Origin of the sequence: uncultured Tissierella sp., from assembly GCF_902479755.1 — a bacterium.
Taxonomy (GTDB): Bacteria; Bacillota; Clostridia; order Tissierellales; family Tissierellaceae; genus Tissierella; species Tissierella carlieri.
The window spans coordinates 57,672-105,335 of the sequence record NZ_CABSQO010000010.1 but is presented as its reverse complement, the minus strand read 5'-3'; the positions used below and the strand labels follow the sequence as shown (position 1 = coordinate 105,335).

Annotated in this window: 52 protein-coding genes, 6 tRNA genes and 1 riboswitch (1 of these 59 cut by a window edge); of the genes, 45 read left to right on the top strand and 13 right to left on the bottom strand. The window is 30.6% G+C overall.

Translation table 11 applies throughout. From position 1 onward, the window contains the following. Window positions 1-163: 163 nt before the first annotated feature. Entirely contained in the window at window positions 164-301 is a 138-nt protein-coding gene (locus RDK80_RS07625) for a hypothetical protein (RefSeq protein ID WP_216555160.1), read from the bottom strand. A 271-nt stretch (window positions 302-572) separates the two neighbouring features. On the opposite strand from RDK80_RS07625, the gene RDK80_RS07620 reads away from it, so the two are divergent. The 17 genes from RDK80_RS07620 (at window position 573) to RDK80_RS07540 (ending at window position 11,247) form a co-directional block, all read left to right on the top strand. Then, window positions 573-1,568 (top strand): AIR synthase family protein, encoded by a 996-nt coding sequence (locus tag RDK80_RS07620; RefSeq protein WP_216555162.1) that lies wholly within the window; start codon window positions 573-575, stop codon window positions 1,566-1,568. Window positions 1,569-1,680: 112 nt separating this feature from the next. Then, complete coding sequence (locus RDK80_RS07615; protein ID WP_308523931.1) at window positions 1,681-3,762, top strand: N-acetylmuramoyl-L-alanine amidase family protein; 2,082 nt, start codon at window positions 1,681-1,683, stop codon at window positions 3,760-3,762. A 51-nt stretch (window positions 3,763-3,813) separates the two neighbouring features. After that, the gene (locus RDK80_RS07610) at window positions 3,814-4,335 is read left to right on the top strand and encodes a DUF2179 domain-containing protein (RefSeq protein WP_216555170.1); all 522 of its coding nucleotides are present in this window, start codon (window positions 3,814-3,816) and stop codon (window positions 4,333-4,335) included. Window positions 4,336-4,404: 69 nt separating this feature from the next. Then, the gene (locus RDK80_RS07605; RefSeq protein WP_256313103.1) at window positions 4,405-5,394 is read left to right on the top strand and encodes a GerMN domain-containing protein; all 990 of its coding nucleotides are present in this window, start codon (window positions 4,405-4,407) and stop codon (window positions 5,392-5,394) included. A gap of 166 nt (window positions 5,395-5,560) precedes the next feature. After that, on the top strand, window positions 5,561-6,172 hold the full coding sequence (locus RDK80_RS07600; protein ID WP_308523930.1) for an XTP/dITP diphosphatase: 612 nt from the start codon (window positions 5,561-5,563) through the stop codon (window positions 6,170-6,172). Window position 6,173: 1 nt separating this feature from the next. Next, complete coding sequence (locus RDK80_RS07595; protein WP_216555183.1) at window positions 6,174-6,653, top strand: metallophosphoesterase; 480 nt, start codon at window positions 6,174-6,176, stop codon at window positions 6,651-6,653. A gap of 90 nt (window positions 6,654-6,743) precedes the next feature. After that, window positions 6,744-6,817, top strand: a tRNA-Gly gene (locus RDK80_RS07590). 9 nt (window positions 6,818-6,826) lie between these two features. Continuing rightward, window positions 6,827-6,903: transfer RNA gene (locus tag RDK80_RS07585), tRNA-Arg, on the top strand. 20 nt (window positions 6,904-6,923) lie between these two features. Further along, a tRNA-His gene (locus tag RDK80_RS07580) sits at window positions 6,924-7,000 on the top strand. 185 nt (window positions 7,001-7,185) lie between these two features. Further along, a tRNA-Lys gene (locus RDK80_RS07575) sits at window positions 7,186-7,261 on the top strand. 23 nt (window positions 7,262-7,284) lie between these two features. Next, window positions 7,285-7,368 (top strand) — tRNA-Leu (locus tag RDK80_RS07570). 49 nt (window positions 7,369-7,417) lie between these two features. Continuing rightward, window positions 7,418-7,493, top strand: a tRNA-Arg gene (locus tag RDK80_RS07565). Between the two features lie 210 nt (window positions 7,494-7,703). Then, entirely contained in the window at window positions 7,704-8,267 is a 564-nt protein-coding gene (gene dcd / locus RDK80_RS07560; protein WP_201259634.1) for a dCTP deaminase, read from the top strand. A 270-nt stretch (window positions 8,268-8,537) separates the two neighbouring features. Continuing rightward, window positions 8,538-8,963: a hypothetical protein gene (locus RDK80_RS07555; protein ID WP_094898921.1), complete on the top strand. Its 426-nt coding sequence runs from the start codon at window positions 8,538-8,540 to the stop codon at window positions 8,961-8,963. Between the two features lie 80 nt (window positions 8,964-9,043). Next, complete coding sequence (locus RDK80_RS07550) at window positions 9,044-9,235, top strand: GrpB family protein (protein WP_308523929.1); 192 nt, start codon at window positions 9,044-9,046, stop codon at window positions 9,233-9,235. After that, window positions 9,228-9,395 (top strand): GrpB family protein, encoded by a 168-nt coding sequence (locus tag RDK80_RS07545; protein WP_308523928.1) that lies wholly within the window; start codon window positions 9,228-9,230, stop codon window positions 9,393-9,395. Before RDK80_RS07550 ends, RDK80_RS07545 begins: the two co-directional genes overlap by 8 nt. A gap of 199 nt (window positions 9,396-9,594) precedes the next feature. Beyond that, window positions 9,595-11,247 carry a Na/Pi cotransporter family protein gene (locus tag RDK80_RS07540; protein ID WP_308523927.1) on the top strand — a complete coding sequence of 551 codons (1,653 nt, stop codon included), beginning with the start codon at window positions 9,595-9,597 and terminating at the stop codon, window positions 11,245-11,247. 49 nt (window positions 11,248-11,296) lie between these two features. Here RDK80_RS07540 and RDK80_RS07535 read toward each other — a convergent pair whose 3' ends face one another. From RDK80_RS07535 to RDK80_RS07520, 4 genes are read right to left on the bottom strand one after another with little or no spacing between them, the layout of a single operon-like run. Next, the gene (locus RDK80_RS07535; protein WP_094898925.1) at window positions 11,297-12,655 is read right to left on the bottom strand and encodes a YjiH family protein; all 1,359 of its coding nucleotides are present in this window, start codon (window positions 12,653-12,655) and stop codon (window positions 11,297-11,299) included. 26 nt (window positions 12,656-12,681) lie between these two features. Continuing rightward, on the bottom strand, window positions 12,682-13,584 hold the full coding sequence (gene rocF, locus RDK80_RS07530) for an arginase (protein WP_094898926.1): 903 nt from the start codon (window positions 13,582-13,584) through the stop codon (window positions 12,682-12,684). Between the two features lie 50 nt (window positions 13,585-13,634). Continuing rightward, window positions 13,635-14,651 (bottom strand): C-terminal binding protein, encoded by a 1,017-nt coding sequence (locus RDK80_RS07525; RefSeq protein WP_094898927.1) that lies wholly within the window; start codon window positions 14,649-14,651, stop codon window positions 13,635-13,637. Window positions 14,652-14,662: 11 nt separating this feature from the next. Continuing rightward, a complete protein-coding gene (locus RDK80_RS07520) occupies window positions 14,663-15,823 on the bottom strand; it encodes a pyridoxal phosphate-dependent aminotransferase (RefSeq protein ID WP_094898928.1) in 1,161 nt (386 codons plus the stop codon). 181 nt (window positions 15,824-16,004) lie between these two features. Between RDK80_RS07520 and RDK80_RS07515 the strand changes: the two genes are divergently transcribed. The 7 genes from RDK80_RS07515 to RDK80_RS07485 all read left to right on the top strand — a co-directional run bounded on the left by RDK80_RS07515 (window position 16,005) and on the right by RDK80_RS07485 (window position 22,225). Continuing rightward, window positions 16,005-16,772, top strand: coding sequence for an IclR family transcriptional regulator (locus RDK80_RS07515; RefSeq protein ID WP_308523926.1), 768 nt, complete (start codon window positions 16,005-16,007; stop codon window positions 16,770-16,772). Window positions 16,773-16,884: 112 nt separating this feature from the next. Next, a complete protein-coding gene (locus tag RDK80_RS07510; RefSeq protein ID WP_216558748.1) occupies window positions 16,885-17,844 on the top strand; it encodes a ribonuclease Z in 960 nt (319 codons plus the stop codon). A 77-nt stretch (window positions 17,845-17,921) separates the two neighbouring features. Then, complete coding sequence (gene dapF, locus RDK80_RS07505) at window positions 17,922-18,767, top strand: diaminopimelate epimerase (protein ID WP_216558745.1); 846 nt, start codon at window positions 17,922-17,924, stop codon at window positions 18,765-18,767. 19 nt (window positions 18,768-18,786) lie between these two features. After that, entirely contained in the window at window positions 18,787-20,034 is a 1,248-nt protein-coding gene (locus RDK80_RS07500) for a dicarboxylate/amino acid:cation symporter (protein ID WP_216558742.1), read from the top strand. Window positions 20,035-20,296: 262 nt separating this feature from the next. Beyond that, window positions 20,297-21,502: a cation:proton antiporter gene (locus tag RDK80_RS07495; protein ID WP_216558739.1), complete on the top strand. Its 1,206-nt coding sequence runs from the start codon at window positions 20,297-20,299 to the stop codon at window positions 21,500-21,502. A 22-nt stretch (window positions 21,503-21,524) separates the two neighbouring features. After that, window positions 21,525-21,866, top strand: coding sequence for a P-II family nitrogen regulator (locus tag RDK80_RS07490; RefSeq protein ID WP_216558736.1), 342 nt, complete (start codon window positions 21,525-21,527; stop codon window positions 21,864-21,866). A 65-nt stretch (window positions 21,867-21,931) separates the two neighbouring features. Then, the gene (locus RDK80_RS07485; RefSeq protein WP_216558733.1) at window positions 21,932-22,225 is read left to right on the top strand and encodes a hypothetical protein; all 294 of its coding nucleotides are present in this window, start codon (window positions 21,932-21,934) and stop codon (window positions 22,223-22,225) included. Window positions 22,226-22,264: 39 nt separating this feature from the next. Here the strand turns inward: RDK80_RS07485 and RDK80_RS07480 are convergent, their stop codons facing one another. Further along, on the bottom strand, window positions 22,265-23,116 hold the full coding sequence (locus RDK80_RS07480; RefSeq protein WP_216558730.1) for a S41 family peptidase: 852 nt from the start codon (window positions 23,114-23,116) through the stop codon (window positions 22,265-22,267). 36 nt (window positions 23,117-23,152) lie between these two features. After that, window positions 23,153-23,728: a hypothetical protein gene (locus RDK80_RS07475; RefSeq protein ID WP_216558726.1), complete on the bottom strand. Its 576-nt coding sequence runs from the start codon at window positions 23,726-23,728 to the stop codon at window positions 23,153-23,155. A gap of 224 nt (window positions 23,729-23,952) precedes the next feature. Here RDK80_RS07475 and proC point away from each other — a divergent pair, with 224 nt between their 5' ends. From proC to RDK80_RS07445, 6 genes are all read left to right on the top strand, one after another. Continuing rightward, window positions 23,953-24,762: a pyrroline-5-carboxylate reductase gene (gene proC / locus RDK80_RS07470; RefSeq protein WP_308523925.1), complete on the top strand. Its 810-nt coding sequence runs from the start codon at window positions 23,953-23,955 to the stop codon at window positions 24,760-24,762. A 100-nt stretch (window positions 24,763-24,862) separates the two neighbouring features. Beyond that, window positions 24,863-25,576 (top strand): LiaI-LiaF-like domain-containing protein, encoded by a 714-nt coding sequence (locus RDK80_RS07465; protein WP_216558720.1) that lies wholly within the window; start codon window positions 24,863-24,865, stop codon window positions 25,574-25,576. A 129-nt stretch (window positions 25,577-25,705) separates the two neighbouring features. Continuing rightward, complete coding sequence (locus RDK80_RS07460; protein WP_094898938.1) at window positions 25,706-26,068, top strand: GntR family transcriptional regulator; 363 nt, start codon at window positions 25,706-25,708, stop codon at window positions 26,066-26,068. Next, window positions 26,068-26,766 carry an ABC transporter ATP-binding protein gene (locus tag RDK80_RS07455; protein WP_216558717.1) on the top strand — a complete coding sequence of 233 codons (699 nt, stop codon included), beginning with the start codon at window positions 26,068-26,070 and terminating at the stop codon, window positions 26,764-26,766. The genes RDK80_RS07460 and RDK80_RS07455 overlap by 1 nt, the downstream gene beginning before the upstream one ends. Window positions 26,767-26,776: 10 nt before the next feature. Continuing rightward, window positions 26,777-27,625 (top strand): hypothetical protein, encoded by an 849-nt coding sequence (locus tag RDK80_RS07450; protein WP_256311596.1) that lies wholly within the window; start codon window positions 26,777-26,779, stop codon window positions 27,623-27,625. Window positions 27,626-27,801: 176 nt separating this feature from the next. Then, window positions 27,802-28,800, top strand: a complete 999-nt coding sequence (locus RDK80_RS07445) for a 3-oxoacyl-[acyl-carrier-protein] synthase III C-terminal domain-containing protein (protein ID WP_216558711.1) — start codon at window positions 27,802-27,804, stop codon at window positions 28,798-28,800. 26 nt (window positions 28,801-28,826) lie between these two features. On the opposite strand, the gene RDK80_RS07440 is transcribed toward RDK80_RS07445, so the two are convergent. Next, window positions 28,827-29,183 carry a hypothetical protein gene (locus RDK80_RS07440; RefSeq protein WP_216558708.1) on the bottom strand — a complete coding sequence of 119 codons (357 nt, stop codon included), beginning with the start codon at window positions 29,181-29,183 and terminating at the stop codon, window positions 28,827-28,829. Window positions 29,184-29,280: 97 nt separating this feature from the next. Then, window positions 29,281-31,467, bottom strand: a complete 2,187-nt coding sequence (locus RDK80_RS07435) for a hypothetical protein (protein WP_308523924.1) — start codon at window positions 31,465-31,467, stop codon at window positions 29,281-29,283. Between the two features lie 140 nt (window positions 31,468-31,607). On the opposite strand from RDK80_RS07435, the gene RDK80_RS07430 reads away from it, so the two are divergent. From RDK80_RS07430 to RDK80_RS07385, 10 genes are all read left to right on the top strand, one after another. After that, window positions 31,608-32,771, top strand: coding sequence for a HEAT repeat domain-containing protein (locus RDK80_RS07430; protein ID WP_094898943.1), 1,164 nt, complete (start codon window positions 31,608-31,610; stop codon window positions 32,769-32,771). After that, a complete protein-coding gene (locus RDK80_RS07425; RefSeq protein ID WP_094898944.1) occupies window positions 32,761-34,176 on the top strand; it encodes a glycosyltransferase in 1,416 nt (471 codons plus the stop codon). The genes RDK80_RS07430 and RDK80_RS07425 overlap by 11 nt, the downstream gene beginning before the upstream one ends. A gap of 69 nt (window positions 34,177-34,245) precedes the next feature. Beyond that, window positions 34,246-35,475: a M48 family metallopeptidase gene (locus RDK80_RS07420; protein WP_094898945.1), complete on the top strand. Its 1,230-nt coding sequence runs from the start codon at window positions 34,246-34,248 to the stop codon at window positions 35,473-35,475. A gap of 75 nt (window positions 35,476-35,550) precedes the next feature. Next, window positions 35,551-35,940: a GntR family transcriptional regulator gene (locus RDK80_RS07415; protein WP_094898946.1), complete on the top strand. Its 390-nt coding sequence runs from the start codon at window positions 35,551-35,553 to the stop codon at window positions 35,938-35,940. Between the two features lie 15 nt (window positions 35,941-35,955). Next, entirely contained in the window at window positions 35,956-37,071 is a 1,116-nt protein-coding gene (locus RDK80_RS07410) for a DUF1648 domain-containing protein (protein WP_094898947.1), read from the top strand. Between the two features lie 277 nt (window positions 37,072-37,348). Then, window positions 37,349-37,466, top strand: a riboswitch (FMN riboswitch). Between the two features lie 189 nt (window positions 37,467-37,655). Further along, complete coding sequence (ribD, locus tag RDK80_RS07405) at window positions 37,656-38,744, top strand: bifunctional diaminohydroxyphosphoribosylaminopyrimidine deaminase/5-amino-6-(5-phosphoribosylamino)uracil reductase RibD (protein ID WP_308523923.1); 1,089 nt, start codon at window positions 37,656-37,658, stop codon at window positions 38,742-38,744. A gap of 6 nt (window positions 38,745-38,750) precedes the next feature. Then, window positions 38,751-39,404, top strand: a complete 654-nt coding sequence (locus RDK80_RS07400) for a riboflavin synthase (protein ID WP_308523922.1) — start codon at window positions 38,751-38,753, stop codon at window positions 39,402-39,404. Between the two features lie 12 nt (window positions 39,405-39,416). Beyond that, on the top strand, window positions 39,417-40,616 hold the full coding sequence (locus RDK80_RS07395; protein WP_308523921.1) for a bifunctional 3,4-dihydroxy-2-butanone-4-phosphate synthase/GTP cyclohydrolase II: 1,200 nt from the start codon (window positions 39,417-39,419) through the stop codon (window positions 40,614-40,616). Between the two features lie 16 nt (window positions 40,617-40,632). Next, entirely contained in the window at window positions 40,633-41,094 is a 462-nt protein-coding gene (gene ribE, locus RDK80_RS07390) for a 6,7-dimethyl-8-ribityllumazine synthase (RefSeq protein ID WP_094898949.1), read from the top strand. Window positions 41,095-41,098: 4 nt separating this feature from the next. After that, window positions 41,099-41,761, top strand: a complete 663-nt coding sequence (locus RDK80_RS07385) for an HAD-IA family hydrolase (protein WP_308523920.1) — start codon at window positions 41,099-41,101, stop codon at window positions 41,759-41,761. 28 nt (window positions 41,762-41,789) lie between these two features. Here the strand turns inward: RDK80_RS07385 and RDK80_RS07380 are convergent, their stop codons facing one another. The 4 genes from RDK80_RS07380 to RDK80_RS07365 all read right to left on the bottom strand — a co-directional run bounded on the left by RDK80_RS07380 (window position 41,790) and on the right by RDK80_RS07365 (window position 43,954). Further along, window positions 41,790-42,098 carry a hypothetical protein gene (locus RDK80_RS07380; protein ID WP_094898951.1) on the bottom strand — a complete coding sequence of 103 codons (309 nt, stop codon included), beginning with the start codon at window positions 42,096-42,098 and terminating at the stop codon, window positions 41,790-41,792. A gap of 76 nt (window positions 42,099-42,174) precedes the next feature. Further along, the gene (locus RDK80_RS07375) at window positions 42,175-42,387 is read right to left on the bottom strand and encodes a DUF3787 domain-containing protein (RefSeq protein WP_094898952.1); all 213 of its coding nucleotides are present in this window, start codon (window positions 42,385-42,387) and stop codon (window positions 42,175-42,177) included. 68 nt (window positions 42,388-42,455) lie between these two features. Beyond that, window positions 42,456-43,376, bottom strand: coding sequence for a VanW family protein (locus RDK80_RS07370; protein ID WP_308523919.1), 921 nt, complete (start codon window positions 43,374-43,376; stop codon window positions 42,456-42,458). Window positions 43,377-43,531: 155 nt separating this feature from the next. Further along, the gene (locus RDK80_RS07365) at window positions 43,532-43,954 is read right to left on the bottom strand and encodes a ferritin-like domain-containing protein (RefSeq protein WP_256311583.1); all 423 of its coding nucleotides are present in this window, start codon (window positions 43,952-43,954) and stop codon (window positions 43,532-43,534) included. A gap of 165 nt (window positions 43,955-44,119) precedes the next feature. Here RDK80_RS07365 and speD point away from each other — a divergent pair, with 165 nt between their 5' ends. The 5 genes from speD to RDK80_RS07340 all read left to right on the top strand — a co-directional run. After that, window positions 44,120-44,914, top strand: coding sequence for an adenosylmethionine decarboxylase (speD, locus tag RDK80_RS07360; RefSeq protein WP_308523918.1), 795 nt, complete (start codon window positions 44,120-44,122; stop codon window positions 44,912-44,914). Window positions 44,915-44,937: 23 nt separating this feature from the next. Next, window positions 44,938-45,786, top strand: coding sequence for a polyamine aminopropyltransferase (gene speE / locus RDK80_RS07355; protein WP_094898956.1), 849 nt, complete (start codon window positions 44,938-44,940; stop codon window positions 45,784-45,786). A gap of 117 nt (window positions 45,787-45,903) precedes the next feature. After that, window positions 45,904-46,386, top strand: coding sequence for an AI-2E family transporter (locus tag RDK80_RS07350; RefSeq protein ID WP_308523917.1), 483 nt, complete (start codon window positions 45,904-45,906; stop codon window positions 46,384-46,386). A gap of 4 nt (window positions 46,387-46,390) precedes the next feature. Further along, a complete protein-coding gene (locus RDK80_RS07345; protein WP_308523916.1) occupies window positions 46,391-46,981 on the top strand; it encodes an HD domain-containing protein in 591 nt (196 codons plus the stop codon). A gap of 115 nt (window positions 46,982-47,096) precedes the next feature. Beyond that, window positions 47,097-47,664, top strand: partial view of a hypothetical protein gene (locus RDK80_RS07340; protein WP_308523915.1) — the 5' portion only. 527 nt of this gene lie beyond the right edge of the window; only the first 568 of its 1,095 coding nucleotides appear in the window; its start codon is at window positions 47,097-47,099; its stop codon lies off the right edge, out of view.

Sequence of the window (47,664 nt, the reverse complement as noted above, 5' to 3'; positions counted from 1 at the left end):
TTTCCAGCTAAATATTCTTGCACAACTTTCATCTTAAATTCATAACTATATTTTGCCATTTAAAAACCGACCTCCCATCAGTTAGATTCTTAGGTCTAACTTTTAGGGGTCGGTTCATATTGATTCTAACTTTTAGTGCTTTTAGATTTTGATTCTGGAGAGTTTATGAATCGTCTTTCTTTTCCTTTTTAGTAAAATAAGGGCAATCTTTAGTAGGAGTATTAGATGGAGGAGTAACTGATTTTAAAGCACATAATCCATCTTCTTCATACACACATTTTTCAGAACAAGGTATCATCAAAGCTAAACCCTCCCTTTCAGTCAATTTACAGTGAGCAATTAACAATTAACAATTAAAATATTAAAATCAATGACTCCATAATATTTTTTACTTTTAATTGTTCTCTGTTCTTTATTAATTATCTTTATTCTTTCCAAAATAAATTTAAATATGATTAAAATATATTTTAAAAATGTATTTTAAAAGTGTATCGAAAATGTATTAAAAGTGTTATACATATGGTACAATATAATTAGTCAAAATATAGAAAAGCATTATGGGAGGTAGCAAAATGGAAATAGGAAAATTACCTAATGATGTTTTGGAAAAAATAGTTTTATCAAATATAAAAAATAAAAGAGAAGAAGTATTAGTAAGGGCGGCAGTAGGAGAAGATAATGCTATTATTGATTTTGGAAATAACTTATGTGTAATGAGTACAGATCCTATTACAGGGGCAACTAAGGATATTGGGAGATTAGCTGTACATATTTCTTGTAATGATGTATCAACTAGCGGTGCAGAGCCTATGGCAGTACTAATGACTATATTGGCGCCACCCAATACTACAGAGAAAGATATAGAAAATATAATGAGGGAAGCGGGAGAAGTAGCAAAGGAAATAAATGTGGAAATCGTAGGTGGACATACGGAAATTACAGATGCAGTAAATAGGATAGTAATAAGTACAACCGTTATAGGGAAGCAATCTAAGGAAAAACTACCAAACTCAAAGGAAATAAAAGTTGGAGATAAGGTATTAATTACTAAATATGTTGGGATAGAAGGAACATCTATAATTGCAAAGGAATTAGAAGAGCAATTGATTGATAAAATAGGCAAAAACAAACTTGATGTAGCGCAAAATATGGATAGCATGCTTAGTGTAGTTAAAGAAGGTATAATTTGTGGAGAAATTGGCGTCAGATATATGCATGATATTACTGAAGGAGGAGTTTTAGGGGCAGTTTGGGAGGCTTCTAAGGCTACTGGAAAAGGAATAGAAGTTTTGGAAGAATCTATACCAATTAAAGATGTAACAAGGGAGATTACAGATATTATAGGTATAGATCCTTATAGATTAATATCTAGCGGTTCTATGCTGATTATAGCAGAGGATGAGAAGGTTTCAACAATCAATGAAGAATTAAATAAGGTTGGAATTAAAGTTACAGCTATAGGTAAGATAATAGAAGAAGGTATTATACTAAATAAAAATGGGGAGATAAGCAGTATAGAGCCGCCAGAAGCTGATGAGTTATATAAGGCTTTATCACTTCATAAGTAATATTACATTATGGTTACAAAATTCGTAATTCGTTGACATAATAATTGACTAAATGATATAAATAAAATAGACAAACTTTATTAAGGGTGGAAGGACATAAGGAGGTAGATAAATGAAAAAGTGGAAGATAATGCTGTCTTTGTTTGTACTATTATTTTTATTTAGTCAAATAGGACATGCAGCCAGTAACAAGACAATTCAAGTAAGTATGAACGGTGCTAAAGTTTCTGTAACACAGGTACCCATCATTATGGACGGACAAGCAATAAATACTGAGTTTCCCTCCTTTGTTCATACCAATAGGACACTAGTACCTATTAGATTTGTATCAGAAAGCTATGGGGCAGAAGTTAGTTGGGATCAAAAAACTAAAACTGCTACAGTGGCCTATGGAAACAAGGAAGGAAAATTCACTATAGATAGCAATGTAGCTATAATAAATGGTGAAAAGAGGATTTTAGATCAATATGCTATTCCAAGAATAGCAAGTTTAGGTGGTAATAGCGGAAGAACCATGGTTCCGCTGAAGTTTGTTACAGAAATCTTCGGTTACGAAGTTGGCTGGGATAGTGCAAAAAATGCCCCTTACATTAACTCTAAACAAGATACTAAGCCAGAAGTTCCGCAAGATGGGTCAAGTATAATCAGTAGTATTTCAGTGGGAAAGGGAAGTACAGATAAAAATAAACTGATTATAAATAGCAGCAAAAGTATTGATTATGAAACTATGTTTTTGCAAGATTCCAATAAGCTGATTATTGATATCAAAGATTCTAAATTATCATTGGAAAATACTAAAGATGCTGAAGGAACAATAGATGTAAAAGATAGTATTATTGAAAAAATTCAATACTCACAGTTTTCTAAAGAGCCTAATATTACTAGGATAGTGGTAACATTAAATCAGATAGTAGAACATAATGTTTTACTAACAAATGATGGAAAAGACATGGCAATATCTTTTGGTAATAAGGTAAAATCAATTACAAAAGAATTAATTGATGGTAAAGAAGCTATTGTAATCCATGGTACATCTGAGGTTAAGGTTAATTTCATGAAACTTAAAAATCCAGAAAGAGTAGTAATAGATTTAATGGATTCTGTTTTAGAAGGAAGTACTTACTATAACTATGATTATGATTTAGGATTTGTAAAAGGAGTTAGAGTATCACAGTTTAATGTTGATAATAACTATAGCCCTATGGATCAAATTGTTAGAATAGTCTTAGACGTAAAAGATGGAATATCAGATCCTAATGTAAAAGTGGATACCTATGGAGATAAGATAGTAATTTATCCTGAAAAATCTTTCTGGGAAAACATTTCTTATACTTCAGAAGGTGATAATAAAATTTTCACTATTAACTATCTTGTGGAAACAGATTACTCCGTAAACTATGAAACTGGAAACAAATGGATACAAGTAACGATCCCGACAGATAATGTAGAATTAAATGAAGGGATAGTATCTATAAAAGATGGATTGATAGATGAAATTCAAGTTGTCAAAGATGAAATAGAGACTAGAGTTTTCATTAAATTTAGAAAGAGTATAGAATATGTTCTACTTTCCAGAGAGTCAGACAGTAAAGTTTCTTTGATGATAATGAAGGATGAAAATGTAAAAACTTCTGACAGGCTTATTGTTATAGATGCTGGACACGGAGGTAAAGATCCAGGAGCTACATCTATAAACAAAAGGAGAGAAAAGGATTTAAATCTTAGTGTTTCACTGAAACTCAATGATGCACTCAAAGCTCAAGGATATAATACAATAATGACTAGAGATACAGATGAATTTATTGATTTATATGAAAGAGCTAGAATAGCAAATGATAACTATGCAGATGTTTTTGTAAGTATACATGGAAATTCTCATGATAATAAGTCTATTGCAGGAATTCAAGTATTATATTGTCCAGCAACTCAGTCAGAGAAAAAAGAAATAGATCAGCATCCATTTGCTAAAATCATAATGGACGAGCTATTAAAGGCTACAGGAGCAGTAGATAAGGGTATAATTCAAAGACCTAATCTAGTAGTTCTTAGGGAAACTAAAATGCCTGCAGTCTTAGTAGAAACAGGATTTTTATCTAATTCGGCTGAAGAAAACCTTTTATTCACTGAAGAGTATCAATATAAAATAGTTAATGCCATAATAAAAGGAATAGAAAAATATTTTGAAATGTATTAATATAATAGGCAAGGGTAACCTTGCTTATTTATTTTTAGGGAGGAGAGAATTATGGAGTTATTATACGGATATTTATTTATTTTCTTTGCAAGGGTGGCAGATGTATCTTTAGCCACTATTAGGACACTTATGGTAGTACAGGGAAGAAGGTTACAAGCTGCATTAATTGGCTTTTTTGAGGTAAGCATTTATGTAACAGCATTGAGTAAAGTAGTTAGTAGCTTAGATAACCCTTTAAATCTTTTATCCTATGCATTGGGATTTGCCTGTGGAAATTATTTAGGAATTACAATAGAAAATAAAATTGCTTTGGGAAATTTGGCAACTCAGATTATTTTAAAAACATCAGATAATAAGGAATTAATTAAAATTCTTAGAGAAAATGGATTTGGAGTAACAGTTATAATAGGTCAAGGATTAGAAGGAAGTAAAGAAATATTAAATGTAGCAATAAACCGTAAAGATTTGACTAATTTAAAGAAAATAGTATATGAATACGATAAAAATGCATTTATTACTGTAAATAATATAAATCCTATTAGTGGTGGGTATTTTGCATCTAATAAAAAGTAAGAGATAAATTAATCATAGTCTGACAACTCTTCTAATATAATGTAATAGTATAATCTAGGAGGGTTGATGATGGTAAATAGGAGAATAATATTATTTGGACTAATAATAGTCTTGGGTCTAACGGTATTAAGTATTGGAAAAAACCTTATTAATAACAGGTTATCAGCTAAGGATGACGAAATACAAATCATTAGATCTGATGAAGAAGAAGTAGTCGTAGCTGAAGAAGAAGGCGTAAGAAAGACAGTTATGTATTTTAGAGATGCAGATGGATATTTAGTTCCTGTAATGCGAAAAATTCCTTGGGAGGAAGGAATTGCGAGAGTAACACTTAATAATATGATAGACAGTGCGGAACTTAGAGAAACTTTGAAACCTACTGGTCTGTTACCAGTTATACCGGCAGGTACAGAGATTTTAGGGATGTCTATAAATGATGAAACTGGTCTGTGTAAGGTTGATTTTTCTGAGAATGTTTTAAGTAATCAATCAGAAAAGGAAGAAGAAAGTTTTATTAAAGGTGTAGTATATACACTGACAGAGTTTCCAGCTATTAAAGAGGTTCAAATACTAGTCGGTGGAAAAGCATTACCTTCTTTAAACTATGGAGGAGATATTAGTAAGCCACTAGCAAGAGAAAATATTAATTTAGTTGGCAAATTAGAAGATGGCCGTTCTAAAGTAGTCGTTTATTATAAAGGAATGAATAATGAAGAATTTGAATATTTTGTACCAGTAACGATACCTACTTTAGCACCAGTAGCAAATGTATATTCTGCATTGGATATTTTATTTGAAGGGCCACCGCAAGATATTGGACTATTTTCAGATATCCCAAGAGATGTTATGCTTCATGGAGTAGAAGTAAAAGATGGTACTGCATATGTAGATATATCCTATGAGAGTTACTCGGATTCATCAGAAGATAAAACCTTTAGTGATATAGTAAAAAATATAGGTCTAACACTAAGTCAATTTGAAGAAATTGAGACCGTTGAGTTACTTATAGATGGAGAAACAATAAATACTACAATCCCAGTTTTTGCAAATGAATATTAATTTGAATTAACAGTTAACAAAGAACAATTAACAAGTTTAAATATTATCGTAGGGGCGAGCTAATATGCTCCCCTTTTCTTTTTTATTTATAGATAAAAAATTCTATATTTGATAAAATATAATAACAGAGTACAAGATTAGAAAAATAAAGGAGTATATAATTAATATGGAAAAAAGAAAACTTGTAGTATCAACAGGCAATCAACATAAAGTAGAAGAAATAAAAAATATACTTGAGGGTTTATCAATAGAAGTAGTTTCTAAAAAAGATGTAGGATTATGTGATTTAGAAGTAATAGAAGATGGGGAAACCTTAGAAGAAAATAGTTTAAAAAAGGCTAAGGCTTTAGCTGAAAGGCTAGATTATATGGTTTTAGCAGATGATTCAGGATTATTCGTAGATATATTAAATGGAGAACCCGGAGTTTATTCTTCAAGATATGCAGGTGAAGAAGGAAATGATAAGAAAAATAATAATAAACTATTGGAAGAGTTGCAGGATATACCTTTGAAGGAGAGAAATGCTAAATTTAAAACAGTTATAGTATTAATTACTGAGGATAAGGAGAGCGCAATAGTTTATGGAGAATGTAAGGGTAAGGTGGGATTTGAGTCAAAGGGTAAAAATGGATTTGGATATGATCCTTTATTTACTCCAGATGGATATGACAAAACCTTTGGAGAATTAGGAGAAGAAATAAAAAATAAAATAAGCCATAGAGCAAAAGCATTAGAAAATCTAAAGGAAGCTCTAAAGAATATATTAGAGGTAGATTAATATGAGAATAGCAGTAGTTAGTGACACCCATGGAAATAATAAGGGCATTATCGAAAAGTTATCAGAGATAGAAAAACCGGATATTTTATTTCACCTTGGAGATTATGTAACTGATGGTGTTGCAATATCTAAAGCACTAGGATTTGAAACTATAATAGTAAAGGGTAATGGAGATTATCTTCATACTGAATATAATGAAGATGAGTTAGTGGAGATTAAAGGAAAGAAAATTTTTCTGACCCATGGACATAAATATAATGTGCAAAATGGAATAGCAAACTTATATTATAAAGGCTTAGAATTAGGAGCTGATATAGTGTTATTTGGTCATATACATGTACCTATTATAGAGAAGATAGGAAACATGATTATAATGAATCCAGGAAGCCCTTCCTTGCCTAGAAATGCTACAAAAATAAAAACTTTTGGCATCATAAACATTGGAAATACAATAGAAACAAAAATAATTGAAATAAATTAATAATATGCTATTGACTTTGTATTTAGAACCTGCTATAATTTTAAATTGTTAGCAAATAAAAGATTAAGTAATCACTGAGTATCGAACTATGCGGGTATAGCTCAGTGGTAGAGCACTGGCTTCCCAAGCCAGCTGCGAGGGTTCGATCCCCTTTACCCGCTCCAACTGTGAGAGCACCTATAGCTCAGTAGGATAGAGCAACGGACTTCTAATCCGTGTGCCGGGGGTTCGAATCCTCCTAGGTGCGCCAGCTTAATAATTTAAAATATGGTGGGTGTGGCCTAGTTGGTTATGGCGCCAGATTGTGGCTCTGGAGGTCGTGGGTTCGAATCCCATCATCCACCCCATATTTAACATCGAAGTAATAAAACTAATTTTGCTAGCAAAACAATTTATCATGATCCATTAGCTCAGTCGGTATAAGTAGAGAACCAAAACAGTGTATTTCTGTTTTGTGTGAATCACTTAATCCTTGACTGGTGAGACTAGGCGAAGTGATAACTTAACTTCTGCCGATAAAACAAATAATTATGATCCATTAGCTCAGTCGGTAGAGCACCTGACTTTTAATCAGGGTGTCCCGCGTTCGAGTCGCGGATGGATCACCACTAATGCCTTATAAAGGGCATATGCGGGAGTGGCGGAACTGGCAGACGCGCTAGACTTAGGATCTAGTGTCATTGACGTGGGGGTTCAAGTCCTCTTTCCCGCACCATACATAAAAATTGGCATGAGCCAATTTTTTTTATACGTAATATTAATATGCACCAGTAGCTCAATGGATAGAGCATCTGACTTCGGATCAGAGTGTTGGGGGTTCGAGTCCTCTCTGGTGTGCCAAATACAATGGCTAGAATATAAACATTCTAGCCTGTTTTTATAATGAATAGGAAATTTCTAATTTAATAGTCCATATCATTAGCTCTCCTTAGAATTTGCAAAATTTTTTTAAAACAATTATCTCATAAAAATTTACAGATAGATTTTATAGCTGCTTGTAGAGTTTTTATTGCTTATGATATGATGGATACATGTAACTAGAAATACAAATTGAAGGTTAAGGGAGGCAGCAATATGATATTATCAGATAAAACAATTAAAAAACTGCTAGATAATAAAGAGTTGGAAATCTATCCATTAGATGATATACAGATTCAACCTGCAAGTGTTGATATTCGTTTGGGTAATACATATACTATCGTGGAAGATACTTCTTCCAATATAATTCAGCTATCAGGTGAAATTAGGTATAAGACAATACAATCAGACAAATATCTCCTTATGCCTGGACAGTTTGTTTTGGCTACGACCATGGAATATTTTAAGTTGCCCAATAATATGACTGCATTTGTAGAAGGAAGAAGCTCAATTGGTAGATTGGGGTTATTTATCCAGAATGCGGGATGGGTAGATCCTGGATTTGAAGGAGAGATTACTTTGGAGGTATTTAATGCCAGTCGATGTGCCATTGAACTGCAAGCTGGCCGTCGTGTGGGGCAATTGGTGTTCGCACAGCTAGATCAAGATGCTGATAATCCATATCGAGGAAAATACCAGGGACAAAAGGGTGCGACGGGTTCCCGTATTTATTTGGATAATGAATTGCAGATTTAACTCAATTGTAAAATAAATATATAAGATTTATCACCAAATTTTTTCACTATTATTTCAGAAAGACTGCCACCTACAGATAAAAGTAATTTTATCTGTAGGTGGTTTTTGATTTACATGAAGATGCCTGAAACAAGTGATTTTATATTGCTGAGCACCTTGTCTTATATTGTCTTTCGGATTTTAGAATAGTGTTTTTGATACTTTTGATTTTACTCATACAATGATATAATTAATTTATATTATTTATGTAGTCTAGGGGGAGATAAAAGCATGAAACGGAAAAAGCTTCTTATAGGGGTAAATATACTTTTATTAATTTGGTTTTTCTTAGATATGATAGGAGTAACTTTTGACAACAAGGTTCTAGTCTCAAGGGCATGGAGAGATGATGGAATATTTTTTGTGATATATATTGTAGCTATTGTTTGGTTTTTGGTGAAAGAAAAGTCTGGAAAGTTTGTGCTAACTACATGGTTATCTATGTGGTTTGCAACACAGCTTTATTCCCATTGGTATTTTACTATATTTGGACCTTGGGAAGGTAAAATTAGATATTTTGCTGATGCAGTTAAACTAATCCCATCGACAACTGTTTATATTCCTGATTTGTATCATATAGTTTTACATATACTTATTTTGATTGCACTTTATAGCACTATGATTTATAGTGTGAAATCATGTAAAGAATCAGTATGATAAATAAAAATTGAAAAAATTTAACAATCATATATTGCTATATGCTACAGATTGATTATTATCTAAAGGGAGAGAGTATATTGGTAAGAACAATGGATGTTGTTCCATATGATATGAAATGGTCTTTCTTATATGAGCAAGAAAAGTCAATATTAATAGAAATATTAAGTAAAATTATTTTAGATATTCAGCATTTTGGTTCTACAAGTGTTGTAGGTCTTTCATATATACGAAAAGGGAAATCAAAAGGCAGAAGAAGAGTTAATGTTTAGAGACTATCTTCAAATTGATAAAGATGCTTTTAATGAATATCAAGCTTTAAAGCTTGAATTGTCTAAAAGATTCTATACAAATCCAACTGCATATACTGATGGAAAATCAGATTGCGTAAATCGGATTATGAACAAAGCGAAACTATATTATGGAAAATGATATTAGCTTATGGAAATTATATTCATCTAATGTATCAAAAATAACCCGACACACATGTGTGTAAGACCATTATTTTGTAAATCTAAGGATAAAAATAATTAGCATTGTATTTATAAAATTTTACTGCTAAAATTGATATTATGAACTTATTTTCAAATGATAAAAAATTAATTGCTAATTATTAATTGGAGGTAAACAAATGAAAGAGCTAATATTTGGGCTTATTGGTGGAACGGCTTTATTGATGTATGGTGTTGACATGATGGGTGATGGTCTTGAAAAGGCTTCTGGAGAGACTATGAAAAAGATACTTACAGTATTAACTGGTAAGGTGTGGAGTGCCTTCTTAGTAGGTACTTTTGTAACAGCAATAGTTCAGAGTAGTACAGCAGTTACAGTATTAACTGTTGGTTTTGTTAATTCAGGGCTTATGAAACTGCCCCAGGCTGTAGGTATTATCTATGGTGCTAATATTGGAACCACAATAACTGCTCAACTTATGGCATTTAGCTTTAAATTTAAATTAACAGATATAGCTTTACCTGTACTGGGAATAGGTTTTGCAATTAATTATATTGCGAAAAATAAAAAGCTGAAAAATATTGGTCAGGCAATGATGGGTTTTGGAATGATGTTTTTAGGTCTTAAGATATTAAATGATGGAATTCCCTATATGCAACAAAGCGAATCTTTAAAACATTTTTTCGCTGAATATGCATCTATTCCAGTAGTCGGAGTAATTTTAGGAATAGTTGTAACTGCTATGGTACATAGTAGTGCTGCTACAGTTGGACTTGTAATGGTTCTTAGTCAAGCAGGGCTTTTAGACTTACAATCAGCAATTTGTATAATGCTGGGAGATAATATAGGTACATGTTTTACAGCACAGCTTGCAAGTATGACAGGGAACATAAATGCTAGAAGGACTGCATGGGCCCATACTCTTTATAATGTATTTGGAGTTGTATTAACTTGGATAACTTTACCATTATTTATGAAAATAGTAATATTTGCAACTGATTATTTACATGCTAATGCAGATATATCTGTATACATTGCAAACTCTCATACATTGTTTAATCTGTTAAGTGCTCTAATATTTCTACCTATTACAAAATACTATGTTGATTTTCTTTATAAAATTGTAAAGAGAAAAGGAGATCATAGTAATGGAAAAATATATTTAGATAAACTACTTCTAGACACACCAGTAGCGGCCTTAGAGGCATCAAGGTCTGAAATTATTAGGGGTACTGAGGTTTTGAAAGAAATGGTTTTAGATGTTATGGATATAGCGTATACAGATGATAGAAAGAAGATGACTGAGGTAGTAGATAATGAGGCAGATATAAATCAAATGCAAAAGGATTTAACAAGATATATAGTAGAAATCTCAAGAAGGGAATTGACTGAAAGTCAGTCTCTTATGGTTCCAGCTATGATAAGCAGTATTAACAATATCGAAAGATCAGGGGATAGAGTTATTGAAATATCTTCTTTATGTAATAAGAAGATAGATGGTAATCTTTCATTTACGGACAGTGCTATAAATGAATTAAAGGAACTAGAGAAAGTTGTTATTGAACTATTTAATAATACTATTATTGCCCTTAGAAAAAGAGACAATGAAATTATAAAAAGAATCGTTGAGTTAGAAGATAAAGTAGACGAAATGAGCGAAACTTTCCAAGAAAATCATATAAAAAGACTTAATGAAGGTACTTGCAATGTAGATTCGGGGGTACTCTTTATAGATATGATAGGTCATCTTGAAAGAATTGCAGATCATATATATAAAATAGCTATGTATACTAAAGATGAATTATTTGGAGATAAGAGAAAATATAATTAAAATAAACAACCAGTTGAATTTATCATTCAACTGGTTATTTTACTATATCTTAAAATCTTACAAATATTTTAGTCAGTAATACAATAAATGGGATAGCGATAATTGTTCTTTCTAGGAATATAATTAATAATTCTTTAAATTTCAGTGGTACTTTAGACTGAATTATTATTGTACCTACTTCTGTTAAATATATTATTTGAACTAAAGACAAAGCTCCTAGAATAAACTTAGTTTGAACTGATTCCATGGGAGCTAGTATCAAAGCAGGTATAAACATATCAGCAAATCCTACTAAAGCTGCAGGTGCAGCCTGAAAAGCCTGCTCTACTCCCAATAGATTTAAATAATAACCTATGGGATAGGATAATATTTTAAATACTGGAGTATATTCTACTAAAATTAAGGAGATTGTACCCCAAGATATTATTATAGGTGCTAAACCAAATATTACACTAAATAACATGTCATTTCCCTGAGTTACTATATCACTAAAATTTGAATTTTTAGCTCTCAAGGCTGCTGATTCTACTGCAAATTGGAACTTGGATTTTCCTTCTGGAACCTCTTCATTTACCATTTTCCCAGTTTCATCATTATAACTGTCTGGAACTTTATTTAGAGGTGGAATCCTAGGGGTTATAACTGCTAAAGCAAACCCTACTGCTGTAATAATAATATAAAAAGGTGTAAACAAATGTTGAACATCTAAAATAGAAGCAATAATATAGCAAAATGGTACAGAAACTAATGAGAAGTTTGTCATTATTATTGCGGCTTCCTTAGCCGAATAGTAACCTGTATTATATTGTTTTTCTGTTAATAATACTGCTGCATTTGATGCTCCTAACCAAGAGGTTATAAGGTCTACAGCAGAACGACCAGGTACTCTGAATAAGGGTCTAACAAAATCTTTAATGAGTATTCCTACAAACTCCATTATTCCGAAATCCGTTAATAAGGGCATAGTATAAGATATTACTATAAGTATTGATACTAATGATCTAGTTAAATCTACCATAGTACCACCCGTACTAGGTGAGATAATTTGCTCAGGTCCTATTTGGAAAAAAACAGCCAACATAATTATAGCTCCGAGTATTCTACTAATTAAGTATAGTGGAGTTGTAACTAATGTTCGTTTAAGCCATTTATGTTCTATTATAAATTTGGGTTTGAAAATAAAAGCCACCAAAGAAAAAAAGGCATTTACCGTTACTAAAAATAACATTATATGCATTGTATATTGATGGATATAGGATTTAACTAAGTCTATGATTATTCCTACTGGAATATTGAATCCATCTTGATACTTAATGGGAACTAAAAATAAAAATCCTCCTATTAACGATAGAATTGCGAACTTACTTATATTAGAATTACTTATATGTTTTTCCTTACAGTTATTCACAATATCACTCCCAATATATATTTTAATTATGAAATTAATCTAAATATGTGTTCTAGTATCTCTATACAAGTTGTAACTGTTCTTTCATTATCTTCATCAAGTAAAGGATTTAACTCTACAAAATCCATTGATGTTATAAATCCTTCTCCTAAGAATTTAGTGAAGACTTTCTTTCCCTCTTCTAAATTAAAGCCATTTTCTACAGCTGTACCAGTACCGGGAACAATTGACTTATCAAGAACATCAATATCAAAGCTTAGATGTACTCCATCTACATTAGAAAATTTAATCTTTTCTACTATTTCTTTTAATATATTATCAAGTCCCCTTTGTCTTACTGTATTCATAGTATATATATTGAGATTAAGCTCCTCAGCTAGATCAAATTCACCTGCATCAATATCTCTACCACCGAGAATATAGACATTTTCCGGTCTTACCTTTTGTCCATCATAGTAGATATTTGTCAAGGTATGATGTCCTATATTCATTGATGCTGCCAATGGCATACCATGGATATTGCCTGAAGGAGAAGTTTCATAGGTATTTATATCACCATGAGCATCTATCCAAATTACAGCCAGTTCTTTAAAATATTTACTTGCTCCAGCAATACTGCCGATGCCCAATGAATGGTCTCCGCCCATGACAAATGGAAGATAATCTGCATTTAAAGAACAATAAACCTGTTGAGATAGATTATTGCATATTTCAGCTATAGGATTTAGATATTTCATTTTTTCATGACCATTATATTTTTCCTTTGGAGAAATCTTCGGAATATGTATATCTCCCAAATCATATACAGTATGTCCAAATTTTTTAATTAATTCCACAATATTGTTTTCTCTAAGTTTAGATGGGCCATATTGTGCACCTTCTCTATCACATCCATAATTAATTGGTACACCTATCAAATTAATATTCATTAGTGAAAAACCTCCTATATAAATGGTGTGTAAGATTAATATTGATTAACTTATTTATTTATCCAATCGATGTCATCTAATATTTGAGGATTTCTAACATTATTTGGAAGACTTGAATTTAATATTTTTCCAGCTATTTCAGCTGTAATCCGTATTTGTGAATCTGAAGCTTCTTCTGATAAATAAGCAGAATGTGCAGTAACAATTGTATTAGGTAAGGCTATAATCATTTTGTCAATTTCTTTAGGAGGTTCATTTTCTAATACATCTAAACCCGCACCTTGGATATAATTGTTTTTGAGTGCTTCATAAAGATCTTCATGATTTACTAATCCTCCTCTTGCAGTATTGATTAAAAAAGATGTTGGCTTCATTTTTTTAAATACTTCTTTATTGATAATATTCTTTGTACTATCTAATAAAGGAGTGTGTAGTGATAAATAATCTGACTCTTTAAATAAAGTATCTAAATCAACTTTAGTTACATTTAATGATTTCATATCTTCTTCACTTACAAAAGGATCATATGAGATGATATTGGCACCGAAGCCACTTAACTTCCTAGATACAGCTTTAGGGATGCTGCCAAAACCAAATAATCCTACTGTACTATTTTCAAATCTCTTGATTTTTCCTAATATAGATAGATTCCAATTTCCATCCTTAACATAGGGAATCATAGAATAGAGTTTTTTATTACATCCTAACATCAGCATAAGTGCATGAGTAGCAACTTCATCTACACAGTAATCTACTACATTAGTGACTAATACTTTATTTCTAGTGGCAGCTTCTATATTTGCAGCATTGAATCCTGTACTAGCAGCACAATATGCTCTTAGATTTAATTTTTCATAAATCTCATCATCCATTTCTTGATCCCAAGAGATTAAGATTTCAACATCTTGGCATCTCTTAATTAATTCTTCCTTTTTTAAAACATTTTCGGATAAGAATAAAAATTCTATATTTTCATATTCTTCTTTGATGTATCTTTCCATTTTTTCTATATCTTCTTTATTCATGCCTGGTACGCCACATAAAGCTACTTTTTTCTTGATATTCATTAAATCACCTCTTATTTAAATATTTTCATTCTAGCTATTCTGTCAAAAGCTTCATTTATTTTATCTTCACCAACAGTCACTGCTATTCTTATATATCCTTCCCCATTATTACCAAAGGAAGTACCAGGAAGAACTAGGACATGGGCTTCTTCTAAGATTCTATTAGCTACTTCCTGAGAGGTTAACCCTGTAGCTTTTATATTTGGAAATAGATAGAATGTACCCTTAGGTGGTAGTATTGAAATATTCTTAAGTTGTTTTAGTCTTTCATATGCTGCAAAAGTTCTGGCTTTAAATTCTTTAATCATAGGTGGTTGAATTTCTTTTCTAAGTCCTATGGCATGTATTGCTGCTTGCTGAGAAATTGAAGGAGCAGTAAAAACATTATTCTCATTTATATCCTTGATTATATTTATAATATAAGGTTCAGCAAGGACATATCCAATTCTCCAACCTGTCATTGCATAGTCCTTAGAAAAAGATCCAATTGTAATAGTTCTCTCTCTCATACCTTCGAGGCTAGTAATAGGTATAAAAGGTTCCTCATAGCTAAATATGGTGTATATATCATCTGATATTATTAATAAATCATATTTCTTAGCAATAGCTGCTATATCTTCCAATGTTTTTTTAGTTAGGCAAGTGCCAGTTGGATTATTCGGTGTATTTATTATGATGGCTTTTGTTCTATTTGTTATTAAACCTTCTAATCTATCTATGTTAAGTTGAAAATCTTCTTCTTCAAAGGTCTCTAAAAATACTGGTATACCCCTTGCTAATTTCACTTGCTGTGGATATGGTGTAAAATATGGCGATGGTATTATGACCTCGTCACCATCATCTAAAATAGCCTCTAATGTTAACCACATTGCATGGCAACCAGATGTAGTTATCATACATTCTTCTTTTACTAATTTGTAACTATATTCCTCATCATAAAAATTACAAATAACTTCTCTAAGTTCTCGTACACCATAGAAATCTGTATAATGGGTATGACCGTTTAATGCATCTTCAAAAGCTTTTTTTATAATCCTTTCATCTGTAGTAAGGTCTGGATCTCCAAGACTAAAGTTAATTAGGTCATGATACTTTCCTAATGCACTTGTGCTTTCTCCCATGGGTGTAGATATGGAATTCCAATATCTTTTTGAAATATAAGAACTTTTCAAGTCAATCACTCCTCTAATGTTTTATTTTATGAAACGGCGTTTCAAGATTGACTTGATTATATATTAAATCACAAGAAAATTCAATATATTTTTTAAATTTAAATTATTATTTTAAATTAATGTAAAATTTTTCCTCATATGATATAATTTATTGACAACATTTTTAGTAAAGGAGAATTTTATGGAAAATGACAATAGCTATATAATTCCAATGATAGATAGAGCTTTTGAAATAATAAATTTTATGTATAATTCTACTGACAAAGTAGGTATTTCTCAAATATCTCAGGAATTAGAGCTTCCAAAGGCAACTGTCTATAGAATATTATTTACATTGAGTAAATGGGGATTTGTAGAAAAAAGTGATGCTGATAAATATTTCTTAGGTAAGTCCTTTATCAAATATGGTTCAAAAGTAAAATCAGATATTGATATTTCAACAATTGCCACTCCTTATATTGATTCCTTGGCAAAGGAAGTGGGAGAAAGTGTAAATCTAGGTATTCCATATGAAGATTTTGTCATGACTGTATATAATGCAAAAGGTGAAGATTTTTATCTAGTATCAAAGCTTATACCTGTGAGTCCACTAAATTGTTCTGCCATGGGAAAACTATATCTTTCTCGATATTCAGATGAAGAACTTAGACAATATTTTAATAGTGATAAACCACAATCAAGAACTATAAATTCGATAGTTGAGTTAGAGAAATTTTTAAAGTTAAAAGAGAATATAGAAAATGAAGGAATTTCATATGATAAAGAAGAGTACGAATATGGGCTTACATGTATTGCAGCTCCTATAAAGGATTCTGAGGAGAGTATAGTAGCTACAATTAGTATCTCAGGGCCAACTTCAAGATTAGATTATAAAGGATTTGATTATCTAAAAGAGAATTTACTTAAAACTGCCACAGAGATTGAAAAATCTTGGAATTATCTATATTAAAGTTAAGATAGCTAAAGAAATTAGTCACCTATGGTATTATTATAGGTGACTTTATTATAGGGTATACTAATGAATAATTAAAATTATTTTGTCTATCAAAGGAGAGATTCTATTGCTTGATATAGTTTTATTAGGAAGTGGAGGTGGAATGCCTATGCCCAATAGGTTTTTATCCTCTATGATTATAAGTTATAAGGGGAGAAAAATCCTCATTGATTGTGGAGAAGGAACTCAAGTATCCATGAGAAATTTTAAAACAGGATTTAAATCTATTGATATAATATGTATAACCCATTTTCATGGAGATCATATATTTGGATTACCGGGGCTTCTTTCAACTATTGGAAATAGTAATAGGACTGAACCTATTACTATAATAGGGCCTAAGGGGACTGAATACGTACTAAGAGGGCTTATGTCATCCATACCTTATCTTCCCTATAGTATAGATATAATAGAAAATCCTAGGAATTCTTTAGGTATTAATATATTGGCTGAGATCATGGAAATAAGACAAGATAGTAAAGGATATTCTAATGATGATATTATTATTTCTACCTTAGAGCTAGATCATTCATCTCCATGTATAGGTTATAGCTTTTACGTAACAAGGAAACCTAAGTTTTATCCAGAGAAGGCGAGGCAGAATCAAGTACCTAAGGAGATATGGGGAAGACTTCAAAAAGGTGAGAGTGTAATATACAACGAAAAAAAATATATTCCCAACATGGTACTGGGAGAGGAAAGAAAAGGAATAAAATTAAGTTATATAACTGATACAAGATCAATAGATACAATTCCAAATTTTATAAATGAAAGTAATTTATTTATATGTGAGGGAACCTATGGTGATGATGAAGATTTGGAAAAGGCTATAAAGAATAAACATATGACTTTTAGTGAAGCAGCAGAACTAGCTCGTGAAGGGAAGGTAGAAGAACTTTTGCTTACTCACTTTAGTGCCTCTATTGATGAACCAGAGCTATATAAGTCAAATGCTCTTCGAGTATTTGAAAATACAACTATAGGATATGATGGATTTACTAAGATGTTGATGTTTCCTAAGGAGTAATAGAATCAAGTATAGATACAATATGAAAATTGTGATATTATTATATATATTTATTACATACAAATGGAGTGATATATATGAAATTTGATAAATATGTAGCGGCAGGGAATGATTTTATCTTATTCAATGGAATAAAAGATACTGAAAAAGATTATAATGAATTAGCTTTAAGAGTCTGTAATAGGCATTTTGGTATTGGTGCAGATGGTATTATGGTATGTAAGAAAAGTAATATAGCAGATATAAAGATGCTTTATTATAATTCAGACGGTTCTCAAGGAGAAATGTGTGGTAATGGGATCAGATCCTTTACTAAGTATATTTATGATTATGATATAGTTAGAAAGAAAATTATTTCTATAGAAACTTTAGCAGGCATAAAATATATTACAATAGAGACGGATGAATCAGGAAAGGCAAATATGATTAAAGTAGATATGGGAGAACCTATATTTGAAGGAAGTAGAGTTCCAGTAACGATAGATAAAGAAAAGGTTATAGAAGAGATAATATCCATAGACGGAGAAGACTATAAATTTTCTGCATTAACAGTAGGCGTACCTCACGTAGTTATTCTTGTGGAAGATATAAAGTCAATTGATATAAATGATTTAGGAAAAAAGATAGAAAATTATCCATTGTTTCCTAAAAAAACCAATGTAAACTTTGTGAAAATCATTGATTATGGCAATATAAATATTTATACTTGGGAGAGAGGGGCTGGTAGAACCTTAGGATGTGGTACGGGTTCTTGTGCTTCTGTAGTTGTAGGAAATCTTCTACATAAACTAGGTAACAAAGTTAATGTAAATACTGAAGGTGGTAGTTTAATTGTAGAATTAGAGGATAATTATAAAATTTTCATGACTGGTAGTGCAACTCATATAGCTAGTGGAGAATTTGTAAATGGATTAAGCAAATAAAATATTAAGGGGGTCCGACATGGAAAAGAAAAAAAGCAATATTTGGAAAAATTATAAGTTTCCATTAATATTACTATCTTCAATTATTTTAGGTAGTATTATTGGTCTGGTTTTAGGAGAAAAGGCTACAGTTCTAAAACCTTTAGGAGATATTTTCCTAAATTTAATGTTTACAATTGTAGTGCCGTTAGTATTTTTAACTATTTCATCTGCTGTATCCAGTATGGTGGATATGAAAAGACTTGGAAAAATTATTGGAAATATGCTTTTAGTTTTTATAATCACAGGAATTATTGCATCAATTATAATGATTACTACGGTTAAGATTTTTCCACCAGCTCAAGGAGTCAATATTGAATTATCCGAGGCTGAAGATATAGAGCCTCTAAGCACAGGAGACCAAATAGTTGCAGCCTTAACAGTGACGGATTTCCCATTGCTGATTTCTAGAAAAAATATGCTTCCACTAATTATATTCTCTATTTTCTTTGGAATATGTGTAAGTCTTTTAGGAGAGAAGACAAAGAAACTTGGGGAAACTCTTAATATCTTATCAGAAGTATTTTTAAAGATGGTTTCAATTATAATGTATTATGCGCCAATAGGGCTTGGAGCCTACTTTGCTGCACTAATAGGTGATTTTGGGCCTGAACTACTTGGTTCTTATGCAAGAGCAATGATAGTATATTATCCAATTTGTATAGCATACTTCTTTGTAGCATTTTTCGTTTATTCATATTATGCAGGAGGCAAAGACGGAGTAAGAATTTACTTCAAAAATATATTTCCTGTAGTTATTACATCATTGGCAACTCAATCTAGTATAGCAACTCTTCCTGTAAATTTAGAAACAACAGAAAAAATGGGTGTACCAAAGGATATAAGAGATATAGTATTACCTATAGGAGCTACAGCTCATATGGATGGTTCTTGTTTATCAGCAATACTAAAGATATCCTTCCTATTCGGAATATACGGCAAACCTTTCATGGGTATGAGTACTTATGTAACTGCTATAATTATATCTGTATTATCTGGGGTAGTAATGTCAGGAGTTCCAGGTGGAGGATTAATAGGTGAAATGCTTATAGTAAATCTATATGGTTTTCCAATGGAAGCGTTTCCTATAGTAGCAACTATAGGGTATCTTGTAGACCCTCCAGCAACAATGATAAATGTAACTGGAGATACAGTTGCAGCAATGATGGTGACTAGAATATTAGAAGGAAAAGATTGGCTAAAGAAAAAATTAACTATAAGAGCATAATCAATATAGAGATATTTGATTGAAAAGATAAGTAATTAAGTTTACTTATCTTTTTTTTATAACAAATAGGAAAGTTCTATTTTTTATTAATATAAACCTGACTTTAAGTGATTTTCAATAAAGGCTTTTTATACTTTGACGAGGCCTTTGTTATATTGTATAATGTGTATGGGTTTGATTTGGAAATTGTATGGATTTAATTTTAACTATCTCGAAAGAGTTTATATAATAAACAAAAAAATAAATGAGGAGGAATGGCTAATTGGATTTGCTTTTTAAGCTTGGTATAATAATTTTAGTAGGTATTGTTGGAGGAAGAGTAGCTAATTACTTTAAACTTCCTAATGTATCAGGGTACATAGTGGCTGGTTTAATAATCGGGCCATCATTTGTCAATTTAGTAAATTTAGCTGATATTGAATCTTTTAACATTATTAATGAAATGGCTTTAGCAGCTATTGCATTTTCCATTGGAAATGAATTTTTAATAAAGGATATGAAAAAGGTAGGAAAAGATGTATTATTAATAACAATAGCTGAAGTAATAGGAGCCTTTACTGTGGTTTTTTTAATGATGTATTTTCTACTTAATCAAACTATAGAGTTTAGCCTGATGATAGCCAGTATGTCTGCTGCAACTGCACCAGCAGGTATTGTAATGGTTATCAGAGAGTTAAAGGCAAATGGACCTTTAACTAAAACTATTCTGCCTATAGTAGCTCTTGACGATGCTGTAGGTATTATGGTATTTGGCGTTTGTTTATCATTGGCAAAGATGTTATCAGGGGTGGCGGAGTACTCAATAATACGAATTATTATGAATCCCTTATTGGAAATAATGGGTTCTATTCTATTGGGATTTGTAATAGGTGTAGTAATGGCTTATGTAGTAAAGAAAGCAAAACATAATGAAGAACTACTAATTATGACCATAGGATTTATTTTATTGAGCACCGGAGCTGCTAACTATTTTAATGTCTCTCCTTTGCTTACATGTATGATGGTAGGAGCTACTTTAGTTAATTTAAAACAAAATGCACACAGAGTTTTTAATGCAATTAATGAATTTACTCCGCCTGTTAATCTTTTATTCTTCACTGTTGCTGGAGCCAGTTTAAATATTAGGGTATTATTTACAGTGGGAATATTAGGAATTGGATATATTATAGCCAGAGCAACTGGTAAATATATAGGGGCAACTCTGGGAGCGAAAGCAGTAGGCTCTGATGAAAAAATAGTTAAGTATTTAGGTATGAGTTTACTTACTCAAGGCGGAATTTCCATAGGATTATCTATGGTGGTTAGAAAGGAGTTGCCCCATCTTAGTGATGGTATAATTACAGTAATATTATTTAGTGTATTAGTATATGAAATAATAGGACCAATATTAGCCAAAATTGCAATTACAAAGGCTGGAGAAGTAGATGGTATGTCAAGGAAAAAGAGTAAGAGGCAGATAACAGCTTAAACTGGAAAGGATAGGTGAGAATATGAATATTTTATTTTTAGTCCTTAATGAAGTTGAATATTTAGATGAAATTCTAGATGCATTTGTAGATGTGGGTGTAAAGGGAGCTACTATATTAGATAGTCAAGGTATGGGAAGTGCATTAACTAATGGCGGTAAGGATCTACCATTTTTTGGAGCATTAAGAAACTTGCTTGATGATGCGAGACCATACAATAAAACCATATTTACTGTTATTGAAGATGAAAATGTATTAGATGATGCTGTTAAGGCTGTTAAGGAAATATTAGGAGACATGGAAAAGCCTGGAGTGGGATTGATGTTTACCTTACCAGTTGGAAAAATCTATGGAATGAGAGATTAATAGGAATATCCTTTTTATTATAATCATAAAATCATATAAAGATGCAATTCGGGGAGGGGGCTCAATTGTTCAATGATTTTATGAGTGTGGATATTTTAAGGACATTTGTAGGTCTGACAACTGCGGTGACAGTCATAGTCCAATTTACTAAATCCATAGTAAAAAAGAGATTCGGAGATTCAATAGTGAGATTATATGCATTTGTTGTAGCTTTGATACTTACTTTTATATTTGCAAGAAGTTCTAATGGTATTCAAGGGATAATTGTTTCAATTATCAATGCACTTATGATAACGGCGGCAAGTATGGGAGGATATGAGGTTTTATCAGACCCTATGGCACAAAAAATTAGAAGGTAAGAAAAAGATACCTCAGACTATAAAAGAGTCGAGGTATCTTTACATATTATTATCTATATATTTAACTATTCTATCTAAAGATTGCTCTGGTTTTATCCATAAATCTGGAGAAAGCCCTAAACCATCAATATTAGTAAAATCTTTATTTAAATATATCTTATGAGATATATTTATGGGTATATTAGAATTTGGAAGATAGGTAGAGTTACAGTTTCCTGTCAGCATACAACCATTTGTATTAGTTCCGACTATAGTTACGTTATCTAATTTTTTTAAATAATAGGTAAAAAATTCTGCAGCAGAAGATGTATTTTTATCTACTAGTATAAATATATTTGCTTTATTTTCCACAGGTCTAAAATCTTCATATTCTATAGGACTCCAACCTGGATAATATTTTTCATCTTCATAACTAGATATTTTTTCCAAACATTTATCCTTCACATCATCAGGTTCATTTTCCTTTGACTCAAATTTATCCTTAGATAGACTAATGCTTGTATTTGTATATAGGCCTGACTCAATTATATCCTTTCTAAGTTTTGTTCCAGTAAAGCCTTCATACCATTTTTCCATATTAATTATGCTGCCACCATTGTTATTTCGTAAATCTATAATTATATTATTCTTTTCTTTTAACTTCTTACTATCTTCTATAAAATCCTCAATAGTATTATCTTCAGGAGTAACCCTACATAAACAATTTATTTCCAATATAGGAATATTATCTATTTCATAATATCTATAGCTATTAGTCTTATTTTTATGTACTGGCAGATATTCAAATAGACTTACATTTTCTTTTCTTGTATGTCCATTAGATTCCAATAGAAGTTGTAGGGGTATTGAGACATCATTTGTATCAGATAGAATTCCAAGTTTATATACCATATTACCATCCTCGTCCAAGGATTTTTTAATATAATCTCAAGGTTCTTTGTCATTGATATTTTTAAGATAAAATAATTCATCACCTATAATAGTATAAAAACCAATACCATCCTTATGAAATGTAAATTTTCTGCTACTATAATATTTAGTATAATTACATAGATTATAATTTCCTATGTCAAAATGAGCATCTTGTATGAAATTAAGTTCTGAATAGATAATATCTAGAAACTTGTCTACGCATACATCATCACCATCTAGAGCTATTACAGACCAAAGAATATTTTCTTTAGCAGGAATGAAGGTACTATCTCCTCCAAAAAATTCATAGCCTGAATAACCAAATTTTAACAAGCTAAATAAGTATTCTATATCTTCAACTGCTTTATTTTTATCTATAGAAGATAGATATTCACAGGGATTATTATCATTTTTATGAATTATTACAGGTAGTTCATCGGTGAAATCATTATATTTATAAAGAAAATTGTTAAATTGGGATTTTATTTCAGACAAGTATTTATTGTTGAACGTGATATATTTAATGTTGAAACTGAGTACAACAATAGCTAATATAATTAGAAATATAGATAAAGGTTTTATCTTATTCATAAAATCACCTCATTGAAAAGGAAAAACTTTCTATTAGCCTTGTTAAAATAGAATATCCTATAAGTTATTATATTCACAAACAGACAACCTTGTCAATGGCTTTACAAACTAATAGGACTTAATAAAAAATGAGCCATAGGTTTATTTTTTTACTAAATTTACTAAAAATATGATATATTAGTAGAAAAAGATAGTAAATAGTGAATTTACGGAGGTATTATAGAATGAATAAAATTATTGGATTTGTAGGATGCGGTAATATGGCAAAGTCAATGATAGGAGGGCTGATAAGATCAAATTTAATTGCACCAGAAAAAATAATAGCGTCAGCGAAAACCAAAGAAACTTTAGAAAAAGTAGAAAAGGATTACGGAATTAATATTACTTTAGATAATAAAAAAGTTGCTAGAGAATCGGATTATTTAATATTAGCAGTAAAGCCTTATATGCATGAATTAGTATTGGAAGAAATAAAGAATGAGATAAAGGAAAGAGCTATAGTTATTACTATAGCGGCAGGTATTAGCATAGATTATATGAAGAAGTATTTGGGTAAAAACATATTAGTAGTTAAAGCTATGCCTAATACCCCAGCCATGGTAGGAGAAGGAGTAACAGCTTTATCCTTTGATGATAGAATAATAGATGAGGGAATGAGGGAAGAAATTATAAGTATATTTAATAGTTTTGGAAGAGCTGAGATTCTGGATGAAAACTTAATGGATGGATTCACTGCTCTTTGTGGTTCTTCTCCTGCATATGTATATATGATGGTAGAAGCCATGGCTGATGGAGGAGTACTGCAAGGTATACCAAGGAAACAAGCATATAAGATGGCAGCTCAAGCGATATTTGGTGCAGCTAAGATGGTCTTAGATACAGAAATTCACCCTGGTGAATTAAAAGATAATGTATGCTCTCCTAAGGGAACAACAATAGAAGCAGTAGCCAAATTAGAGGAGATGGGGTTTAGGTCTGCAATTATTGAAGCAATGAGGGTATGTGCAGAGAAATCAAAAAAAATCAGTGAATAGTGAAAAGTGAATAGTCTTAGGTAATGATTTGAGGTCTTTTAGCTTTTCTAACTATTCACTTTTAGTTATTAATTATTCACTAAAAAAAGGGGGTTATAAAATGAATGGTAAGTATTTTTGGGGTATTATTCTAATATTAATTGGTGCAGGGTTTTTGTTAGATCAGTTTGCTATTATCTCTTTTGGTGAGATATTTAGTCTTTATTGGCCTAGTATATTAATTTTAGTAGGCTTATTAGGATTTTTAGATAGAAAATCATCTAAATTTGGTAATACAATAATGATAATTATAGGTGCAATGATTCAAATTGATAGATTAGATTTGGTAGATGTAAATCTTTATAGATTAATAGGTCCTATTGTATTAATTTTAGTAGGACTAAAAATTATTTTTTCCAGAAGTGGATTTGTAGAAATCACAACTGGTGATGATTCAAGCGAATCTAGTCATAATTCATGGAGTTCAAACAGAAATATAACATTAGAAGATACCATTGATGCCTTTGTAATGATGTCTGGGATAGAAACCAATAATCAATCACAAGAGTTTAAGGGAGGCAGAGCTACTGCTGTAATGGGTGGTATTGATATAGATCTAAGAGGGGCAAATCTTTATAACAATGAGGCTTATATAGAAGTAAATGCTATTATGGCAGGAGTAGAAATTTTTGTACCAGATGGCTGGAGAGTTGAAGTAACAGGCTTTCCTTTACTAGGAGGATGGAGTAATAAAACAAGATATAATGGAGACCCAGATGCACCCTTATTGAAAATTAAATGTTTTGTTATGTTTGGTGGAATGGATATAAAATAAGCCTAAAGAGGCTTGTTTTTTTGTTGCTAGGGGAATCATAAAATTATAATAAATAACTCTTGACATATAAAGAAACTTAGTGTACTATGTAATTAATACACTAAGACAATAATGAGTGGGGTGAAATAAATGATATTTAATGATAATTTACCAATTTATACTCAGATTATGAATTTGATTAAAAAGAGAATAGTAGTAGGGGAATTAAAGGGGGGAGACAAATTGCCATCAGTTAGAGAATTATCTACAGAACTTAAAGTAAATCCGAATACTATACAGAGATCTTATCAAGAACTTGAAAGAGAAAATCTAGTATTTACGCAAAGAGGTATGGGGACATTTGTTATAGAGGACAAAGGAGTAATAAAAGATTTAAAAAGAAATATGGCGTCAAATGTGATAAAATCTTTTATTACAGATATGAAATCCTTAGGATTTACTCCAGAGGAAATTATAGAGTTAATTAATGAAAGTGCAAGGGAGGCGAAATAATGGAAAATATTATAGAAATCAAAGGACTTACTAAATCCTATTTTAATAAAAAAGCATTAAATAATGTATCTTTAGATATTAAAAAAGGAAAAGTTGTTGGGATACTAGGACCTAACGGTAGCGGAAAAACCACTATGATAAAAATTATTACAGGCATACTTCGAGAATCTAAAGGTGAGATACTAATAGATGGAAAGAGACCAGGAGTCTATACGAAATCCATAGTATCCTATTTACCAGATAGAAATTTTCTATACAACTGGATGAATATACAAGAAGCTATTAATTTTTATAAAGACTTTTATAAAGATTTTGATGAAAATAAAGCTTATGAATTATTAAAATTTATGAAATTAGATAGAAATATGAAGATAAATTCCCTTTCTAAAGGGATGACAGAAAAACTAAATCTTACTTTAGTCTTATCAAGAAATGCTAAAGTATATGTGTTAGATGAACCTATTGCAGGAGTAGACCCAGTGGCTAGAGATCAGATACTCGATGCAATAATAAAGAATTATAATGAAGAAAGTACAATGCTTATTACCACTCATTTAGTTAGAGATATGGAAAATATTTTTGATGATGTGGTGTTTCTGAGAGAAGGAGAAGTTTATTTAGAAGGTAATGCTGAAACTTTAAGAGAAGAAAAAGGTATGCAAATAGATGACCTTTATAAAGAAATATTTGGAGAATAGGAGGGATAAAATGAGAAAATATATGAAATATGAAATAAAAGGAAGTTATAAATTTATATTAGGTATAATAGCAATAGTATTAATTGCTTCAACTATTATACAACTCAATATATCTAGGCAAATAAAGTTTGAGATGATGGGTTCTGGAAATGATATTACAGGTTTTGGAGCATTTATGTTAGTTATATCTATGTTAGTCATATTTGGAGCTTTTCTAACTGCATTTTTTCAGATTATAGGTTCTTTTAGAAAAGAATTATACGAAGATAGAGGATATTTAACATTTACATTGCCCCTTACAGGTAATAAAATATTAGGAGCAAAGCTAGTAGTAGCAATTATTTGGTTTACAACCTTAGGTGTTTCAATAGTTTTATATAATTTATTATTTGCTATGATTCTTTATGGTCCTCAGTGGGCAGAAGTTATGAATTTTATAAAAGAAGCAATTAGAATGATAAATTCAAGTTTTTTATCTGTAGCAATAGTGTCTGGGTTATCAGCTATAATGACTTTAATTTTAATTTATTTTTCAATGGCTTTAAGTCGTGTAAGTGTAAGAAACAAGAAAATTGGTGGACTATGGTTTATAATATTTATAATATTAAGTTCTCTATCTAGTTATTTAATGTACAGTGTTAGTGAAGCGATTCCATATTTCTTGAGTTTAGATAGTTTTAAGATATTCCATTCTTATGAATTAAACTTTTTATCAAACGTTACTATGGGTCAAGTGATAGTATTTGGAAATAATTTTGATGCATATATAAATATATTTGGTGTTTTATCATTGATAGTAATTAGCATAGGTGCTTTTTTAACTACAGGATATTTAATAGAAAAGAAAATAGATCTATAAAAGAAATTTGATATTAGAAATAGCCAATAGACTAACTAAAAGAATGGTCAGTTTATTGGCTATTTTTTTATGATAAGTATTAGATTTTTCTATAGGACTAAAGACACTAGTACGTTCCAGGAAAAATGTGGTAAAATTAAAAATAGCAGATAAATAGATTCTAAGGAGGACATTTAATGAAAGGCATAAAAATTTTATCAAGTTCAATCTATCATCCAGAAAATAAGATTACAAAAGAAGAGATATTAGAGAATTTTGATTCCAAAGGAATTGATGTTAGAGGATTGATGGAGACTCTAGGAAGAAATCAGCTTTATAAAACAAAGAATGAGAATATTATAGAAATGTGTGTTATAGCAGGACAGCAAGCTATTAAAAAAGCAGGTATACAACCGGAAGATATTGATATGTTAATTTTTGCTTCTGATAATCCTGAATATTTAGCTCCTTCAAATTCACTAATTTTACATAGTAAATTAGGAACAGTAAATGCAAATAATATTTTTGATTTTAATAATAACTGCTTATCTATGGTTAGTGCAATGGATTATGCAGGAAAATATATGATGGCCTCAAAAGATATAGAAACAACTATTATCTTAGGAGGACAAATGATGAATTTCTTCTCAAGAGAAGATGATGCAGTAATAAGAGCTACATCTGGGGATGGGGCAGCATGCTTAATCCTTAGAAAAGAAGAGGTGAAAGATAATAGTGGAATAATAGATTCTATATATTTAACAGAATCTTTTCTTAATGATAAAATGCGTCTTCCAGTATGTGGAATGAGTAATATATTAAATGAAGATATTGATGTAGAGGATAAGAAAGCTTTGTTTATTTCTCATGATGTTAGCTTCTTTACAGAAAAATGGAGTTATTTAATAAAAGAGCTAGTAAAAAGAAATGGTCTAGAAGTTGGTGATATTAGTCATTTTATATTTTCTCAATTTTCTTTAAAAGATATAGAGAATACACTGGGACTATTAGAAGTAAAGAATCCTAAAGATAAATATACATTTATTGCAGATAAATATGGATATACTGGATCAGCAAGTCCCATTTTTGCATTAAATGAGGCTTATAATCTAAACAGGATTAATGACTCAGATTATATTATATTTTGTACAGTTGGTATAGGGTATTCAATGACAGCTTTACTATATAGAGCATAAAAATTCCTCCGTATGGAGGAATTTTTTTAAAGGATTTCAAGTATTTCGCTTACAGAATCTTTGAATGTTACATCAAAGTTTTTTTCCTTTACAATTTTAGAAAGTTGAACTTTTGCTATAGCTGACTTAGGATAAGTTCCAAAGTATTTTTTAAATCCAGTATCCATGTACATGGAAATAGCTTGCCCTAAAACTGGAAGCATTTCTTGCTTTGAAACAACTAAATTTTCTCCGCCTATAATCATAGAATACTCCTTAGGATTTACTTTAGAAACATTACTTTTATAGTCTGTTAGGAATTGCATTCCTTCTTCCTCTTGTATAAATCCATCTACTATTACAATAAATGCTTTTTTACTTTCATTAACTTCGATTTTATACAATGAAAACACCCCTTTTTGATATGATATTTTCATTATATATAAAAATACAAAAACTTTCAATGTTTTACAAAAATGGGGGAATTTGGTAGGAGGAAAGTTATTTTTCAAATTTACTAAATTTATCTTTCAATATATAATATGATCTTTTAAGTCTTTCTTCCACAATAGGCTCATTCCATTCATCCCAAGTATATAGATATATTTCATTACTAGGTATCTTTCCATTCTTTAATCTAGGAAAAGAATCAAGGAACTCAGGTTTTTTTGTATCAAATGTAGCCACAGCGACTTTAATTCCATCAATATTCTTTCTTGATTCCAATCCGTCTACATATATATCACCTATAATCTCTTTAGTACTAGGATCTGTGAAGCCTATAAGAAGCCAAGGGATTCTTATTTCAATTAAATTCTCTTTTTTATTTACATAATAATCTGCAAGAGAATCGTAATCCTGTGAATGGGGATTCCCATTACCATGTCTTAATAGTCCTGTTTCATAATCATTGAATGGTATTTTTTGTTTTGTTTTTGGTATAACTATTTCCTTATTTAAAGCTAGTTTTATAGGATTATATAACCCATTATCTTTATTTTCAAATAAAGGGTTACTTGGTAACATATTTAATAATTTCCCATATTGATAATAATAGGAATCATAATAGCTATCTACTACAACTCTTGAATCATCTATGTCCTTAATTTGGATTATAAATTCCGAGCCACTTTCCATTAAGATGTTTTTATTGTAAGGATTTGTTGTATTACCTTGTTCAGGATTTGTATCTAAGAAAATCAACGTATCTAGGGAAGTAGAGGTTAAATCCTTATATTCTATGGCAAAATAAACATATCTCTCGTCGTGATCCATATAGACGTTTTTGATTTTATCAGTATTTTTTTTATCAGAAGTATAGATTGGCTTGGCTTTATTCTTTTTCCAATCCTTCATATCTCCATCAACTCTGACCTTATGTCTGTCGAAGCTTAAGAGGCCAAACTGTTGTTCACAGGTTTGAGCATTGGACCAGTAAGGTCTTCTATCAGGATTATCAAAATCCATTGTATTCCAAGTTCTTTTAAACCATTCATCTTGCCAAGTAAATATAATTCCACCTAGATAGCCCTCATGGACAATGTCTTCAAATAGATTTGCTACTATATTTCCTTGTTCTTCTTCTGAGATAAAGCCTTGATTCCAGCCGTGAACATTTACATGAGTCATACCCCTAGAGCTGGGAATACCAAATTCAGCTATTAAAACAGGTATTTCATGGGCTTTGATAAGATCTTGCAAATAACCAGCATAATTATTTGCTTTGCCTCTATGATCTATATGTTTAGTATACTTTGGATCAAAGTTTAAGAAGTCTGGATAATAAGGATATACGTGATAAGAAGCAAAATATCCAGTTTCTATATTTTTAAGTTTAATTACATTGGGATTTATACTAGCCATATCTTCTTGTTCCAAAGGTTCATAAGACTGTTTTAACATATCTGTACTTACCCAATTTGTAAAGCTAACAGGCCTTTGCCATTTATACTTTTCCATTTCATATGTTAGAGTATGATCCATTATATCAGCTAACCAATTTTCGAAAGGTTTTGCACCTTCTGTATATACAAAATTTCCATCATAATCTCCTTTGTCCATTCTAGTAGAATTCATGTTATCTACCATATATGGATACCATTCTATTCCTAAAATCCATCCGATTACATAAGGAGATACATCGGCAGTATATTTCCCACTGGCATGTCCAGGTCTTTCTGGTAAAGTTATATTTCCATGAACTACATCTACAATTCTATTTATCTCTTCTTTAAAGGGTAGCATATTATCTAATTTAAATGCATCTAATGTCTCTTCTAATGGTTCCTCATCTATCCAAACTCCTTGAAATAAGTAAACTTTATTTTCATGTTTCTCATTATACCTCTTCAATTCTTTATAAAATTCCGGGGGATGGATGGTATATGTACGGATAGCATTGGCATTCATCTCTCCAATAGCTTGAAACCATCTAGAATATTCTTCTTTAGATATTCCAGCTTCTCCAGGCCATTTTCCAGGTCTTGTCATTCCGATATTTACACCTTTGATAAGTATATCTTGCCATTCTCCATCTTTTAACACTTGGAATCTATTTCCACTTACTTTACTAGAGAAATTAACTCCATTATTTAAATATACTTCAGATGGCTGTTTTTTAAGATATTTAAAAGAAAAGATAAGTAGTAAAATAAAGATACTAATTAAAATAATAGATTTTTTCCTCATAAAGCATCCCCTCTTTGCTAATTTTTTTAATATATACCCTTTTACAAACTTGATAATTATTCTGTTTTGAAATATTATTAAAGGGAATATATAATGAGTTATATTTTAACTACATTATATCACATAAGGGGATGAATATTATGAATTTTAAAATTCAATTTGTGATCTATGGAGTATATACATTATTGTTATTAAATATAATAATGTTTATATTTTTACTTATACATAAGATTCTAGATAAGAAGATAGGAAAAAAGGATGAAAAGAGTAGAAGATATTATGAAAACATTATTGAGGACTTCATATCAAATAATATAGAAGATATTCCAGAGATAAGTACAAGAAGAGAACTTTTAATTTTTAAATCAGTTTTATTAGAATCTCTTAATAGAAGTAATAAGAATCAACAAGATAGATTATTAGAAATTGCTAGAGAAGTTGGACTAGTAAAAATTGAGATGGAGTATTTGAATAATGGTTCAGAGGCAAGAAAGGCAATTGCAGCATATTTTCTGGGAGAAATAGGAGCTAAAGAGGCTGCAAAGGAGCTCATAAATAATATAGATAGGTCAAACAAAGAATTATCCTATGTTATATGTAGAGCATTAATACTAGTAGGTGGAATTGATTATATAGACATAATAATTGATATATTAAGAGTTGATGATTTTATCATGAAGTCTAGAATCCTAGGTTTGATATCTCTCATATATGAAGAAGATATTTATCCGAAAATGAAAGAATACTTAGAAGGTACAGATATTTTTAAGAGGGTATTGGCTTTAGAAGCTTTAGGTAATAGAAAGGATAAAAGAGTATTTCCTTATATTGGACAAGCAATTAGCTCTAGCGAAAAGGAATTAAAGATATCAGGACTTAAGGCTGTTATTGAAATTGGTTATTTAGATTGTAAAGATATTATATCTGATATAAAAATGTTAAAAGATGATGATGAATGGGAAGTAAGAGCATTTCTTGCAAAGGCACTTGGTGAATATAATGATTGCGGGCATGAAGAAATTATGATTTTAAAAAAGATGGTAGAAGATTTGAATTGGTTTGTTAGGTTTAATTCGTCTGAGAGTTTATTAAGGTTAGGAGAAAATGGTGTAGTTGCACTTTCAGAAATGTTATATAGCTCTGATAAATTTGCAAAAGATAGGGCTTGGGGTATACTTCAAAGAGAAATCGAACTATATAGCTTATTTGATAGAATCAAAGCATATGTAAAGTATGATTATATTTTTAATAATATAGTTAGTTATGAGAAATCAATAAATGGGGGAGCTTTAGTTGAATCTTAGGATAATCATTACAAATTTAATTTTAGGTTATAATAATTTTGCGTTATATTATTTTATATTCATAAATATCTTTAACACTATATTAATATTATTAGCTGTAAGAGGAATAAGAAAATATAGATATAAGTTACAGAACTGGCCATACTATCAGATGATAGCGTCTATTTATGTACCACCAGTATCTATACTTGTTCCATGCTGTAATGAAGAAAAAACTATAGTAGATAATATAGAGTCCCTATTAAGTATAGAATATAATAAGTTTGAAATAGTTGTTATAAACGATGGTTCAAAAGATAATACATTGGATACACTTAGAAAAGCTTTTGATTTAAAAAAACTAGATAGTCCATATAGAAAAAATATAAACACAAAAGAAGTTAGAGGGATTTATTTGTCTTCTAGAGTACCCAATTTAACAGTGGTTGATAAAGAAAATGGTGGAAAGGCAGATGCATTAAATGTAGGTATTAATATATGTAAATATCCTTTATTTACAGCAATAGATGCAGATTCCATATTAGAAAAAAACTCTTTAATAAAGGTGGTTAGACCTTTTATAGATGAACCCGATAGAGTAGTTGCTACTGGTGGAATTGTTAGAGTAGTAAATGGATCAAAGATAAATAGTGGATTTATACAGGAGGTTTCCTTGTCTAAAAAACCTATAGCAATATTACAAACCGTAGAATATTTAAGAGCATTTCTATTTGGAAGAATGGGTTGGTCTGAGCTAAATAGTTTGCTGATAGTTTCTGGAGCATTTGGGGTATTTAAAAAAGATATAGTTTTGAAGGTTGGCGGTTATGCTGAAAATACCATAGGTGAAGACATGGAGCTTGTTATAAAAGTCCATAAGTATTTGAAAGAAGAAAAAATAGATTATGATATAGTATTTGTACCTGATCCTGTATGTTGGACTCAAGCGCCTGAAAGCTTTAATTCTCTAAAAATTCAAAGGATTAGATGGCATAGAGGTTTAATTGATTCTTTGATTAATCATAAAGATATGTTTTTAAATCCAAGGTTTGGATTTATAGGTATTTTAGCTATACCATATTATTGGCTAGTTGAAATGATAGGTCCTATTATTGAAGTATTGGGATATGTAACGGTTATTGCATCATATTTCTTAGGATTATTAAGCTATGAGTTTGCAATTATATTTTTCATAATTTCAGTACTATATGGAGTATTTTTGTCTTTAGCTTCAGTTATGTTAGAAGAGTATAATTTTATGAAATATAATAGGGTAGGGGATTATTTAAAGATGGTATTTTATGCAATTGTTGAAAATTTTGGATATAGACAGTTGACTACATGGTGGAGAGCAAAAGCATTTGTAGGTTATAAAAGAAAACAAAATGAATGGGGTCAAATTCAAAGAAAAGAGTTTGACAATTAAGGAATCATAAACTAGAGTAATTTAGAATAACTATTATTAAAGGATAAAGATACTGATAGGGGTGATATTATGAATAGTAAACTAAAGTTGATAATTATTTTATTTTTTATATTTTTATTAGCTTTTATTGGGGGTGTTTTAGTTAGTGAATATATAAATATGAATAAAATAAGAACAGAATATCCAGATTTGCCTGAGAATGCTTATAATCTCAGAAAGGATAGCTTAAAAGTATGGGCCATTAGGTTAGTTCTTCAATTCCTTATACCTTTATTATTTTTGACATCTAGATTATCCTATAGAATAAGGTATTATGTAGATAATAATAGATCCTTATTTTTCACAGGATTACTATATGGAATTATTTTTTTTACCATAATGTTTTTAGTAAATCTTCCTTTAGATTATTATAGTTCTTTCTACTTAAAGCATAAATATGGGCTATCTAATCAGACCTTTGGAAGATGGATTGAGGTTGCCCTAAAAAGTTTTTTGATAAACGATTTAGTTATTTCATTTTTCATATTTATTCCATTTTATCTTATGTATAGAAGTCCTAAGATTTGGTGGTTACAACTATCATTTTTAGCTATACCTGTTATTATATTTATGGTATTTATTTCTCCTTTTGTTATAGATCCTATATTCAATAAATATACCTCCATGGAAAATGAAAAATTAGGAAGACAAATAACGGAACTACTTCAAGAGGCAAATATACAAGATGCAAAAATATATAAGGTAGATAAGAGTAGAGATACTAAAACTATGAATGCCTATATGACCGGGATATTTCATTCAAAAAGAATAGTTCTCTGGGATACGACTATCAATAATCTAGAGGAAAAAGAGGTTCTTAGTATAACGGCTCATGAAATAGGTCATTATGTGAAAGGGCATATTTGGAAGAATATTATTTTTAGCAGCTTAGGTACTGTATTATTACTATTTTTAGTTTATATTACTGCTACTTGGATACTCAACTTATCAAATGGAACCTTTGGTATTAGAAAACTTCATGATATAGCAGCAATACCACTTTTAATTTTGGTTCTTAATTTTTATTCTTTTATTGGGTCGCCAATTACAAATTATCTCTCAAGGGAGATGGAAATTGAAGCAGATACCTATGAAATAATGCTTACAAGAGACAGAGAATCAGCTATATCTGCCATGGAAAAATTATATAAGGAGAGTTTAGGATTACCTAGACCAAGTAATATATTTAAGATATGGTATTATACTCATCCTACTTTAGAGGAGAGAGTAGATTTTTATAGAAATTATCCTCTTGATTAGCTCAAGAGGTTTTTTCTTGTATTGGTAAAAGAATCGTTATATAATATATATAACAATTTGAGAGGATGAAAAACTATGTTACTTAAAATAGACTTTGAGTCAGAAATGCCAATATATGAACAGCTAAGACGGCAGATTATAATAGGCATAGCGACTGGTGAAGTAGAATTGGGAGAAGAGCTCCCTTCAGTCAGGCAATTAGGTGGAGATATTGGAATCAATCTTCACACTGTAAATAAGACATATAATATATTAAAAAATGAAGGATATTTGATTATTGATAGAAGAAAAGGGGCTATGATAAAGGATAGATTACCAGAGGTCAATGATGATTATATGAATATACTTCAAAATGAATTAGACTATTTAATAGCAGATAGTAAAAATAGAGGAATCCAAAAAGATGAATTTTTAAAACTTTGTAGTGGATTTTATGACAAACTGAAAGATAAAGAAGATAGATAGTATGGGGGTGACAGCATGTCTGAGAGGATAGTTATGGTATTATTTAATTCAGTTGTATTATTGATATTGCTTATAATGCAAATATTAATGCCTAGAATAACAAGAAAAAATATACTTCTTGGAGTGAAAATACCAGAAGAAAAGATGGAAACAGATGAGGTTAAGAACATTATTAAGGGATTTAAAAGGGAAAATCTTATTGTTGGAATACCTGTTTTGGTTATCATTTCTCTTTTAATATATTATATAGATAATATTCATATATTTACATTGTCTGTATTTCTTTATATAGGAATACTTTTTTTAATATATATAAGATGGAATAAAAAGTCAAAAGAACTAAAGAAAGAAAAAGAATGGGATAAGCTGAAAGGAAGAGTAGTTGTTATAGATACTAAGTTTAGTAGAGATAGGGCGAAAAACAGTACTGTATCTCAAGGATGGTTTTTAGTCCCAGTAATTATGATATTAATAAGTACAGTATTATCTTTAATTATGTATCCATCTTTACCAGAGAAGATTCCAACTCATTGGGACCTTAATGGAAATGTAGATGGATATATGAATAAATCTATGTTTGCTGCATTATTAATGCCTCTTACACAAGCATTGATGGCCGTAATAGTATATATATCCTATTATTTTATGATAAGATCGAAGCAGCAAATAAATCCTAATGATCCTGAAATTTCTTTAAAAAAGAATATTATATTCAGAAAGGCATGGTCTATTTATTTTATTGTTACACTAACTTTAATAGAGATTTTATTTACAGCTTTAAATATGATGACATTAGGATTATTCTCAAATATGAAATTATTTAATATTTACAGTTTTACAATCTATGGAATTATAATAATAGGGTCTATAACATTGAGCATAGTATTGGGGCAAGGTGGAGATAGGATAAAATTAAAAGAAGAGGAAAACACTTCCAAAGGATATGATATCGATGATGATAGGCTATGGAAATTGGGAAATACAATTTATTATAATCCAGATGATTCCTCGATATTTGTAGAAAAGAGAATAGGAATAGGATGGACTGTAAATGCAGGAAGACCTTTTGGAATGTTTTTTATGATTTTACCTTTTGTAATGATTATAGTGATATTATTATTAGTTGAATAGAGAGAGTAATATGTATATATTGCATCTATTAGTTGTATTGTTTGGTTTTGCAGGAATTGGTATTAGATATTTTAAGTAGTATTTCCTTATACCAAGAATTCATGAAAACAAATCACCATATATAATCATTAAGACGAAAAAAGCGTATTTCATAATAAATTACAAAGATTCTAATAAAATAATAGAGTTGCATAATAGATTAAAGTGATGGGGACCATCACTTTAATTATTTGTTGACATAATAAAATAAATCTTATATAATGACCTTGAAAACTAAATAATTCTTCAGGGCAGGGTGCAATTCCCTACCGGCGGTATAGCCCGCGAGCCTTAGATAGGCATGATTCGGTGAAACTCCGAAGCCGACAGTAAAGTCTGGATGAAAGAAGAACAATATGAATCTTAGTAAATCAATACTATCAATTTTTAGTGTACTAGGCTCTGAAATATTATATATTTCAGAGCCATTTTTATTAAGATTATATTAAGAATATTAGTTATTCCTAATATAAAAGCCCTGATTTTTGTAATCAGGGCTTTTATATTAGAAATTTGTTTCAGTTAGTATGAATAGGAGGTGTTTTATGCACGAGAAATACATGAAGTTAGCACTAGAATTAGCTGAAAAGGGTAGAGGAAAGGTCAATCCCAATCCTATGGTAGGTGCAATTATAGTAAAAGAAAATAAAGTAATAGGTAAAGGATATCATGAGTGCTATGGCGAAGCACATGCAGAAGTAAAGGCTTTCCAAAATGCAACTGAAGATGTAGAGGGAGCTACTCTTTATGTAACACTAGAACCATGCTCTCATTACGGAAAAACCCCACCATGTGTAGATAAAATAATTGATAAAAAAATCAATAGGGTTTTCATTGGTTCACTTGACCCTAATCCTTTAGTTTCAGGTAGAGGAGTTCAAAAGCTCATAGATGCAGGTATAGAGGTTACAACAGGAATCTTACAAAAGGAATGTAGAGAGTTAAACGAAATATTTATGAAATATATAGTAGAAAGAAAGCCCTTTGTCATAATGAAAACAGCCATGTCCTTAGATGGGAAGATTGCAACTAAGATAGGTGAGTCAAAGTGGATCACCTGTTCTGAGTCGAGAAATAATGTACATCGCCTTAGGGATCAAGTGGCAGGAATTATGGTAGGCGTGAATACTGTAATAATGGATAATCCAAAATTAACTTGTAGGATTGAAAATGGTAATAACCCTGTAAGAATAATAGTAGACAGTAGTCTTAGGATACCTATAGATTCTAAGGTTTTAGGTAAGCAGCATATAGCAAAAACCATAATAGCTACGACGCCTCAGGCAGATATAAGAAAGAAAATTGAAATTGAAGACAAAGGGGTTAAGGTATTAATTACTGAAAGTCTAGAAGGAAAGGTAGATTTACAAGACCTTATGTCAAAGCTAGCTATGGAAAATATTGATAGTATATTTCTTGAGGGAGGTTCTACTCTTAACTTCTCTGCTCTTGAACAATCTATAGTTGATAAGGTCCAAGTCTATATTGCTCCAAAGATAATCGGAGGAGACAAATCAAAAACACCAGTGGGCGGTAGTGGAGTTGAGTACTTAATAAACGCATTTCAACTTCATAGGGTAAGTTATAGAACTATAGGTGAAGATATATTGATAGAAGGTTATATAAGGCGGTGATTTAAAATGTTTACAGGAATAGTAGAAGAAATAGGTAAAGTTCAAGGGATAAGAAGAGGAGAGAAATCATTCACACTTACAATCTCCGGATCTTTGGTTCTAGACAAAACTTTCATAGGAGATAGTATTTGCACCAATGGAGTATGCTTAACAGTTACAAAGATAAACAACAATAGCTTTGAGGCTGATGTTATGGTTGAGACCCTAAGAAGAAGTAATCTAGGAGTTCTCAAAATAGGGAGTTATGTAAATTTGGAAAGAGCATTGGCCCTAGATAAAAGGCTAGGAGGACATTTAGTAAGTGGTCATATAGATGGAGTAGGAGAAATAATCTCAAGAGAAAAAGAAGATAATACTACTTGGATTACTATAAAGGCTTCACCAGACATACTTAGATATATAATTGAAAAAGGTTCTATTGCAATTGATGGAATTAGCTTAACTGTAGCATATGTAGATGAATATGTATTTAAGGTTTCTATAATCCCACATACTAGTATAAATACAACACTCCTAGACAAAATACGAGGTGACAAAGTAAATCTAGAATGTGACCTTATAGGTAAGTATGTTGAAAAATTATTGGGTCTACAGAAACAAGATAAGGTAGTTAATAGCAGAGTAAATGAGGATTTCCTAGAGATTAATGGATTCATTTAAGGAGGGATTAAGATGTTTGAATTTAATAGCATTGATGAAGCTATTGAAGATATTAAAGCAGGAAAAATGATAATAGTAGTTGATGATCCTGATAGGGAAAATGAAGGGGATTTATTAATGGCAGCTGAAAAAACTACACCAGAGGATATAAATTTTATGGCTAAGTATGGGCGTGGGCTTATATGTATGCCTTTAGATGAACAAAGAATAAAAGAACTTGAAATTCAACCTATGGTTGAGAATAATACTGACAATCATGAAACCGCCTTTACAGTATCTATAGACCATGTAGATACTACTACAGGAATTTCAGCTCATGAAAGGGCTCTAACGATACAAAAAGTATTAGATGAAAGTTCAAAGAAAGATGATTTTAGAAGGCCAGGACATATTTTTCCGCTAAAGGCAAGAGAAGGTGGGGTCCTAAGACGAACAGGTCATACAGAAGCAGGAGTAGATTTAGCGAAGCTAGCGGGATTAAAGCCAGCTGGAGTAATTTGTGAAATAATGAATGATAATGGCACTATGTCAAGGACTCCAGAACTCATGGTATTTGCGCAGGAGCATAGACTAAAAATTATAACAATCGCTGATTTAATTTCTTATAGAAGACATAAGGAGAAATTAATTGAAAGAGTTGTTGAAACAAAAATGCCAACAAAATATGGAGATTTTAAAATATATGGATTCATAAATAAGATAAATGGTGAACACCACGTAGCCCTAGTAAAGGGTGATATAACAACTGGTGAACCAGTTCTAGCAAGAATTCACTCAGAGTGCCTTACTGGAGACGCCTTAGGATCAAAAAGATGTGATTGCGGGGAACAATATGCTGCGGCAATGGAAAAAATTGCAGAAGAAGGGAGAGGAGTACTACTATATATGAGACAAGAGGGTAGAGGTATAGGACTTATTAATAAACTAAAGGCTTATGCTCTACAGGATCAAGGATTTGATACAGTTGAAGCCAATATTAAACTTGGATTTCCTCCTGATATGCGTGAATATGGCATAGGAGCTCAAATACTAAATGACTTAGGAATTAAAAAACTTAAGTTAATGACTAATAATCCAAGGAAAATAAATGGTTTATCAGGCTATGATATTGAAATAGTTGAAAGAGTACCAATTCAAATGAATCATAACGAGGTAAATGAATTTTATTTAAAAACAAAACAGAAGAAAATGAATCATATATTAAAATATTAAGGTGGAGGTAATTAGAATGAGAATAATTGAGGGAAATTTAGTCGCACAAGGTATTAAAGTTGGAATAGTAGTAGGTAGATTTAATGAATTTATAGTTTCAAAATTATTAGGCGGTGCTCTTGATGGTTTAAAGAGACATGGTGTAGAGGATGAGTATATTGAGGTAGCTTGGGTGCCAGGTGCATTTGAAATTCCATTAGTAGCTAAAAAAATGGCAAACAGCAATAAATATGATGCAGTAATATGTTTAGGTGCTGTAATTCGTGGATCAACACCGCATTTTGATTATGTTTGTGCTGAAGTATCAAAAGGTATTGCCAGCGTAACATTAAGCTCAGAAATTCCAGTTATCTTTGGAGTATTAACAACAGATAGTATTGAACAAGCTATAGAAAGAGCTGGAACTAAAGCAGGTAATAAGGGATATGATGCAGCAGTATCAGCTATAGAAATGGCAAATCTGTTAAAAAGCTTCTAAAACTATGGATAAGATAAAAAATATTATATTTGATTATGATGGTACATTGCATAATAGCATAATAATATATGGTCAAGGATTTAGACAAGCCTATAAATATCTAGTAGAGTTAGGTTATGCACAAGAAAGATTATGGGATGATAATAAGATAAGTAAATGGATTGGATTTAGCAGCAAGGAAATGTGGAATGAATTTATGCCAGAATTGCCAGAAGATGAGAAGAAGAAATGTAGCAATATAATAGGCTCATATATGATTCAACGCATAAATGAAAATAAAGCCGAACTTTATGAAGGGGCAATAGATATTCTTGAATATTTAAAAGAGAAGGGATTTAATTTAATATTTCTCAGCAATTGTAAAATAGAATATATGGAGGCTCAGAGGAGAAGTTTTAATTTGGATAATTACTTTAAAGATTTCTATTGTACAGAAGAATTTGGATTTATACCTAAATATGATATTTTTTATGCAATAAAGGCAAAATATAATGGAAACTTTTTAGTAGTTGGAGATAGGTATCAGGATATGGAAATTGCTAAGGTCTATAACTTAGTTTTCATTGGCTGTAAATATGGATTTGGAAAAGAAGGTGAACTTAAGGATTCAAATTTTTTAATCCATAATATTTTAGAAATAAAAGAAATAATTGAGGAAATTAATTAAAATAAGACAAAGTTAACTTTGTCTTATTTTAGTTGTGTCTACTTGATAAATCATTTAATAAATCTGAGGTTAATTTATTTATATCTTCCATTTGCTTATTTAGTTTATCAAATTTTTTAGATAATTCTCTATCCTTTGTTCTTCCCAAGTCATTGGCATTAAGCAGCATACTTATGCTTGTAAAATGCTCCATATTAGAAAAATTATTTTCTTCTATTTTTTTAGCTTGATTAAGTATCTCGGCAATAGCCTTTGGGTTTTCCATACTACTATCCATATTAGATGCATTGCTTAAATCTCTGTTTTGAGCTTGATCCGAAGCTTTTGGATTTTTCATGACATCATCCTTTCATATATCTATAGGATTAGTATGGCATAATATATAAAAATTATCATAAAAAATAGCCCTTAGGCTACTTTTTATTTATATCATCTACCCATTCTTTTGCCTCTACTACTGCATCATATGTCGGTATTGCAACACCAGAATCTGGTATTTTCTTTTCAGTATTGTAGTATACATCCGTTGGAGAATATCCAAAATTAGGATCTTTATGATTTTTATATGAACCAGTTGCTGATTTATATTCTGTATCAGTATTCAAACTTCTTTTGTCTTCCTTCATTTTAATCCCTCCCTAAAAACATTTCATGGATTATAATACTTATACCCAGTGACTTGAAAAAATCCCAATTAATTAGTCTCTATCACTTTAGGTAATGGCTCATAATGGCTAACTCCCATATTTTTTATGATGTAATGTTCATCATTATAGAATATAGTAATAGTTGATTTGACCGTTGCCCCATCCATTCCTCCTAGGATGGTTTTCATCTCACCCTGTTTTAAATTTTCGTTTTTAATGTGTTTAACAGGAGGAGTGGTAACATTACTAACCTCATGATTCCATATTACTTTAGGAGGCTTTTCGCTGCCATAGAATCCCATATACAATCTGTTACCAATCATTTCTGCCCAAATCAATATTGAATTTTCTGTAGTATTTTTAAATCTAAGGTCTTTTACACCGTAGGCTACAGTTGCATCCTGCCCATAAGGTACATAATTAACTGGCATAGAGTGATTATGTCTTTCTATTACTTCAAGGTTAGATAATACAGCTAGATTATAAAGAGTTGTGGCAATTTTACATACTCCTCCACCTTCAGTCATTATTATATTACCTCCAATATAGGAGGCTCCCTCTCTAAATCCTCTAAGCTTAGTATAAGGACCTATGGCGGAATTTTGAGAAAATATTTTAGAAGATTTAATTACCTGACCTTTAACTTTTTGACTAGCTAAACTAACATTATATTCCTCTCCAGGTAATGGATTTTTAAGAACCGCACAAAAACCAGCTATAAGGGTATGAGTATCATATTTATCCTTAGCCTTTAAAAATTCCTTATCATTTCTCCAAGGCATATTACTTACTTCTCCCGATACTTCAGGAATATCATAGCGTTCATTCCTTTTATTGATCATAAATTCAGGCTCAGAATTAACAATTGTAAATTTATTATCTAAAATTGGATTACTAATAGCATAAGATTTTGTTGATAATAATATAGCTAGACTAATTGGTAGAATAGTTAATTTAAATTTATCCATAAGAACCTCCATATATAAAATAAGATTTATATCCTAGTAATATAGTTTCTTGATTTTATGGATAAAATATTCTAATGTTCATTGCCATTATCTGTTATGTAAGTATGATTTAAAATTTTTAAAAGCATCTAGAGGTAAGCTAGACGCTTCTAAATTTAAAGAGAATTGTAAAGAGTACTAAATTGAGTAGCATGTTCTAGTTCATCTACCATAGCATAATAAAATGTATCTCTGACAAATTGATCGGAGGTGGAAAGCTGTACATCCCTATAAAATTCGCCTGCTTCCAGTTCACCTTTTAATGCTATTAATATTCCTTCCTTGTAATTTGGATAAATTGTGGGGGTAATGACATATTGTGGCATATAACCTGTAAGATAACAATAAAGTCTAGAAAATTTTTCCAAGTGATCCAATTCATCTTCCATAGCATGTCGAATAAACTCTCTATGCAAATCATTTGGGGCTTCTCTTAACAATCTTCCATAAAATTCAGCAGCTGTGGCTTCATCTACAATTGAGTCATATACAAATTCAACTATTTGTGGTATTTTATGGCATCCCAGTAATGGTAACATTTTATCCCTCCTTAATTTCTTTTCATAATATTTTATTCAGTTTGAGAAATAATGTGAGTAGGTTATGTAGTGATAGAAAGGATTAACTATAGACATAATGGGACAAATAAAGTAAAATTATATGAAGACAAAAGCCTTATATAATATTTAGAAATGGGGTAAGAAATGGAAAAGCTTATGCTATATGGTTTTAATAACCTAACAAAGACACTTAGTTTTAATATCTATGATGTTTGTTATGCTGTGACACCAGAGGATAAACAAAAGTATATTGAATATATTGATGAACAATATAATTCAACCAGATTAACAGAAATACTCGTAGAAATTACTAAAATGATAGGTGCTAATGTTTTAAACATCGCTAAGCAAGACTATGAGCCTCAGGGTGCTAGTGTGAATTTACTAATTACAGAAGAAGCTATACCAATTGTTTCAATCGATCCATCTTGTAATGCTGGTACTTTAATACCTACACCAAGACATGTATTAGGTCACTTGGATAAAAGTCATATTACAGTTCACACTTATCCTGAAAGTCATCCTGATAAGGGAATAATGACATTTAGAGTGGATGTAGATGTATCAACTTGTGGAGAAATATCACCACTTAATGCACTAAATTACCTAATTGAGAATTTTGACTCAGATATTATAATTTGCGATTATCGAATTAGGGGATTTACAAGAGATATAAATGGAAATAAGCATTTTAAAGATCATCAAATTAACTCAATACAAGATTTTATATCTCCAAAAAACCTAAGTTTATATAACAGTATTGACGTTAATGTATATCAAGAAAATGTATTTCATACAAAGATGATATTAAAGGAACTAGAATTAAATAATTATTTATTTGAGATGCAAGCGGAAGATTTGAGTGATGAAGAGAAAAGTAGGATATTAAAAAAATTAAATCAAGAAATGTATGAAATCTATTATGGACGTAATTTCTAGAGTGATTTTAAGGAGGTCAACAAATGGATTTATGGTTTAATGAATGGAATACGGATACTTGTAAATTTTCAATAAAGATTAAGGACCCTATATATTCAGAGAAAACACCTTTTCAAAAAATTGATTTTTTTGAATCCTATGATTTTGGAATATTTTTTACATTAGATGGTATGATGATGGTAAATGAGAAAGACGAATTCATATACCATGATATGATAACTCATATACCCATGTCAGTAAATCCTAATATTAAGAGGGTATTAGTCATAGGCGGAGGAGATGGAGGTACGGTAAGAGAGCTTACTAGATATAATAGTATTGAATTAATTCATATGGTAGAAATAGATGAAAGAGTAGTAAGATTATGTCAAAAATATTTACCTGTAACCTCCTCAAAGCTGGAAGATGAAAGAGTTACATTGTTTTTTGAAGATGGTATAAAATTTGTAAAAGATAAAGAAAGTTTTTATGATTTAATATTAGTTGATTCTACAGACCCAATTGGTCCAGGAGAAGGGTTATTTACTACTAGCTTTTATAGGGATTGCTATAAAGCATTGAATGAAAATGGAATTCTTATTAATCAACACGAAAGCCCTTACTTCGATCAATATAAGGAAGAAATGCTGAAAGCACATGGAAAGTTAAAAAAGATATTTGATGTATGCGAAGTATATCAATTTCATATGCCGACCTATTCATCTGGACATTGGCTATTTGGATTTGCATCTAAGGGACTCAATCCAACTAAAGATCACAAACCAGAGGAATGGGAGAATCTAGGTTTAAAGACTAAATACTATAATTCTCAAATTCATCAAGGAGCATTTATGTTACCGACCTATGTAAGAGAATTATTAGAATCAGTATAATTATAAATTGCTCTAAAATATTAAATATTTTAGGGCTTTTTTATTTACAAGAAGTATAGCTATGATATAATTTCAAATAATAGAATTATTAATGTGAATGGTTAAGGGGAGTAGTCAATGGATAATAAAAAAGATTTTTTGAAACAAATAATGAATGATACTGGAAAAGGTATTAAGGGGTATATGAAAGCTCAAGTTACTCTAATGATTATAACCTTTATAATACTAGGTATAGGACTAACTATTATAGATGCCAAACATCCTATTCTAATATCGGCAGGAATTGCAATATTAGATATTATTCCTGTTCTTGGAGCAGGTATTGTTATGATACCTTGGGCTGTAATCAATTTTATTATAGGCAATAAAGATATGGGGGCAGATTTAGCAACTCTTTATGTTATTTTGGTTATCTTGAGACAATTTATAGAACCCAAAATTGTAGGTAAAGAAATTGGAGTTAGACCCCTTTATACATTTATTGCAACTATATTAGGTTCTATTATATTGGGACCAGTAGGGATTATATTAGGACCTTTAGTAGCTGTAATTATTAGTTCAATTATGAAAACAAAGAAGAAAACAGATAATAGGAGATGAGAACATGATAAAAGAAAGATTATTAAAGGACATAGAATTTATAGTAGAACTAGATAAGATGAAATCCATTTTAAGGCAAACAAGTTTAATTAATGAAGATAGAAGGGAAGATGATGCTCAGCATTCTTGGCATATATCTGTTATGGCAATGATTTTAGGAGAATATTCTAATGAGAAGATTGACATATGCAAGGTAATAAAAATGTTATTAACTCATGATTTAGTAGAAATATTCGCTGGAGATACATTTTGCTATGATAAAGTAGGAAATGAAGATAAAAAAGAAAGAGAAAATCTAGCTGCTGAAAAGATATTTGGAATGCTAGAAGAAGATAAAGGCAGAGAATTGAGAGGCCTATGGGATGAATTTGAGGATGGAAAAACATCAGAATCATTGTTTGCAGCATCTATGGATAGGCTTCAGCCAATGCTAAGTAACTATTATAATAATGGTGGAACTTGGAAAAAGTTTAATGTGGCTAAAGAAGACATTTACAAGAGAATAGAACCAGTGAAAAAATCTTCAGATGAACTATGGAGTTTCGTAGAGAATATGATTGAGGATGCATATGATAAAGGATTGATATCAAAGTAGTTGCTGGGAGAAAGAACATAAGACGGACATTAAAATATATTAGGTTCAAAATAAAGAAGTTTTTATGCACCAAACTTATAATATATTATTTTGAGAAATAAGGGTGTTTTATAAAATGACAATTAGTTATAATGGAGGTTACTTTCAAAATATTTCTCAGAGGGCAGCATATGAGTATTGCATGGCTTTTTCGGATTATACATCTATGGTATCAGAAGGACTTGATCATGGCACCCAAGAACATGTAGAAGGCTCATATAAAGATTTACATAAATTTTTTGGGGATTTATATGATGAATTATTTTACCATCCAGAGAATTTCTATTTACCTACGACAGAGGATATGGCTTATGAAGATTTTGAGCCTAAAGAATCAAGACCAGAAGTTACTAAAGCTTGGTATAAGCCAAAAACAGAAATTAAAAATGGGTTAGAGTTTTTATATGCAATAGGACAAGTTGGCGTAATTAATCAACAGAATTTACTTCTAAGTAAAGAACAATATAATAATATTGTTAAAAAATCTAAAGTCAAAAAACAGTTTATTAAAAGTATGCAATGCGTTGGACTTCATGTAATAGATGAAGAAGAAAATATAATTATTACAAATACTAGATATCCTAAAATGATGCCAGCACTAAAGCAGCTAGCAGTTGGATGTCAGCAACATAAGGATGAGATGG

What these genes read in the sequence shown, in the direction of transcription:
- RDK80_RS07615 (WP_308523931.1), top strand. Translation starts at nt 1,681, where the DNA reads ATGAAAAAGTGGAAGATAATGCTGTCTTTGTTTGTACTATTATTTTTA.
- RDK80_RS07620 (WP_216555162.1), top strand. Translation starts at nt 573, where the DNA reads ATGGAAATAGGAAAATTACCTAATGATGTTTTGGAAAAAATAGTTTTA.
- RDK80_RS07480 (WP_216558730.1), bottom strand. Translation starts at nt 23,116, where the DNA reads ATGGTATATAAACTTGGAATTCTATCTGATACAAATGATGTCTCAATA.
- speD (WP_308523918.1), top strand. Translation starts at nt 44,120, where the DNA reads ATGGAAAAGCTTATGCTATATGGTTTTAATAACCTAACAAAGACACTT.
- RDK80_RS07515 (WP_308523926.1), top strand. Translation starts at nt 16,005, where the DNA reads ATGGAAAATGACAATAGCTATATAATTCCAATGATAGATAGAGCTTTT.
- RDK80_RS07605 (WP_256313103.1), top strand. Translation starts at nt 4,405, where the DNA reads ATGGTAAATAGGAGAATAATATTATTTGGACTAATAATAGTCTTGGGT.
- RDK80_RS07365 (WP_256311583.1), bottom strand. Translation starts at nt 43,954, where the DNA reads ATGTTACCATTACTGGGATGCCATAAAATACCACAAATAGTTGAATTT.
- RDK80_RS07500 (WP_216558742.1), top strand. Translation starts at nt 18,787, where the DNA reads ATGGAAAAGAAAAAAAGCAATATTTGGAAAAATTATAAGTTTCCATTA.
- RDK80_RS07490 (WP_216558736.1), top strand. Translation starts at nt 21,525, where the DNA reads ATGAATATTTTATTTTTAGTCCTTAATGAAGTTGAATATTTAGATGAA.
- RDK80_RS07420 (WP_094898945.1), top strand. Translation starts at nt 34,246, where the DNA reads ATGAATAGTAAACTAAAGTTGATAATTATTTTATTTTTTATATTTTTA.
- RDK80_RS07555 (WP_094898921.1), top strand. Translation starts at nt 8,538, where the DNA reads ATGAAACGGAAAAAGCTTCTTATAGGGGTAAATATACTTTTATTAATT.
- RDK80_RS07410 (WP_094898947.1), top strand. Translation starts at nt 35,956, where the DNA reads ATGTCTGAGAGGATAGTTATGGTATTATTTAATTCAGTTGTATTATTG.
- RDK80_RS07450 (WP_256311596.1), top strand. Translation starts at nt 26,777, where the DNA reads ATGAGAAAATATATGAAATATGAAATAAAAGGAAGTTATAAATTTATA.
- RDK80_RS07395 (WP_308523921.1), top strand. Translation starts at nt 39,417, where the DNA reads ATGTTTGAATTTAATAGCATTGATGAAGCTATTGAAGATATTAAAGCA.
- RDK80_RS07540 (WP_308523927.1), top strand. Translation starts at nt 9,595, where the DNA reads ATGAAAGAGCTAATATTTGGGCTTATTGGTGGAACGGCTTTATTGATG.
- RDK80_RS07415 (WP_094898946.1), top strand. Translation starts at nt 35,551, where the DNA reads ATGTTACTTAAAATAGACTTTGAGTCAGAAATGCCAATATATGAACAG.
- RDK80_RS07455 (WP_216558717.1), top strand. Translation starts at nt 26,068, where the DNA reads ATGGAAAATATTATAGAAATCAAAGGACTTACTAAATCCTATTTTAAT.
- RDK80_RS07525 (WP_094898927.1), bottom strand. Translation starts at nt 14,651, where the DNA reads ATGAATATCAAGAAAAAAGTAGCTTTATGTGGCGTACCAGGCATGAAT.
- RDK80_RS07445 (WP_216558711.1), top strand. Translation starts at nt 27,802, where the DNA reads ATGAAAGGCATAAAAATTTTATCAAGTTCAATCTATCATCCAGAAAAT.
- RDK80_RS07460 (WP_094898938.1), top strand. Translation starts at nt 25,706, where the DNA reads ATGATATTTAATGATAATTTACCAATTTATACTCAGATTATGAATTTG.
- RDK80_RS07375 (WP_094898952.1), bottom strand. Translation starts at nt 42,387, where the DNA reads ATGAAGGAAGACAAAAGAAGTTTGAATACTGATACAGAATATAAATCA.
- RDK80_RS07380 (WP_094898951.1), bottom strand. Translation starts at nt 42,098, where the DNA reads ATGAAAAATCCAAAAGCTTCGGATCAAGCTCAAAACAGAGATTTAAGC.
- ribD (WP_308523923.1), top strand. Translation starts at nt 37,656, where the DNA reads ATGCACGAGAAATACATGAAGTTAGCACTAGAATTAGCTGAAAAGGGT.
- ribE (WP_094898949.1), top strand. Translation starts at nt 40,633, where the DNA reads ATGAGAATAATTGAGGGAAATTTAGTCGCACAAGGTATTAAAGTTGGA.
- RDK80_RS07465 (WP_216558720.1), top strand. Translation starts at nt 24,863, where the DNA reads ATGAATGGTAAGTATTTTTGGGGTATTATTCTAATATTAATTGGTGCA.
- RDK80_RS07400 (WP_308523922.1), top strand. Translation starts at nt 38,751, where the DNA reads ATGTTTACAGGAATAGTAGAAGAAATAGGTAAAGTTCAAGGGATAAGA.
- RDK80_RS07475 (WP_216558726.1), bottom strand. Translation starts at nt 23,728, where the DNA reads ATGAATAAGATAAAACCTTTATCTATATTTCTAATTATATTAGCTATT.
- RDK80_RS07600 (WP_308523930.1), top strand. Translation starts at nt 5,561, where the DNA reads ATGGAAAAAAGAAAACTTGTAGTATCAACAGGCAATCAACATAAAGTA.
- RDK80_RS07610 (WP_216555170.1), top strand. Translation starts at nt 3,814, where the DNA reads ATGGAGTTATTATACGGATATTTATTTATTTTCTTTGCAAGGGTGGCA.
- RDK80_RS07350 (WP_308523917.1), top strand. Translation starts at nt 45,904, where the DNA reads ATGGATAATAAAAAAGATTTTTTGAAACAAATAATGAATGATACTGGA.
- rocF (WP_094898926.1), bottom strand. Translation starts at nt 13,584, where the DNA reads ATGAATATTAATTTGATAGGTGTACCAATTAATTATGGATGTGATAGA.
- RDK80_RS07370 (WP_308523919.1), bottom strand. Translation starts at nt 43,376, where the DNA reads ATGGATAAATTTAAATTAACTATTCTACCAATTAGTCTAGCTATATTA.
- RDK80_RS07435 (WP_308523924.1), bottom strand. Translation starts at nt 31,467, where the DNA reads ATGAGGAAAAAATCTATTATTTTAATTAGTATCTTTATTTTACTACTT.
- RDK80_RS07430 (WP_094898943.1), top strand. Translation starts at nt 31,608, where the DNA reads ATGAATTTTAAAATTCAATTTGTGATCTATGGAGTATATACATTATTG.
- RDK80_RS07385 (WP_308523920.1), top strand. Translation starts at nt 41,099, where the DNA reads ATGGATAAGATAAAAAATATTATATTTGATTATGATGGTACATTGCAT.
- RDK80_RS07345 (WP_308523916.1), top strand. Translation starts at nt 46,391, where the DNA reads ATGATAAAAGAAAGATTATTAAAGGACATAGAATTTATAGTAGAACTA.
- RDK80_RS07545 (WP_308523928.1), top strand. Translation starts at nt 9,228, where the DNA reads ATGTTTAGAGACTATCTTCAAATTGATAAAGATGCTTTTAATGAATAT.
- speE (WP_094898956.1), top strand. Translation starts at nt 44,938, where the DNA reads ATGGATTTATGGTTTAATGAATGGAATACGGATACTTGTAAATTTTCA.
- proC (WP_308523925.1), top strand. Translation starts at nt 23,953, where the DNA reads ATGAATAAAATTATTGGATTTGTAGGATGCGGTAATATGGCAAAGTCA.
- dapF (WP_216558745.1), top strand. Translation starts at nt 17,922, where the DNA reads ATGAAATTTGATAAATATGTAGCGGCAGGGAATGATTTTATCTTATTC.
- RDK80_RS07595 (WP_216555183.1), top strand. Translation starts at nt 6,174, where the DNA reads ATGAGAATAGCAGTAGTTAGTGACACCCATGGAAATAATAAGGGCATT.